Genomic DNA, 57,671 nt, shown 5'->3' on the forward strand with positions numbered 1-57,671 from the left:
TTTTTTATGGCTTCGTTGAGAAATTAACAAAGCCGATGCCAATTAATTCAGCAGTAAATTGCCAATCTCCTTGAGATGGTATTCGGTAAACAGTCCTACAAGGTGCTTTCAATAATCAAATGACGGCGACTCAATATCCTGCCCCTCTGACAATGAATAGAATATTACGCCTTTAAGAAAATCGAGCAACTGATTCACAACTTCTTTGGCTCCTCCTGTTTAAACATCGATGTTTTTGATGGACAGGGTAAACGGTACACTCCCCGGGAATGGTTTATTGCCCCTTACCAGGTAATCGAAGAGGCGATTGCGCTAATTATTAATGGCGAAGTGGTGAAGTATCGTTACGATACGGAGGAGGAGAGGATTGTTTTGAGATAAGGTCTAACCTGATAATTCAATGGCCGCTTGTTTTGATTAGTAGTATTTCACCCCTCCTCCACAACCACCACCGAATCGGTATACTGCCAGGGGCTGATCAGCCCCATCCAGCCGGACCAGTTCCTGCTGCCCTGCTCCCGGTACTCGCCGGTGAAAATAGTAAATCGGGTGATTTTCATCTTTCCACTGGCCGGCTTTGGCAGGAAGGCATTGAGCCGCTCGCTGTCTTTGGGAATAAACATCCGATACGGCCCCTCCCCGTTGCTTAGCGCATAGCCAATGGTGGTCCGATTGTCGGTCCCTACCCGGCTGTTGGTGGTGATCTTGGGGTAGCTGGGTTGGAATTTGCTGCCACTGTACGCATAAATCAATCAGGACACTAGACCAATTTGTACCAACTCATAGATCATCCTCGGCTTTCCTCCGAAGCCTGAATTATTTAAAAGTCTTGGTTTTCCGAGAGATAGACAAGTATGTGCACGACAGTAGCCTTCAATTCAGGTAGGTCATCGTTGATAATTTCCCAAACCAGTTTTGAATCAATCCCAAAATACTCGTGAACATAGCTATTTCGCATGCCTTTTATCTGATCCCATTCAATCTCCCGGAATTTTATTTTGATTTCTTCAGAAATGTGAACGCTCGCTTCGCCTATGATCTCCAGTTGCTTGATACACGCAAATCGCATCATTGAATGCTTCAAGAACGTCTCATAATTCGCATTTTGTAAATAGGCTTCTATTTCAGAAATGGCATTAAGGATGTGGTTCAAACGAGCGTTGTCTCCTATCCTATTTCGCATAAATCAGTTCTTTTTCAAGATCTACGTAAGGTTTGACATACTTGGACAAGCCGTTTGACGAAACCAAATCGACCTTTGTATTCAATATCTTTTCGAGATCAATTTGCATCTGAATAAATTCCAAACCTATCTTTTTCGTGTAATCCAAGTCAACCAAAATATCTATATCGCTATGCTGATCTGCCTGGCCTCGTGCATAGGAACCAAACAGGTATGCTTTCAAAACCGGTCGGGTTTTTAAGTATGCTTTTATGCTTTCTATTTTTGATTCATCTAGCCTCATACCTACAAATATAACGTTTTCTGTAATTTTCTGCACCAACAGCAAGCATATCGAATCCACTGATCACCTGCATCGATTTACGAAAACCACAAATAATTGCTATTGTGAAGATTTAGAAAATTTTGGCACTAAATTGACTTACCATCAAAAACCTCCCTACCGATTATAGCCATGATTTCTACTGCATTATTTTCAATTCTGAAATAGATACTATCTGCTCCACAAACGCTCCGTCTATAGCCTTCCCTGATAAAATCCACGCTCGGAAATAGATAGGGTTGGTCAGCAATTAGATCAAATTGGTCAAAAAATACCATAAACTATTTTTCGGCCTGGGTTTCACCAAATCGTAAAACCCCATAGTAATGAATACGAATCAAATCCGCCTTGGCGTCCTCAGTAAGTCTGTAATGGCCCATTATTGCTTGCCCAATTCTTTCTTTGATTGTGCTAGCTCAAATTCCGAAAAACGTGCTCTATTGAGCAGATAAGGCCATTGTAGTTGCTACAAAAACAGTTTTACCCCAATTATTCAAAGTGAGGTGAAAAATCAATAAGGATTGCCCGTTCACAGTCCAATTAGGCTAAATTCGTAACAACTGCATTGCTGTTTTGTGGAAAATGAGGTAAAATAGTTGGTACAGTTAAATCCAAGTGGACGTTAGCCAAACTATTCAAGTGGAGCGATGATAGCGCAATAAACAGAGCGCTTTATCGCTCAAAAATTCTCAAAAAGGATCAAAGAATACTGAACCACCTGAGCTATTTCACCGAAATACTCGAAATACCTCAAGGCGTAGCCTTCATGTCTTAGTACACGAAAACGGAATTACAAAGCATTTGAGAAACTTAAATTTATCATAGATGGTGACTAGATGCTTTGAATCCCAGGGGCGGTAGCCCTGGCATCTTAGTAGATCAGAATTGGGAAACAGAGGGGCGAAGCCCTGAATTCTTTTTCCTGCGGGATCCGAACCAAAAACCAAAAGAGCTTTTGTCCCAAACCGTTGTAGATCGTAATTAGTATCACGAACCATTGGGGCGTAGCCCTGATATCTTAGTAGAAAAGAATTTAAGTCGGGAATCAGAGGGGCGTAGCCCTGAAATCTTTTTGCCGTGGAAATGTAAAACAAGTGGCAAAAGCTTTGGTACTTAATCTTTGTAGAACTAAATTAGTTTTAGGGACCCAAAGGGGTTCAGCCCTGACATCGTGCCATGGCAAATACATATACACAACTATACGTCCAATTCGTTTTCTCTGTCCAGGGCAGGGGAAACTTTATCAGGGAGTCTTATCGTGACGAATTGGAAAAGGTGATGTGTGGCATCGTTTCCAACCATAAATGTAAAACGTATGCTATCTATTGTAATCCAGATCATACACATCTTTTTGCGAGCATACACCCTACTATTTCCCCTTCCAAACTAATGGAACAGGTCAAATCAGGTTCAACGACATGGCTGAACCAAAAAAAGCTTGTTCCTGGTAAATTTGCATGGCAGGACGGATTTGGGGCGTTCACCTATTCCAGGTCCCAAATTGACAGGGTCGTAAAATATGTCTTGAACCAACCCGAACACCATAAGAAGCAATCGTTTAGGGATGAGTATTTGATGTTGCTTGACAAATTCAGTGTTGAATATGATCCCAAATATCTTTTTGAATGGTACGACTGACTGAGATGTCAGGGATACGACCCTGGATTTCGACTGGATATAGATTCATTCCAACCAGAAAATGACAACCGTTCTAAGATAAACGTGTGTTGCGGCCTGAACAATTCTGTGTGGGCTTTGACTCCAAATTGTTATCGTGACAGCAGGACGTGAAAGATTTCAGGGCTAACGCCCCTCATTTTCGCCGACCCAGCTTTCTTCTACTAAGATTACAGGGCTACGCCCCTGGGTTTAGTTACAAAATTTATTGGTGGGACTTTTTACTCAAGTTCCGCAAAATGTGCGCTATTGAGCAGATAGGGCCATTATAGTTGCGACGAAAACAGTTTTTCACCCCATTTTATTTAAAGTGAGATGAAAAATATAAAAAGGGTTGCCCGTTCAAATTCCAATAAAGCCCGATTCATAGCAACTACATCGCTGTTTTGAGGAATATGAGCTAGGATTTCTTCGGGACTCGTGTTTGTCGGATTAAATTATTGACGAGCTCACTTTTGCTGGAATACTCTTCCCTATCGACCTGGGCTTTGAGCCAATCGTCGTTTGGTTTAGTTAAAGAAATACGCTGTCTTGCCGTGGTTTTATTCTTTACTAGAATTGTTGGTGCAACAATTACATCATTTCAGCACCAAAAACAATTCTATCCTAATTTTGGCGTCTACTATAATTTCTAAAAAGAATCCGGCCAAATTTTTTCAACTTAAAACGTAATGCCATTTGTTTTGATTAGTAGCATTTCACCCCTCCTCCACAATCACCACCGAATCGGTATACTGCCAGGGACTGATCAGTTCCATCCAGCCGGACCAGTTCCGAATGCCCTGCTCCCGGTACTCGCCGGTGAAAATATTGAACCAGGTGATTTTCATTTTTCCACTTCCTGGCTTGGGAAGCACTGCATTGACCCGCTCGCTGTCTTTGGGAATAAACATCAGGTACAAGCCCTCCCCGTTGCTTAGTGCATAGCCATTGGTGGCCAGATTGTCCGTTCCTACACGGCCGTTGGTGGTAATTTTGGGATAGCTGGGTTGCAGCTCGTTGAAGTTGTATCGGGTAAACAGGCCGGCGAGGTGCTTGTAGTAGTCAAACCGCGGCGGCTTAAAATCCTGTCCCTCCGCAAAAGGATCGTGGACCACGATGTTCCAGGAGCTGTTCTGCCAATAATAGGAACCGTACACCCCGGCAAATACGCATTCGTAGGTCCGCACCAGGCAGGTTTCCGGGCTGGTGTAATTCCCAACAAAGGTACGATAGGGGCCGGTTTCGTAGCCCCCATGTTCGATGTTGACCACCGGCTTACCGGCATGAACCGCCCTTCCCTGCAGCATCAGGGAATGTAGATTGGTGCGCCAACTCTGAATGGAAATAAAATCCACCAGCTCCCCGTACCGGGAATTGAATTCGTAATCGTGTACCGTGATCAATCGGTTGTATCGGTCCTTTTCCCGAATCCGGCGAATCCGTTCCTGAATGTAGGGCGGATCGGCGCGCGCGTAATCCAGCGCTTCCTTGGAAACATCCCAGATTACGTTGGAAAATGCCTGGTAGCGGTGAATGATGTAGTCAAAGTACAGGTTGTCCCCATGGGAGTACATTTCCGGCCAGTTGACCAATTTGTTCCAGACATAGATCATCAGATGGGCATCCAGCCCTTTGCCTTGCATGCTGGCCAGCACCCGGTCCCAATGCTGAAAAAGGTCCAGGTTCAGGCGGCTAAAATCGGGGTTATCGTTGCTACCTTCCCAGGCGGTATAGGGTGGTTTGCCGTAGAAGTATTTTTCCGGCACGTCGTCGGCCACTCGCCAACCCACATCGTAGGCGTAGATATTTGCTACCACGTGATTGAATCCGTTTCTTTTTACCTGATCCAGGAGTTGCTCGGTCTTGGGCAGGCCGGATTCGTTGCCGTAGTCCAGGGCAAACAACCAATCCAGTTCAAAGGCCAGCATAAAATGGGGATCGCCGTTCGCATGGGCAAAGGCCTGGGGATTTTCCGGATCGATGCCCACTGCTCCTTTTTGCCGGGGACCGGAGTTGGGCAACACCTGCAGTTCGCCAGTCAGTCCGCTGAGTTTGGGCTCGGAGGAGTACGTGACAAAGCGCCAGGTGCCTGGCTCGGCAGCCGAAAAGCGGCTGATCCATTCGTTTCCGCCATTGTAAAAACCGGTAAGGTCCAGGAGCTGCCCATCGGGTCCGGTATAAATGGCCCCGAATGTCGCGTCAAACGGATTATCATCGGGATCAGTTTTGGAAGAAAAGACGATGTCGTTTACCTGTCCTTGGTCGATTTGCAGCAGGGCTCCCTTTTTGAATGGAGAGGTTTGGATTTGTGCGATAGAAAAGGAAGGAAGGGTAAGAATTCCTACAAAAACGATCGCGATGGCTTTTTTCCACATGATTCAATCGGCTAATTTTATGTATACGGTATACTTTCTTAAATATAAGCCATTTCCGACTTGGGGCCGAACAATGCCTGGGTTTTTATTCGCGTACCGGGCGGCAACTTGATCGGGTCGGTGGAGTTAGGAAAGGAATGGTGGTTTGTGTACGTTTGAATGGTCGGTATCTTACTTTAAAAGCCTTGCCTTCCCCAGCCCGATTACATTACCAAATTCCAGCAACAAATCGGCAATTCCGCAACTCCACCTTGCAAAGGGGGCTGGGGGATTTCAGGACGGAAATGGGAATTTGTGGTAGGACTTATAATGAATAAAATTTAAACCTAAACTTTTTTTAAGGACAGGTTAGTTTTCAAAGAAAATCCCTCCCGACACTGGTTGGCTCAGGCGCTACACCCTCCGACGCAGCGGAGGGAATTGTGGCCGATCCAATTTCAAATCCGCCCTATTCCACTTTCTTCCCCGGGGTTTCGCGGCCTCCTTGAAAGAGCGTAAGGCTTTCTACCACACCGTTTTTCCGTTCAAAGGATACCTTGGCCTCCACCACCGTCAGGTAAAACAGGGAATCGCTTTCGGCATAGAGTTCCAGCCGGGGCTGAGCTGTGGCCTGCAAATACAACTGCGTCCCCTCCCTGCTAATCGTAATGGAAAAATCCGGGGCCAGCTCGTACACACCCACGTATTCATCCAGCGTAGATTCAGCCACCTCTACGGCCTGATTGCCGGATTTGAGTTCTGCCAATTCCGAACCCGGATCGAGCAGGTGAAAGCCAATATCATCCGACCCGGTAGAGGAATTGGTAAGCAGGACCACCCCAACTCCGGTTTCTTTTACAAATCCCACAAAGGTACGGTATCCCCCGGTACCCCCGTTGTGCCAGATAACGTCTCCTTCCTTCCCTTCCTTGATATGCCAACCCAGACCTACGTTCATCTCCCCGGCCTTGCGGTGCCGCACTTTGTGGGAAAGTTCCATCGCTGCCGACAGCTCGCTGTCGATGTACCCCAAATTGGCCGCTATAAACCTCGCCATATCGGCAGCGGAACTTCGAATGGCACCGGCACCGGCCAGGGTGGGAATGTCCCAGTTTTCGACCACTACTCCCGCACTGTGTCCAAGCGCCAGGTGCTGCTGCATGCGGTCGGTGAGCCGGATTCGGGTATCCTCCATGCCCAATGGATCGGCAATGACCCGTACCATCAAGTCCTCGTAGCTCATGTCTTTGTTTTGCGCTAGGATGTGCCCCAGCAGGCCTTGGGCAAAATTGGAATACTCGTAGGCAGCACCCACTTCCCGTGTGGGCTCGTAACCCGAAATAAACGCATACATCTGATCCTCCGTATAGTCGGCAAAGGGATTGTTGGGATTGGCCGGGGTGAAATTATCCGGCATGCGTGGAAAACCGGAGGTATGATCGGCCAGGTGCCCAATGGTAATTTCAGCCTGCCCCTTCTTAGCGGCTGTTACCCCCTCCGGTAAAAAGCGATTGACCTCGTCTTCCAACTTGACGTCTCCATCCAGCACCTGCTGGGCGAGCAAGATTCCGGTAAACACCTTGGATATGGACCCGATTTCAAAAATGGTATAGTCATCCACCGGGCTGCCGTCCGCAGTGGTCTTCCCGAAATGGTGAAAGGTGGTGCCGGCAGAATCGATCAGGGCAATGGCCATGCCCGGGGTGATCCCGTCTGCGACGCGTTTTTCAATCGTTTCCAGTACTGCCGGGGGAAGTGAGTCCAGGCGTTTCTTACCGGTATTCGGTTGGCAGTGCATGGTAAGTAGGGATACCAACAGTAGCAATCCAGTGATTCCAATGCGTTTCATAGGCGTTTTGGTTAAGCGTACGGGTGACTGACTACCCTCTTGCTTTTACTTCCTAAATTAATCAATCCGGACAAGTAATCAAGCCCAACTGTCCCGATAGAGGGAATAACCGGGGTTCTATTTCTTGTCCAACGGGACCGAAAGGCCCGTTTGCGCCCCTCGCTGCCGCAAAACGATCCAAATGGTAGCGTCCGGAGCCGAGCGAAATACCTGCTCCGGCCGAAGCGCCGAGGATGTCTGCTGTCCGAAAATCAGGATGCCGTTCTCCTCTTTTTTCTAGTCCGGTTAGCGCCAGTCAGCAAAATTTGGTAGATTTCGTACAGCGAACGAAAACCAAAAACCCAACGTATACCGCATGCAATCCGCACGAATCGCCCTACTCCTTCCCCTTCTGGCCTTGCTTTCCTTTCCTGTTTTTTCAGGGATCGAACGGGTTTCGTTCCGGGGATGGTCAAATTGCTACCGCATGTACAACGAAACGGTAGACCTGATCATCCACGCAGAAACGGGTGGACGGGTATTGGCCTACCGCATCGGCGGTAAAAACATCCTCTATGCGGATTCCCTGCAGGATGGAAAGCGTTTCGAAGAATGGCAAGCGGAGCGCTTTGACCCGGACGGGGGAAGACTGGACTATGGACCCGAAGCCCTCACCCAAAAGCTCCATGCTGCCACCTGGATGGGTCCCTGGCAGGCCCGAATCGAGGGACCTTATCGGTTGGTGCTAAGCAGTATGCGGGACGAGGAACTGGGATTGCGCAGCGAGCGGATACTCACACTTTCACCCCAGGGCGGTCAACTGAAGATCTTCCAGCGGGCGGAGAACATCAGCCAGGATACGTTGGTCCGCCACTTTTGGAGCCGCACCCTGGTGCAGCCGGGGGGAATTCTTACGCTGCCGGTAGATCCGGAAAACAGCCGATTTGCCGCTGGCTACGGTCGGTTTGAGTGGGGACCGAACCGCATCAACCCCGAACCCGGACCGGACGAGCGGATATGGGTTCGCGGAAAGGTACTGCACTTCCACGCCGTGGGATCCACCATCAAGGCAGGCAGCGATGCACTCGTGGGATGGATGGGCTACCAATGGGAAAACCTACTTTTTATCAAGCACTACCCAGTGTTCCCGGAAGCATCCTATGCGGGCAGTGAACACATGATGGGTATTTTTTATAGCAATGGACGCTTTGCCGAAATGGAGCCCTGCAGTCCCAGCTACCGCATGGCTCCGGGAGACCGCATCGAGTTTACGGAGTATTGGGAATTGATCGCCTTGTAGGCACTCCGTTCGAATGTACACCAGTCAAAACCTTGGCTCTCATCCAGTTCAGTTACAGATTCAGCCAGTAGTTTAGTTTCATCACAAAGGCGCGCTGTTTGGAAGCGAAGGTTCCTGGGAAATAATTGTCCGTGTACACCATAAATAGATCCGAGACCGGTGCGTAGCGCCACTGAATCCGGGTGTTGATGTTGATATTATCGATCTGATTGTTGTACTGCACAAACGTAGTCCAGAATAGGCTCCTGGTAAAGGTAAGGTCGATTCGAGGACCAATCAGAAAAAGATCGGCGTCGTTCTGCGGTTCGGGCAGCCGGATGCGGCTGTAACTAAGGTTCATGGTAATGTTGGCCCGGTAGCCGATGCGCCATTCGGCCATGCCTGTAAAATTAGCCATGGTTCCGCTGTAGTACTGCCCGATCTGTCCGGTACCCCGCAGTGCCAGTGCCTTTCTGGGATCGGTGCGAAAATCGATTCCGAGGTAGCTGTACCGGTATGCCGTCCCTTCCGCCAGCGGTTCCCCGCCGGTTCGGGTGGGATCAAAGGGAAAAAAGAGGTAGGTGTATTGGTTGTTGGCACTTAGCGTCACCTCGGCAAAGGAATGAAACTGCACCAAGTAATTCAAGGCATGCAGTTCGTCCGTTACACCCAGCGCAGGATTCCAGAGGGTTTCTGAGACAATGCTTGGTCCGTGCCGGTTGACCTGCTCCGAATCGGGAAAAAAGGTATAGCCGATCTCGGGGGCGATGCGTTGGTATCCCGTACGGGGTGTATAGCCTACCAGGGGATTGTAATTTTCTCCCACGTAGGAATACGCCAGTCCGGCATTGAAGTTCACGTCGCTAAACGCCAGTTGGGCATGGCCGGTACCCGTGTCTTCGTCCACGCCTTCTTCGAAGGTACGGTGGTAAAAAAACTTCCCGCTCCAGCGGTTGTCTTTGGAAAACAGGTTGTAATCAATCCCAGCCAGGCGGTTATGATCCCCATTCACCAGGTTGGTTTTTTCCATGTCCAGGGTCTCCCGGTTGATCAGCATGACGCCCACATTGGAGCGGTTAAACACTTTGCGCTGCAGCGCTGCAACGGAAAAGTTCTTTCCCGTAATGCCTCGCAGGGGATCGCTTCCGGTTTGCATGTTCATGGCCCCTACCCGCCAGTCATCGGTAAGCTTGCCGCTGAGCCGGGCACCGTAGAGAATCTGGTTCTGCACGTTTTGCCCGGTGGATTCGTCTCGATCTACTCCAATCCGGCGGGAGAAAAAAGGCCGGATGCGGTCCGTTCCAAAATCGGCAAAAAGATCCGCGTTTTCCAGAAAAAACTGTCGCCGCTCTGGGAAAAATATTTCGAAGCGGTCCAGGTTGGTTACTTGCTCGTCCACTTCCACTTGTGAAAAATCCGGGTTTACCGTCAAATCCAGATTCAATGCCGGCCCCAGGCCAATTTTGGCATCCCCGCCAAAAGAGGGCTTCAATGGTTCGCGAATGCCCTCGAGGGAATTGTTGGAGGTCACCATGGCAGCATAGGGAATCAGGGAATAGTTTCCCCCTGATTTGGGAAGCGGCTTTGGAAAATACAAATTCCGGGAAAAAGCCATGTGGGTCACGTTGAAGTTCCGGGGTATGGGTGTCCAGGTGGTTTTTTCAGAATACTTACTATCGATGCGGTATACGTTTACGTTCCAATTGTCCGTGGCATCCTTGTAGCGCAGCGTGGAGAAGGGAATGGCGATTTCTGCCACCCAGCGATCCTCCAAAATTACGGCCTCGGAATACCACTTGTTGTCCCAGGCCAGGTTAAAATCGGTCCGTTGCAGGCCTCCATTACCCACCATGGCCTCCCGTTGTACGCCATAGGGGTTAACGCCAAAGATATAGCCATTCGTCTTGTCATTGAAGGTGTCGATCACGAAGCTGACGCCATCGTTTTGATTGCCCCGGTAGTCACGCCGCAAGGAGGTACTGACGTAGGAATCCCTGGGCTCCGGGCTGAGCATCACCGCGGCGATGTAGAGAAATTTATCGTCGTAAGCGATTTTCACCTGGGTTTTCCCGATCGCAGGTAAGGTATCTGTCGGAAAGGTCTGAATAAAATCGGCAATCCATCCTCCTTCCTGCCATACTTTCTCGGTTAATTGTCCGTCTACGGTAATTGGCTCATCTACCAAGACGGCATGCATGTCCGGTACGGCTTCCTGCCCGAAAACAATAAAATTAGTCGAAAAAAGAAATACGTAAGTTAATACAAGTCTATTCATCAAATCTTGCGTTCAAAGTCCAAGTTAGGACTTCAAACGCCAAAGATATGATTAGATTTACACAAGTGGTAGCCAACTGGTACAGGAATTGGTCAATCGGTTTGTTTTACCCAAACATTGATGAATCCGGAGGGAATTTCCAGCACAACCTTCAGGTTATTGGGAACTACTTGCAGATCAAAATTGGCGGATTCTTCCTCCAAACGAACCTCTCCCAATAGCCGGTACAGATCGGAATTGCCGTAGCGGAACTGGTTGGTGGGCGTGACCCAAACACGCCCTGTTTTACCGTTGCCGTAACTTTCCCATTTGAGGGAAAGGTCTTTACCCGAAAGGCTGCCCGACAGGTGCGAGGCATGGGCTTCGCCCAGAAGGGACACCCCATCAACTTCCATTGCCTGGTTTTTTGGAATGGAAAGGTGCATGTGGTGCGCCATTGTTGGAAACAGATCCACGATTCCGGGGGTCTGGGAGGCGATTTCATTCAACGCTTTGTTAGAAACGATCCAGGTGGCCCGCTCTTCGTCGGTTTGGCCGCCGTGGTGGAAGCCGCCTTCTCCCCTGCCATGGTCCGTGGTAATGAGGAGCAGCCAGTCTTCGCCATAATTTTTTTCGCGTTCCCGAATGGCCGACCAAATCAACCCGACTTGCCGGTCGGCTTCCTGAATGGCGCTATCCATTTGGGGGCTGGCGCCGTATCGGTGCCCCATATCATCGGTGTGCTGCAGGTATACCCAGGTCAGGTCAGGCCCTTTTTCCCGGATATCCTTTGCCGCATAGGCAGCCACTTGTTGGTCTATTTCCCGGATGTAATCGCTTTGCTCGTCATGGGGGATCCCCAGGGTATCCACTTCCAACCCATCAAAATGGTAATCCAGCTGCAGCCTGCCCGTGGCCTCCAGATTTTCTCCAACGAGTTTGGTCCGGTTGTCCAGCCAGGTAGAGTATACGGCAGTGGTCTTATGGGGGTAGTCCTCCTTGAAATGCCGGAAAATCGTCCAATAATGGTAATTGGGTCGGCGAATGCTGTTTCCCCTGACATTGTGTTTGTTGACCCACACGCCGGTTAACAGGCTGTTGTACCCCACAGCGGAGACGGTGGGGGTCTCGGAATATCCGCCCCGCATTCCCCCAACATGGGCCGGATAGTAGCCCCCTTCGGCCATCACCTGGTCCAAATGGGGCGTAGGGTTTTTAAGCAGCAATTCGCGCTGGATTCCATCCAAAATAATAAACAGGGTCTTCTTTTCCTGCGCCCGGCCTGAAAAAGCCAGCAAGAAACCAGTTAAAAAAAAGAGGGAAAAGGCATTCAATTTATTCTTCATAGGTGCTTGGTGTTTTACGGTCGAGATACTAAAAATAAACCAAGCTACCGGAAGACAGCCGGTAGCTTGGTCTAAAATTACGTTACATGCCGATTATTCCCATCCAAATAGCTGTTCCAGATTCGGATTCAGGGTAACTTGTTGTAGGGGAATGGGACGGTAGTAGTACTTTGGCTCGACAAAGGTTCGCTCCGTGGTCTCGGTTACCAGCGTACCTCCCTGCGATCCGTTTTCCAGGTACACGGTTACGTTATCGTCTACCGTTCCTGCGCGGTAGTAAATTAGCATCCTGCCCAGAGAATTGGTTTCCTTTTCCGGATCACCAGGAATATCCGCATCCTTATCGATCAGGATAATATCCTCCACGCCGTCTCCGGTCATGTCGTATTTTCCGAGTCCGGGAAAGTACATGCCTTTGGGAATTCGCTCCAGTAGCTTTCCAGCCGACCAGCGCATCAGGTCGTCGTGGCGGTAGCCCTCCAGGGCAAATTCCACCCGTCGTTCCCGGCGAATCTCCAGCATCACGCCAGCCATGGGTCCGGATACCTGTGGGTATTTTTCGGCAAGGAAAGGATCCGGCTGGGCATTGGCTTCCGTTAGCTGCAAATCGGGCATTCCTGCCCGTTGGCGCAGCAGGTTTACCGACATGTCCAGGTCGGCCTGTGTCAGGCTGCCCAATTCGGCTGCGGCTTCCGCATAGGTCAGCAAGACTTCGGCATAGCGGTAAACGGGGAAATCCAAACTTCCCAGCGCCACGTTTTCCGTGGTGTTATTGTACCCTTTTTGCTGGAAGTATCCGGTAAAATTCCGGTTCAAAATGGGGATAAATTCCGCAGGCTCTGGCTGCCTTACCCAACCCGGATAGACCAGGGTCTGCGATAAGCGCGGATCTCTGTTTTGAAACTCGCTGACATAAGGCAGCGTTTCGTAGCCCGGCTGATCGGTAAATCGGGACCCGTCGCGCATCAGGTAGGTTTGCACCAGATCGCGGGAAGGCGACTGTTCGTAGGTTCCGAATACGGTATAATTGATGTTACTGCTTCGGTCTTTGTTTAAGTCGTACGGGTTGTAAAGAATCACCTCACTATTGCCGCCGAGTTCCTGACTGGTAAAGAGTGCCTGGTAATCGCTTTCGGGATTTCCGGTTTGGTGCAGGGAGAAATTCCCGGAATCCATGATTTCCCGGGCCAGGTCTCTTGCCCGGGTTAGGAAGGCCTCAGCGGATCCCTGCAAGCCAAGTTCGTCGTGGTATTTGCGAAAGGTACCTTCGTACAAGGCCATCCGGGCAAAGAAGGTTTTTACCGCCCAGTTGCCGGGCGTACCGCTGGGTACGTCCTCCCGCACGTGCTGTGCTGCAAACTCCAAGTCTTCCACGATTCCGTTTACCACGGTCTCTCTTGAATCCCTTCCCTTAAACAACTCCTCATCGGCCGGGTTGAGAAGTCGGTCGTACCAGGGCACATCGGAGTAACGTTTGACCATTCCGAAATAAAACACCGCTCGGTAATACCTGGCCAGTCCTTCGTAATGCTGGATGGCTTCCGGGCTGGCATCGGCATTGGGACTGTTTTCCAGAAAATAATTGATGTTCCGAAGCCGTGCCCAATTCCATCCACCTGTGATGTTCTGGGAACTGGGAGAGCCGGTCATCATGCTCTTGATTTCGATGGCCCCGGTCGTTGCCATGTTGTCGCTGCTTTGGTCGGCCTGGTATTCAAACATGCCGGGAAGGGACAAGAGGCCATTTACATACAAACGAAGATCTTCTTCGGTCTTGAAAAACTCTTCGGGAGAGATAGACGTCTGCGGATACCGATCCATGAACTCGTCGTCGCAGGATGCAAACCAAATGACATTCAGAACCAATAAATAAATGCTATATCTTTTCATCGTGTGTCGGATTTTAAAGGTCAATATTTACGCCAAAAGAATACCTTCGCTGAAAGGGATAGGACCAGCCGTACCCGTTATTGACCGCCTCTGGGTCTACAAAGGATTTGATGGCGGAAAATTCGAATAGGTTCTCTCCGGTAACGAAGATTCGAATTCGGCTGGCATTGATCCTGCCTGCCAGTTCCTGTGGCAGGGAATAGCCTAGGGTCAGGTTTTTCACCCGCAGGTAGGCGGCGTTTAGCAGGTAGCCGGTCTGCGGAATATCCAGGCCTGAGCCGTAGTTGTTGTCCGCCAGCCAGGCTTGCAGCACGGGATAGCTGGAATCGGTATTGGCGTCAGCCAGTCCTGCATCCAGATACGACTGGCTGTGCTGCGCACGGAGGGCCTCTCCATCGGCTTGTCCCCGGTAAAAATCCAGGTTCCAGGGGTAAATATTGGCATAAGGCTGCTGGTAGGGACCCCAGAAAAGGTAGTGCTGCGGGTAGTAATCTTGTCGTCCTACACCCTGCAAGAACATGGATACGTCGAAGCCGTTCCAGGACACGTTCAGGTTGGCTCCCACCTGGTAGCGGGGCCGACTGTTTCCGATGATGGTCAGGTCTTTGGAATCCGTTTCGGTAAGGCCTTGCTCGATTTTCCCATCGTTGTTCAAATCCTCGTATCTAGGCCAGCCGGGTACGATATCCAAGGCTCCCCAGGGAATGATGGCCGACTGATCCAGCTGGCTAATTTCGTCCTCCGAGCTAAACATGCCGTCGTTTACCAATCCCCATATTTCGCCGATTTCCTGCCCTACCCGGTAGTTGGACAACAAGCCTTGCTCGTTTTCAAAGCGGGTGATCCAGGAGCGGGAATCGGATACGAAGAATTTGGACGAAAACTGAATCGGTTTCTCGTAGCTACCGAATTGATTTCGGTAATTTAGCGTCAGTTCCCAACCTTTTGTCTCCAGATCGGCTGCATTTTGCTGGGGAGGTGAGGTTCCCAACACGCCGGGGAGTTCCACCGGATTGGTCAACATGTCGCGGGTATCCCGAATGAAATAATCGAAGGTTGCGAAGAATTTGTCTTCCCAAAGACCCAGATCCACGCCAAAATTGGTGGTAACGACCCGTTCCCAGGTATAGAAATTCGGATCCACTGCGAGTGCGGGGGCGCTATTGACCACCACCTGCCGGTCTCCGCCGATGAGGTAACTGGACAACCCGGTGGGGAGGGCTTGCAGGTACCCAAAATTGGATACGTTTTGGTTACCCAGGCTTCCGTACGATCCTCGTAGCTTAAACGTCGGGGCGACGGCCCCCATGGCCATGTCCTGAAAGAAACCTTCGTCGCTGATAATCCATGCACCGGAAAGGGACGGGAAAAATCCCCAGCGGTTGGACGAAGGGAAACGGGACGATCCATCGTAACGTCCGTTAAATTCCAAAATGTACTTGTTGTCGTACGTATAGTTGGCCCGGCCAAATACACTTTGCGTGGCGTAGGAACTGTATCCGGGTCGAATAAAGGAATCTCCGGTAGTCAAGCCCAGGTAAGGGAGGGAGGAGGAAATCAACACCCGTCTTTCGGACTCCACCGAAGAATAGGAATAGCTTTCCTGATTGTATCCAGCCAGAATATTGATGGAATGATCACCAAAGGTTTTGGTATAGTTACCGTAAAGATCGAAGATGGTGTTTTGCAGGTTGCCGTTTCGCTCTGCCACCAGCCCGTCTCCACCTTCCGTACGCACGTCGTCGGGACCGAATCCGATGTCAAATTTTCGTCGGTCCCAACCGTAGATCCACTGCTCTCTTTTAAAACTACCATTACCCGTTACCGTAAGGTCTCCATTCAAGAAAGTCCCGGTGGCGCGAAGGATGTTGTGAAACCCAAACATGTCCTCCTGGTTTCGTCCACCGTCTACCAGTCGGGCAGCCAGTCTCCCGGCATCCGTATTTGCCCAGGTGCCGTCGGGGTTTTCGGCCACTTCTATGGGTGTCAGAAAATAGATATCGGTGATATTATTGGTTGACTCTGCCCGTTTAGTTTGGTAGATGTTCAGGTTGTTATCCAGCTTCAACCAGGACTTCGGCGTGGCTGTTAGCCGGGCTCGCAGGGAATATCGATCCCAGTTATCCGGCTGCAATTTATTCATGCCGTTTTCCCGGGTATAGTCTCCCGACACGTAGTAGGTCATGGGCAGGTTTTCGTTGTTGGAACTCCCGCTGATGGCCAGGCTTTGATTGGTTGAAAAGCTGGCATTATTGAAATAATAGCCGTACCAATCGTTATTACCCATGTAGGCCCATCGATTGGGATTGTTGGGGTCGATTCGCACGTCTTCTACGCTGGGGTCTTCGGACCGTTCCCGAGCCCATTGGTAGTGAAAGTCGTTAAAGTTGATGTAATTCCAGGGCGTATTGCTGGTGGCCTGGTCCATGACCCTGGAATAAATATACGGATCGGTAACCGGTTCGGGCAACACGGTGGGTTTTCCCCAGGAAAAGTTGCTGTTGTAAGAAATGGTTTGCTTGCTACCTCCTTGTTTGGTGGTGATCAAAACCACGCCAAAGGCAGCCCTGGCGCCGTAGATGGCAGCCGATGCCGCATCTCGCAATACAGAAAAGGATTCTATATCGGCAGGATTCAAGCGAAGCAGGTCTTCGTAGGCAACGGCAATTCCATCGATGACGATCAGTGGACCGCCTCCGTTAATGGAGGTGAAACCCCGTATATTGATATCCGGCACCGTACCGGGGCGACCTCCGGAATACGTAATGTTCAAACCGGGACTGGCACCCTGCAAGCCTTGCATGACGTTGGCTACGGGGCGGTTGATGATGTCTTCACCCGAGATTTGATCCACGGCACCGGTGAGGTTGATTTTCTTTTGGGTTCCGTATCCCACCACCACCACCTGTTCCAGCAGGGTTTCTTCTGCGGATAGGGTTACGTCGAGGGTCGTGCGGTCCCCGACCGCGATGGTACGTGTTTCAAAGCCGATAAAGGAAAATACCAATTCGGACTCCGGCGAGGGGACTTCGATGCTGTAGGCACCGTCAATATCGGTAATACTTACGCTATTTCCGCCTTTCTGGTACACGGAAACTCCTGGTAAAGGCAGGTCTTCTACGCCATCTTTAACCACTCCTTTAACCACAATCTGGGCCTGGGTCGCCCCAAGCAACATCAGCGAGAGAAGCAGGGTTAAAAAACCCGTTTTCGTTGCGATGTCTTTTCGTAGGTGTAATTCTTTTCGCATATAATTTTAGGTGTTGGTGATGAATTGGTTCAGAGATATTTCAGGCAAGTTAGTCGTTGGTTATTACCTTATTGTTAAACCAGAATTACTATTTATTTATTGAATATTCATTCAATATTAAATAATTTAAAATAAATAAAAAATTCATATAAAGAATATTTTTATGACTAAATTGCCCTCTTTATTTTAAAAACTATGAAAAATTCGATTAGGAAAGAGCGGAAAAAAGAGATTATTTCGGGCCTGTACGAATTGTCCCAGTCGGAGGGATTGGAAAACGTCTCCATTGCAAAAATCGGCAAGCATTTGGGAATGCCTCCGAGTCTGGTCATGCATTATTTCCCGAACAAACGCCTGTTGATTTTGGGATTGATCGATCACATCTTGCATCAGTACCAGCTTATTTACAAGCCCATTATTAGTAAGATGGAAAACCAGCCCCGCATCAATCCGGAGCTATTGGTGGACCGGCTCTTTTCCAGGGATTGGAACCTTCTTTTCGACGACGGCGTGTTTTTTAGTTGTTATGCCTTTATCTTCCGGGATGCCTCTATAAAACGCGAATACAAAAACCTGCATGTCAAGTTACGAATGACGCTAAAAACCCTGCTAGACAAGGACGAAGTGCTGATGAACGGCGATACCGGACTATTGGCCGAACGGATTTTTGTGGTCATTGAAGGAGCGTATTATTACCTATCCATGATGGATGATCCCAAAACCTACGATGAGAAACTCAAAATCTTCAAAGACCAGGTATACGAACTCATCTATTCGGAGATCAACCGCCTCGAACAGCCTGCCCGTTCCGGGTAGACAGGGGCCGATCGAATAGCGGGTACGGTTTACCGGTAGCGCAGCAGCTGCAATTCCGGCGTTGACCTTTCGTAAAAAAACAATGGATTGGGCGACACCGAATGATCAACTTTGCTACTCGTAAAACAACTTGCCCTATCGGACACATTTTAGCATACCTCGGATGTACCCTGCTTTTTTTCTCGCAGCTTTCTGCCCGACAATCGGGGGAAATAAACGCCTACCGCCTTTCCGGGGACGAGCAGGTCGTCCTTGACGGCAGGCTGGAAGAGGGCTTTTGGGGAAAAGTGGGGGCAGCCACTGCTTTTCGTCAACAGGAACCAATGGAAGGGCAGCTGGCCACCGAGCAAACCGCCGTGCAGGTGGCCTACGACGAAAAAAACCTGTACCTGGGCGTGCGGTTGTACGATAGCGAACCGGATCAAATCAAAGCCTTTCAGCGCAGAAGGGATGCCGACTTATCCACGGATGATTTGTTTGCCTTCATTCTGGACACCTACGATGATCAGCGATCCGCTTTTTATTTTGAAATCAACCCGGTGGGCCTGATGGGCGATGGGATCTTGCGAACCGGACAGGGAGCCCGCATCAACCGGGACTGGAACGGCATCTGGCGGGCATGGGTAAGCCAAGACGACAAGGGCTGGTCGGCTGAAATCCGTATTCCTTTTATGACCCTGAGTTTCGATCCCCGTAACGATGCATGGGGTATCAACTTTCTACGAACCGTCCGCCGAAAAAACGAAACCAGCCTCTGGATGGGCCACCAACGAAATCAAGGTATTGAGCGCCCGCAAAATGCCGGTAAACTAAGGGGCTTATCGGACATCAATCAGGGCATTGGCCTGGAAGCCATCCCCTACGCGATCGTCTCCCGAAACAGTAGCAAAGAACTGCCGGAGACTTCCCCAAGCCAACAGTTTTCCTACAATGCGGGCGGAGAACTCAATTACAACATCACCCCAAACTTGAAAGCCGGTATTACCGTCAATACCGATTTTGCCGAAACGGAGGTGGACAACCGGCAGGTGAATCTGACGCGTTTTCCACTGGTTTTCCCGGAGCGGAGGGATTTTTTCCTGCAGGGCGCCAACGTCTTTCAATTTGCCCCTTCGAGTAACCCCAATCCTTATTTCAGCAGAAGAATCGGTCTGGAAGGGGGCAGACCCATCCCCATCAAGCATGGGGCACGTGTAATCGGTCGTATCAAGCAGACGGATGTGGGCTTCATACAGGTCCGGACTGACGCAGCGGGCAGCTTGCCGGGAGAGAATTTTACCGTAGGTAGGGTGGTGCAAAATTTCTCCAACGAAAGTACCGTAGGGGTCATTTATACCCGGAGAAATACCGATGGGGACAGCTTACCCATGCGCGAAACCTTTGGAGCGGATCTAAACCTCAGCACTTCCCGTTTCCTGGGAAACAAAAACCTGCAATTTGAGTCCTTTTTTGTGGGGCATACGCCCAATAGCTACGACGAATCCGGGAGCTTACTGGACCGGTCCGTTCGCGGGTTGCGGGTGAATTTCCCGAATCAACCCTGGGATGCACATGTTTCCTATAGGGAATTCGGCGTGAATTACGCGCCCGCTGTTGGCTTTGTGCCGAGAAATGGTTTCCGGCGCCTGCAACCCACCTTCACTTTCAACCCGCTGATTGATCGGAGCGAAGGCATCCGGGAACTGAGCTGGCAGTACTATTTTGAATACCTGATGTTTATGGACTGGAGACCGGCCACGGTTAACCATAACCTTCGGTTTTTGGGCATCCGGCTGGAAAGCGGGGATATCTTTTACCTGAATGTGCACCAAAATTACGAAAACCTTGATTTCCTATTTGACGTATTGCGGGATGGTCGCTACCTGATACCGGAAGGGATCTACAAAAATCGGGGTTATTCCCTGGAGATTCAATCGGCTCCCTTTCGTAAAATCGGAGGCAATCTACGTTACAAAAATATGGGATTTTGGACAGGCCGGCAAGCCACTCTCGAGGCGGACCTGTTTCTGCGGCCTTTGGCAGGACTGAACCTTACCGGCAGTTACCTGTACAATCAGGTACGGTTGGAAGAAGGCGCGTTTACTACCCATCTTTTCCGACTCATTAGCAGTTACGACTTTTCGCCATGGGTATCCATTAATTTCAATATCCAATACGATACCATTACGGAAGGTTTGGGAACGAACAGCCGCTTTATATGGGTGATCGACCCAGGGAATACCCTGTTTGTGGTCCACAATCACAACTGGCAACGATTTGGCGATCGTTTCGACATGCGGGAAAATCAATCCACCGTAAAGTTGGCATATACTTTTAGATTCTGAAAATTAGGCTTTTTGGAGATTTTTAGATTATTTTTACAATCTATGAATAGCGTGACCCGGTTTTATTTTTGGAGTTCCAAGACCTATTTTCATTGTTTCCTTTATTTCCTCGGTTTTTATGGCCTGATCGGCTGCCAAAGCCAGGTAGAATCCTATCAACCCATTTCTGCGGAAACAACCGAAATACTGGACCGATCCAGTAACCTGCTCAACAGCGGTCAGTACCGAAGGTCCATGCAGTTTCTGGACAGTGCGTACCAGCAGATTGGGAACAAAACGCCACTGGATTGGTGGGAAAAATACAATTTTCTTAGCCGCATTTACCTGAAATACGACGTCGACCTCAACCAGTCACGCGTGTACCTGGACAGCATGTTTTGGGTACTGAAGGACCGCAGCCGACTCTACCAAAAGGAATATGCCCAAACCAAATTTTTGGAAGGAGACTGGTACAAAGCAGGGCGAGACTTCGAAAAAGCCTTTGCCAGCTATTTTGAAGGCCGGGAGTTTGCCCAGGCCAATCTAAGTGACTGCCTGATCAGCAACCTGACCTATCAATTGGGAATTTTTCGCTACGAGCAGCAGCAATATGCCGCGAGTATACCGTATTTCAAACAAGCAATCGAAGAAAATGAGGATTGTTGGGATGCCGACATGATGGACCAGAATCTCTATTTCCCGCAAATGTACCGGAATACCCTGGGTTTGGCCTACGAAAAAACAGGGGCGCTGGACAGTGCCGCTTATTTTTACCAAAAGGGTTTGACATTTCTGGAAACAATTGAGAAGCGATATCCTGGAGAAAAAAAATTCATCAGCCTGGCCCGGGGGGTTATTTTGGGAAACCTGGGAGGAGTACTAGCCAGCCTCGGAAAGACGCAGGACGCAGAGCGTTTTTTGAAGGAAAGCATTGCGATCAACAGCCAGCCGAATTTTGACGTGCTAGACGCATTGACTGCGAAAATAAAACTGGCCGAGCTTTTTATCAGCCAGAACCGCCTCCAGGAAGCGGAGCAACTACTTGTAGCCATGGATTCGGTGCTTTCCGGATCCGAATTGAAAAACCGCGCCTACGTGCAGGGACGTATCCACTGGTCCAAGGCGATGGGCACCTACTTTGAAAAACAGGGTGCGCTGGATAAAGCCTATCCCTTTCTGAAGACCCACTACCAACTTAGGGATTCATTAGATCTGGCGGACAATGCCTTAAAAACGGTAGACATGGAGGCATCCTTGCAAAACGCTGCTCAACAATACCAGCTTTCCTTAATTAACCGCGATAACCAGATAAAAACTATTTACCTGGTTGCGACCATTGGTTTCACCGTACTGTTGGTCATTTTTCTGGGCTTTATCTGGCAAGGGCTCAGTCGATCCAAAAACATCAACAAGGTCATCAGCCAACAAAACATTGAACTTCAGGAAACACTGGGCGCACTGGAACAAAGCCAGGCCGAAAACACCAAAATTATGTATATGGTCGCCCATGACCTGCGAAATCCCATCAGCAGCATGGTGATGATGGCCGATATACTGCTCTCAGACGAGCAGATATCCGGCGAAAACAGGGTGCTGCTGGGCCATATTAAAACCTCCTGTAACAACTCCCTGAATCTGGTTTCCGAAATGATGCAGTCCAATAAAAACGCGGCATCATTTTCCAAAGAAGCCGTTGACATCGATCGCTTACTAAATTATTGCGTAGAATTGCTGCAACACAAAGCCCACGAGAAAAACCAAAAATTGATTTTGGAAACCATCCCTGTGACCGCTTTCGTTAGCCGGGAAAAACTTTGGCGGGTTATCAGCAACCTTATTGCCAATGCGGTGAAATTTAGTCCAAAAGGAAAATCTATTCGGATAAGCATGAAGAAAACATCCGAAAAAGTGATCGTCTCCATCAAGGACGAGGGAATTGGCATACCGGAATCCATTAAAAACAAGGTCTTTGAATGGTACACCGACGGCAAACGTTCCGGGACCGATGGAGAAAAACCCTTTGGCATGGGCCTGGCCATTTCCAAACAAATCATTGCTGCCCACGGAGGGACTATTTGGTTTGAGAGCGAAGAAAACAAAGGCACCACGTTTTACATAGAGATTCCGATCAAAGCCCAAAAAAGCTGATTACTTGTTCCTCCCGCTAGCTGTGGCGATGCGTTAGCCATTTACCGACGCGTCGCTCCGCATTACTCGCTACGCATGAAACACCCAAAAAGCGGATCCCTGGCTTGCTACTTCGCTTAAAATCGACTACGAATGGACCGTATTGCTCCGTTTGAGGTTTCGCCCGGGCTCACCCGGACAAACAAGCCCCTCAAAGCCAGGGAAACAATCGCAGCCAGTCGCTGGAATACCTTATTCACTGTAGGATTTTATTAAGTTAAAATTGGTTTGAAATTTGAATAATTAATGCAAATTTTGATTCCGATTTAATTACGAAAAATGTTAGGTATGAATAAGTATATTGACCTCATCAAGCAAACGTTTGATTTTCCAACGAAAGAATTCACTGTCGCCAACAATCAATTGGCCTTCAACGGGGTAAACCTGATGGAAATCATCGAGGAATACGGTACCCCCTTGAAACTAACCTATTTACCTAAAATTTCCGAAAACATTCAAAATGCAAAAACTTTTTTCGGAAATGCCATGCAAACGCATGATTACAAAGGGAGCTACACCTACTGTTATTGCACAAAATCCTCCCATTTTAGTTTTGTCATGGATGAGGCACTAAAAAACGATGTGCACATAGAAACCAGTTCTACCTACGATATCCCCCTGGTAAAAAGTCTGTTTGCACAGGGTAAAATCAGCAAAGAAACCTACATCGTTTGCAACGGCTTTAAACGCGACCTTTATAAACAATATGTGACCGAACTCCTCAATGAGGGGTTTAGCAACTGCATACCGGTGCTGGATAACCTGACCGAAATCGACTATTACCTGGAGCACGTGAAGGTACCGTTTAAGGTGGGAATTCGTATAGCCGCGGACGAGGAACCAAAATTTGGTTTCTACACCTCACGTTTGGGGGTTCGCTACCACGATATCATCACCCTGTACGAAGAAAAAATCAAGAATAACCCAAATGTCAGCCTTAAAATGCTGCATTTTTTTATCAATTCCGGTATCCGGGACACCGCCTATTACTGGTCGGAATTGACCCGTTTTATCCAGAAATACGTGGAATTGAAGAAAGTAGCGCCCGAATTGGATACCATGGACGTGGGAGGAGGATGGCCGATCAAGACCAACGTATTTTTTGACTACGACTACCAATACATGGCCGATCAGATCATCAAAAATATCAAGTGGATGTGTGCCAAAAACAACACGGTTGAGCCCAATATCTTTACCGAATTTGGTAGCTATACGGTGGGGGAAAGTGGTGCAGTCCTGTATTCCATTCTGGATGAAAAGCTGCAAAACGACAAGGAGCTCTGGTACATGATCGACGGTTCGTTTATTACCCAGCTTCCCGACAGTTGGGGGCTCAATCAAAAGTACATCATGCTGGCTGTCAACAATTGGGACAAAGAGTACCACAACATTTCGCTGGGGGGACTTACCTGCGATAGCATGGATTACTACAACTCAGAGGCTCACCAGTTTAACATCTACCTTCCCAAATTGGAAAAGGGTGATCAACAGTACATCGGTTTTTTCCATACCGGGGCCTATCAGGAGTCCCTGGGTGGATACGGAGGTATACAGCACTGCCTCATTCCCGCACCCAAACACGTCATCATCGACCGGCAGAGTGATGGCAGCATTCGGCATTGGCTCTTTGCCCCAGAACAGGAGAGCAAAGACATGATGAAAATACTGGGATACAAGTAATGCATGAGGGCAATGGCCCTCATTTTTTTGTGGCAGGCAATTTGCTTATTGAAATTTGCGAACTATTTTTTCTTCTGCATGGACATAGTAGCATTGAAATTGATTGAAACAGCACATGAAGATAAAACAGATCCTTTTTTTACTTTTCGTTATGCAAGGAAGCCTGGGGTCGGCTCAGGTTCGCAGCGTGTTTGAAGGGGCATACACCTTCCAAGGCAAAGCGGGTACAGCTACTTTTGAATTTTTGCAAGACGAAGCGAAAAACACAGTTCTTGACGGTTTTTTCCGCTTTGACTACCTGAAAAAAGACAGCCTGGATCAAACAATTCTCTACAAATTTCAGGTAACCGGAGAATACGAGCAAAACGAACGTTCGGGTAATTGGCTATTTGACCAGGAAACTCACCGCGTTGATGTGCAGGACGTAGTCAATTTTGAGGTGGTTAGCAGCTTGCACAGCGATAAGATTTATGTAGAAGCCGTATACAAACAAGGCAAAAAAACGGGCACCTGGGCATTTAAACAAAACGAATTTGTAAACGGAGAATTGCGGCCAAAAGCGGAGGCAAACGGAATCACTTTTACTGAAGGAAAGATTACCGAAAACATTGATTACCGCGCATTTGAAGGAGACTACACCCAATTGATCCGGGGCGAGGTCAATGCTGAAGGCTACCTGGACGGGGAGTGGGCGCTGGTATACCTGAAAGAAGGAGCATTGATCTCCGAAGTTCGCAATTACGAAAAAGGCTTTCTTTTGGGAATCAAACAGCGTAACCTGGAAACGGGAGCCCGGGTAAACGAGGTGATCTTCCACAAAACCATCGAAAAACTACAAAAACTGGAGGAAGCGCCACAAAAAGCCTACAATATCGCCGACCGGGATTTTGGATTGGTTTACAACGACGGGTTCCAATCAAACAGCCTCCCGGTACAAATTCAAAATTCTGGAAATCGGTTTATTGACGATTTCATTTCCAAATTACTTCAGTACGACAACAGGCGGTCTGAACAGGCGCAAAACGCCCCCTACCCGATCCGAACCAAGCGATTTGAATACGCTTTGTACGACGATTTGGATGAATTACTTGCCGCTATCCGTAAAAAATACCAGGTGCTCAAAGACAGCACAGAAAAATATGCCGGAATGAATGCGCTGGCATTGAATAAGGAAAAAAGTGACTCGCTGGCATACACCCATGCCTTTTTCTCCAACCGCCTGGAAAAATTTAAGCAAATGGAAGAATTGATGGGTCTGATCCGAAGTGGAGATATCCGGTATTACGATTTAACGAATTTCACCACCAAAGGCGTCGGATTCCTGTCCCCGCTGGACCTGGTAAACTATTCCTATCAAGATCAGGACAAACGAAAAATAATCAACCGGGAAGTCGGTTATGCGAACCCCCAGAGCTTTTTGGAGCGGGTCGACAGCCACCTGGAGGAGGAACTGGCCCTCAGTACTGCTCTCGCCAGGTACGCCAGACGGCAACTCCAATCCATCGAAGTCAGCCAAAACCTGGTCGCGTTGGAAGAAGAGCTGACGGAAAAACGCTCCCTGGTGGAAACGCTTTACGAAAACCACGAATCGAGCGAAGCGCTGGAACAACAGTTTTTTGATAAATTTTCCGGGCATTTCCTGCACGGATTGCTACAGGAAAACCTCTCCGGCTATGCGACAGCGGATGATCCGGAAGAAAAAGTCACCCGCGGCAAGCAACTGCTGGATTTTTTGACCGAACTGGAACTCCGCTATCCGGAACTTGCTGCGATTTTTCCGAGAAACGAGGAAATTGATGCCTTATACAAAGAGGAAACCTTCGATCCATTTACGTATACCCGGTATCAGGCACGGGCAAAATCCAGGTTGTACGAAGCTGGTATGAACATCCTGCTGCCCTACTACCTGACCGAACTGACCAAGGAAAACGACTATGGTCAAATCAAAAACCATTTGGATGCAATCGAGCTCCTTCAGCAAAAACTAATCGACCTTAGGGATCGCTCCACAAAAGGACTGGAACGAAAACTGGGAAGGACCAAAAACATGGAGCGCGTTCGGTCCTTGCTGGATCTTTAGCAGGCAGCCCGGCCTATTCCGCCACCTCGCCTGTGCCAGTCCCAATAAACCCAATTCACATAAGGACCTAGTTTTTCCCGATCAAAAAAAATAAAATGAACCTACGCCGTACTAACTATCTTTATGCCATTACATGCGCGGTTTTCTTTTTCCTGCTAAGTAACCTCTCGTACGGGCAATTTATGGAGACCCAGGCGGATGGGACATCGCTACCCGAAAAGGAATACAATAGGCAGTCTGGATTATGGATCGGCATGTATACCAAGTATAAAATCGGGGAAAAACTCTTTTATTACGGGGAATACCACATGCGTAGACGGGATCAATTGGTGCAAAACATGGCCCAGATTTACCTTCGCTTTGGCTTATCTTACCTGGTAAACGAAAAATTCGAAGTAACCGGCGGCATCGTCACCCCCTTTTACTGGGCCCCGGAAGACCTGTATTCCAGCCAGGAACAAATCGATAAAGTGGTCAATCAATTTCGATTCTGGCAGCAGTTTTTATTCATACAAAGCATGGGTCGGGTCAAAATCTACCACCAAATCCGAACCGAACAGCGCTGGAAACGGGACTATCTGGTCGGATCTCCATTCAAATTGACCCATCGGATGCGCTATAAGATTACCACCTATATCCCGTTAAATAAGCCAAAATTGCAGGACAAAACGCTCTTCTTTTCTGGGTACAACGAAATCTTTATTCAAGCCGGAAAACCGGTTTTGTACAACTATTTCGAAGATAACCGACTTTTTCTGGGACTAGGATACGTGATCAATGAAAAATTCCAGCTCCAGGCAGGCTATATGAAAAGCATTCAGCAACGGGAGCGAGGCTTCGATTTAAATAACCGGGACATTATCCGATTTAGTGTGTACCATAACCTGGACTTTACCCGAGGAAAGAATCGACCAAAAATCCAGGAAATCAACCCGGTTTTGTAAGGGGCACCGCCCCATCAAGAAAAGAATCGAACCAGAAAAGCCAATCAACGGAGAAAACCAACCTGCCCACAGCAACTGCACCCAGGCAACGGTGGTCCGTACCCAAGGATGTGCGAATACTGTCGCCGGTAGCCGAGAAAAAACGCAGCCGCGACGGATCCGGGAGGGTAATTTTTTTGCGATAATTTCATCAACCGTATCTTTTTTTGGATTACATTGGTCTAACTTTTAAAACAACCTGTGTGGACCATGCGAAGAAAAAAACTGGTTGGAATAGCGGCGTTGGTTTTGACGCCTTTGGTCGTGCTTGCCGCAGGCGCTTACGGTTTGTATAAAAATCAGGAATTGCTCACCCAACGAGCAATTTCTTCCGTCAACGAACAATTCGCAGGCGAGCTCGCAGTGGGACAGGCCCATATTTCTCCATTTGCCAACTTCCCTTACCTTTCCGTGGATTTGCAAGGGGTGAAATTCTTTGAGACCAAGTCTAAGCAAACCCATCCCCTGTACGAAGCCGAGGATGTGTACATCGGATTCAGCGTGCTGGATATTTTGCTCGGGCACTTCCGGGTGAAACGCATTCAGATTCAATCGGGATACATAAACGTCGTCCGAGACGATCGGGGTGAGCTGAACCTGTTACGGGCAAAAAACATGCGCCCTTCCTCCGAAACCGAGGAGAAATCGGAGGCTTTTTCTATCGAGTTAAAGCAGCTAGTGCTAAAAGACTTTACCTTGTCCTATATCGATGAAATGAATTCCAAAACGATTCGCACACACATCGATTTACTGCGTTCCCAAATCAAATTGAACGAGCAGCAACTGTTATTGGGAGTGGAGGCAGATTTGATTGTAAATCTGCTGGACAACGAAGAACCCACCTTTTTTTCCAACAAGGACGTTCACCTGGATTGGCAAATCGACTACGACCTGGTCGATAATCAGCTGACGGTGCTGCCTTCACGCATGCAACTGGACGAGGGGCTGTTTAGCCTGGAGGGAACGGTCGATGTGGACGATGAACTGAATACGGATTTAAAACTTTATGGGGAAAAGCCAGATTTTACCATTTTTACGGCATTCGCTCCAAAAGAAGTCACGGACGCGCTGAGAAAATACCAGAACGAAGGACATATTTATTTTCTAGGAACCATTGTTGGCAAAGCGGCGGCTGGAAATTCGCCGGCCATAGCCGTAGAATTTGGCTGCGAAAATGCCTATTTCCTGAATACCAACCAAAACAAGCGCATTGACGAGCTAAACTTCTCCGGTTTTTATACCAACGGCAAGGAACGTAGCCTTAAAACTTCTGAAATCCGCCTGCAAAATTTTTACGCCAGGCCGGAAGAGGGTGTATTTGAGGGGAAATTGGTTATTCGGGATTTTGAAGACCCCTATATCAATGTGGAACTACATGCCGACCTGGACCTGGAGTTTATCGGAGCCTTTTTTGAAGTGGAAGGACTGGAAAAGCTGAAGGGGCAAGTGATCCTGGATATGGATCTGGACGAAATAATCGACAGCGAGGTCCCTAAACTCGGCATGGCTAAACTGAAAGACGGCATCGATAGCGAGCTGCGCATCGAAGACCTGTCCTTCCTCGTTCCCGGGCAGCTCCATCCGGTCAGCGAAGCCAATGGCCTCGCCACCATGCAGGATGGCAAAATCCAACTGAACCATTTATCGTTTACGATCGGCGATTCCGATTTTAACTTCTCCGGATCCATCAGTGACTTCCCTGCAATATTTCATGGACTGGACAAGGACGTTTCAATCCATGTGCGCAGCAATTCGGACCGCATCCATCTGGCCCAACTCCTACCTCTCGATTCCGCCGGAATACTAAATCCCAATGAACAACTAACCGAATTTCAGCTGAACCTGGCTTTGGAAGCCAACGCACACGAACTGACTAATTTCAACTACCTACCAAAGGCACGGGTAAAAGTGGAAGACTTTCACGCCAAACTCACCCATTACCCGCACGCCTTTCATGATTTTGATGTTTCCTTAACGCTAACGGACAGTTCCCTGCAAGTGGATACATTTTCCGGAGAAATTGATGGTAGCGATTTTCAGTTTTCCGGGAGCCTCTCCCCCTATACCAACTGGTTTGATCCAGTCAACAAAGGAAGCAGTCGTTTTGACTTTACCTTGCAGTCGGAGCTGTTGAAAATCAAGGACCTGCTGACCTATAACGGGGAAAACTACCTGCCCGAATCGTACCGGGACGAAGCGCTTTCGGAGTTTTACCTTTCGGGAAGTCTGGCGCTTCACTACGATACGGTCTTTCAATCCGCTGACCTACACCTTTCCCAAATGGATGGAAAACTATGGAGTCACCCAATAAAATTGGAGAATTTTGCGGGTTGGGTACACTACGAAAACGGCACTACCCTGGTAGAGAATTTTGGCGGTCAGTTGGGAGAAAGCGACTTTACGCTGAATATGAGCTACTTTTCCGGAGCCGACAGTACGGTAAAAGCCCGTCCAAATTTCTTTTCCTTGCAGGCAGAAGCCCTGGATTTGGATGCACTCCTAAACTATCATCCCGAAGACACGGCGAGAGTGGCCCACGATACGGCATTCAATGTATTCAACCTTCCCTTTTCCGAAATGGATTTTGCGGTGAATATCGGAAAATTAAACTACCACAGGTATTGGCTGGAAGAGGTGAAAGCAGCATTTCGCACCACCGAAGACCACTATTTATACGTGGATACCTTGTCGCTACGGACGGCCGAGGGGAGCTTGGGCATGAAGGGGTATTTCAACGGGTCGGACCCCAGCCACATCTACTTTCACAGTACCATGCGGGCAGATAAGCTTGACCTGGATAAGTTGATGGTGAAATTTGAAAATTTCGGGCAGGATTATTTAATCAACGAAAACCTGCATGGAAAAGTCAGTGGCACCATTACCAGCAAATTTCTGGTACACCCCGACTTAACCCCTATCATGGAGCAAAGTGAAGCCCATATGGAGCTAACCGTACAGGAAGGCAGCCTGGTAAATTTCACCCCATTCCAGGCCATGTCCGCTTATTTTAAAGACAAAAATTTGAATCTAGTGCGGTTTGATACGCTCGAAAACACCTTTGATTTGAAAAATGGGGTCCTGCACATTCCCAAAATGACCGTCAATTCCAGCTTGGGATTTATCGAATTATCGGGCATGCAAGGGCTGGACCTGAACATGGACTACTTTATCCGCATCCCCCTGGGTCTGGTCACTCAGGTAGGCATGCGTTCACTATTCGCCGGCAACAAACAAGAGGGCATTGACCCGGAGCAGGAAGACGAAATCATCTACCGGGATCCAAACAGGCGAACCCGGTTTATCAACATCAACGTAACAGGAACGCCGGAAGCATACGAATTCCGTTTGGGAAAGGACAAGAAAAACCGCTGATCGGATTACCTATACCGCTCGAACTGGAGTGGTAGACTCAGTGTATTATATTCCTGTTAACAAGCGATAAGTCCGCAAAAATCGTTGTGGGAATTGTGCATAAGTTGTAGTTTTGCTAGCAGGTATTTTCCCTACATCAAAACCTATTCGTTAAGCCATGAAACCAGTAGTTTTTTCCTTCCTTATCCTGGTTAGTATACTTGCCGTGTCCTGCCAATCCGGCGAAAAAGACCAAAATGGTGGCGGTACGTCTGACAATCTGGACAAATCAGACAGCCTATCCCAATTGGAAAGAGAACACCTGCTTTATATGGAGACGTATGCCGACAGTGTAAATAAGGGGTACCTTGCGGATACCTTCAAAGGAAGTGCGCGGCGGGAAGCGATTGGTACCATTGGCGATGTACAAATAACGGTCAACTATGGATCTCCTGGTGTTCGAGGCCGGGTAATCTGGAACGGGCTGGTCTCCTACGATCAGGTCTGGGTCACCGGTTCCCACTGGGCAACGGCCGTGCACTTTTCGGAGGAGGTTCGCATACAGCAGCAATCGATACCACCCGGCTGGTACGGTTTTTTCACCATTCCGGGACGGGAGAAATGGACCCTGATTCTAAATAAAACCTACGATCAGCACCTGGCCGAAGCGTACGACCCGGAAGAAGACTTGTTGCGTATTGAAACTAGCCCCATTGTTCTGGCCGATACCGTTCAGCGTCTCACCTATGCGATTGAACCAACGGGTGATGGGGCGGGCATTCTCAGCATGAGCTGGGACAAAATTCGACTGGAATTACCCATAGAAGACATTTAGGCAGGGTTCAGGAAGGTTCCAGGTACAGGTTGATTTCCAGGTCGATCTGCTCGTTTACCTGCACCAATCCGCCCAGTCGGCTGCTGGCATCCAGCCCGAGTTGATCCATGGAAAGCTGTAGGTTTCCCCGCAACCGGCCTTCTCGTTGACCGAACGAAACCTTTTCCAAACACAGATCAGTCCCGGCCATACGCACGCGAATCGTCCCAAAAATTTGCTGGCCAACTTTGCTAAGCCGATCGACTGATACCGCGCAGGTTGGATATTCTTCGGCTTTTAGGGTCTTTCTGAAATCGTGGTTGAGTAAAAAATTTCCGCATCCGAAATCCTTTACCGGAATTTCGAAATGCAGGGAGGAATTTACCGGAGACGGCCTATTAAAAACAAGCGTATCGCCCCCATCCTGGCTGTCGTAGCTGCACTCAAAACTTCCCACGGAGGTTTTACCCTTCACAATGATTTCCTTGTGATAAATAATCAGGGTGTCTTTTTCGACAAGCCCCGGTAGGGTGAGGCAGCAAGCCAGTAACAGAGCGATACGCATTGGGTAAAAATTGTCGGTTTCTAAAAGCCAATCACGCCTTCAATCATTAGGCCGTTGAACGAACCGCCGTTTCGAATGTCGGTTGGTGCAAAGTCCTGGTATTGTTGACTCACGTACTCCAATTTGGCCAGGATGTTTTTTGTAATAAACCACCCGGCTCCAATTTGCGCCCGGGAGATGCTGGGTTCCAAACCGTTGGGCATTTCGCCACCCGCCTGATTGTACCGACCTGCAAGGTAAAATTTATCCATGGAACCAAAGCGGTAGACGGCATCGACCCCGAGCTGGTTCCAGGTGCGGTCTTCGGTTTCATTCGCGGCTTTTCCTTTGGATTGCTCCAGGGTGCCAAAAAGCTCCAGCCCGCCGTAGGACACAAATGGGTTGAGTACCAGAGCGGTCACGTTATCCCGCATGCCCGGATTGAATCGCCCGGAGGTAAAATTTCCAGAGGTAGAGGCCAGTGTGTTTTCCATGACCAGGTAGTAGCGGGACCCAGCCCTGTCTCCGGACCACAGCGTATTGTTGACGGAACCCGAAGTCGTGTACATCGAACCGGTCAAGCGAAGGCGGAGCTCGTTATCCAGGGTTTTGTCGTAGCCTAGCTTTCCGATGAACGCCGGCTTCCGTCGGGAGGGGTTGGTTACGCCTCCTTGTATCTCCCCACCGGTCATCGAAGCGACTGCTAAAAAACCTTTGTCCTGATAAATTACCTCTGCTCCGATCTCCGTTGCAAAAGCGTCCATGATGTAATTTCCTACAAAGGGGTTATAAAATGCGTTTCCGTTGTCAGACCTGCGGAAGTGGGAATCTCCGTAGTTGATCTCCATGTGTCCTACCTTGATGGTCAGTTTCTCCATGATCTGATCAAATGTTTCACTCTTTAAAAAAGGGAGTTTATCGAACTGCAAGTAGCCTCCTTTTACCCAGGTTTCCGGGTGGTGTCGGGAAGACAGGTAGGTGATTAGATTCAAGCGCACCCCATCGGCCAGGGCCACGTCGATGTTTAGGTTAGCCGTTGCCAGGTTGAAACCCGACCCAATATCCATCAATTGATTGGTATTGATGCCGTTGTCATTTAGAAATGGGGTGGCAGCATTTTCGTGACTCAGGGATTGAAATTGCTGGGCAAATGCGCCTCCAATGCGCACCCGAACGCCGTCAAAAGCAACGGTGTCGGCCTTTCCGGTCTCAAACACATTGATGCCACGCTGATCATACGCTCTCCAAAATTGCATGTCTCGTTGCTGGGCCAGACTGCTAAACGAGCATAAAATAGCCCCTGCCAGGATTAAAATATTCTTTTTCATGATGGTAAAAGTTATTGGATTAATTTATTGGATTTAGTTTCATTTTTAGGTGAAGGGTCAGTTCGTCCCCGGTCTTGATGGTGCCAAAAACCGCCGTGGGTGGATCGACAGAAAAGTCGGTTAGCTTAATTTCCGCGGATCCGGACAAAGAAATTGACTCATCCTCCGGGGACAATTGCAATTGGAAGGGTACCGTGCGGGTCTCGCCTGCAATTTGAAGCGTGCCGGATGCTTTCCAATCGTTTCCCCCGTCCTGGTTGGCCTCCAATAGTTCAAAAGTTATTTCCGGATACTCGGAAGCATTGAGGGCTTCGTAGGCATTGTTGTCCATTTGCCTCTTTCCGCTTTTGAGGGACGTTACGTGCATTGAAATTTGGGCAGATTGAATGGTCGTGACTTTCCCTGCCGATACACGAAGCGTTGCTTCGCCCGTAGCTTCTTCCGAAACCATGTCCCAATCGTGCAGGGTGGAGGTACCTGAAACTTTCATTTCGGGATCGGGCCCGATCGCATAGGCTTGCTGAGAAAAAGACCGGTTACTGCCGATCGCGAAAACCGCAATTAAAAGCAATGCAGCTGTTTTTGTAAAATAATTCATGGTATTATTGGTTTAGGTCAAATGATAGCAAATACTGCTCTAACGGTGTGCTACCAGGCTGTTTTGATGGTTCAAAGGTAGAAGAAGGAAATAGGGAAAAACATGACAAAAATCACTACAAATCATGATGTATTTCTCTATAGGTAAAGTAGACTTTTAGTGAGAAATCGCCTAATTTCCCGCAAGTACACCCACGGGATTCCTGTTTGTAATGGCGCAAAAGCCATGCCCCAAGACCCCTTTGAAAAAATAGTAAAGGATTTGGCCCATTTAGTGAAAAAGCGGGGTGTTTCAATCCGATGCCTGTCGAAAACTATATCAACCTTTTGAGCTGGCCGTACCTGTTATGTAGTTTTGTCTTGTTCGAATAAAACGATTCGCCCCTTTGGACAACCACAACCATAGAGATAGTTTTTTCTTTTTCAGTTGAAAATTTATCTGCCTGTAGGCACGAAAAAGAAGAGGTATCCGGGTTTCCTTTTTGTAAACATTCTTTAAAAATAACGGAAAAAAAGAAAGCCCCTGATCCGGCGGGTATGGGCAAAAAGCAAGGGAGTGGGGCGGTTTGCGGGCAGGCGAGCATCCGCCTGCGGCGAACGGTACAACTGCCTGGAACACTTGATATTTTTAAACTATTCGTGGAAGGCTGCGGCGCCGGGCTGGCGTGGCTTTTTGCCGGATGACGATGACGAACGCCACTTTAGCTGTGAACGCTGTCCTTAATCTTGGCGATCTTTTGGGGTTTTATACTCATGGAGAAACAGCGTGGCTGATCAGTCGTGAATGTCCTTTCTGTGATCTAGTTTTATGACATCCACCACCCTATAATCACATACCCTGATACGCCAGTTTTCAGACCCTCCGCGAAGCTTTATGGCACCGGCCGGCCTTGGGTCCCCTGACAGGGCCAATATAGCTTCGATGAGTTTATTTATTGTTCACCTGCTTGGGCAACTTGGACAGTTCTTTCGCAGCCGACTTGCTAACGGTTATCTCATATTAATCCAGCCTGCCTTCCTCTTTCAAGGTCCTGATCACCTCGGCCAGCGGTATTTTTTCCTCGTCCCCCCTCTGCTCCGCTACTATGGTGTCATAAAAATCCTCCCACAGTTTCCCGTGTGTTTTCAGGTCTATCTGGCCAGCCACTTTCCTGTCCTTCTCATCGGTTACGTAATTTATCCCTTTCATCAAATTTATTTTTTTACATGCTAAAGTAAACGGGCTATTTGTGTATTTGATTTACCCCAGCGGATGGTGTTTCTTTACCGCCGCTTTCAGCCTGGGAAGGTCCGGTTAAACGCATGCTCATCAGCATTTCCTGATTTATCTGTTCTGTTTCCTGCTCGTTGTACCATGCTGCTTTTTGCTGATCTATTACACTTCGGGTAGCCAGTGACTGGCTTTGCTTTTCAAAAACCTGAACCGAGAAATTCTTTGAATAAAATTCATTATTGGCTGTTGTGGAATGGAAAGAACGCTTCTCCATATTTGATAAGAACGGCTTATCAGGGTATCACTCAGACACACAAACATTGGTGAACTGGCGTACCTTTCCAGGCCGCAGTCTGCTCCATAGCTGTCCAGTATGGCCAATAGCGCTGGTTTTTTGACAAAAAAATAAGCTATGAAATAAAATTTCATAGCTTAAGTCAATTAACAATAAACCCAAAATAACCAAGCTGTAACAGAAGGATTCGAACCTTCGCTGGTTTTTCCAGCTCCTGAACCTCTTTTGAGGTGCTACCGCCTCAGGTAATCCCTGATGACATTACAAAGGTAAAGAAAAAAATTATTTTACAAAAGGAATGGTTGATTTTATGAAAAATTTACTTTAACTAAAAAATATCTCGGAAAATTTATCTAAAAACCAAATTCTTCCGCTGGTATAGGTGAATTTACCGGCAAAAAAAAGGCTGATCCGGCTGATCCTTCAACAGAACCAGGAAAAACGCTACTTTCCAACAAATTTGCATCATACACTTGGTAGATTAATCAAATGAAACGTTCCATAGGGTTCCCCCTTTTTCTCTGCCGCCGTATTCAATGACGTACAGGGATTTTCCCAGCAAAACGGCATCTACCGGTTGGGTAAAGCCTTCGGCCACCCGGTAGGTTTTAAGCGAAAAATTCGTTCCGGCATCATCGGGTTCCAGATCCAATAGCAACAAATCTTTTCCATGTGGGGTAAAGGGCTGCATCAACACCGAACGCTGCCCATTGGTATAGCGCAGGACCAATGCCTTGCCTTTAAACCTACCGGGCAGTTGTTTCTCGGTATCAAAAACCAGACCCAGCGGAGAAGAATGCGGAGTAAAGGTCGTCATGCCAATCCCCATATCGGAGGCATCCCGAATCAATCCGGTTTCCCTATCCCTGAATTTATCGGCATCGGGTCCAAAATTCAGGAAGCCAGGCGTGAACCGCCTGCCAGCTGGCCGCTTGGGAAAATCGGGATCGTTGTAAAAATCATCGGGCCAGGCAGCGGCCCCCGGATTAAGGAAGGGGTCGGTCTCCGGATCGGGCAGCCAATCCGGAAACTGCTGCGGTGTTTCCATACCGCCCATCATCCAGGGATACCCGTAATGGTGTCCTTCCCGTACCCAAATCATGTCCTCGTTCTGGTCGTAATCGCCGGAGTTCACCACCGCAATCAGCCTGCCCTCCCCATCCAACGCCAGGTCGTAGGCATTGCGAATCCCCTCTGCAAAAAGGACGCCCATGGCTTGCAGGCTATCCCGGTCATTCGGTAAAAAAAGGTCCTTGCTGTGTAGCGGAATTCTGAAAATTTTTGCCGTCAGGGCTTCATCCCGGGCATTGGGGTAGGCACCCAGGTTATCCTGAACCTCTCCGTGGTCGGTACGGCTCCCGCTAACGACAAATAGGTGTTTTTCGTCAGCACTTACCTGCAATGCAGACCAGCCGTGATCGAAGGGCGTATTGGTGGTGCCATACGCTTCGGTCGTAAACACCACTTCCACCCTGGGCCTGCCTTCGGCATTCCAACTAACCCGCACCAGCCTGCCCTCGGTACCTTTGTTGTCGTTTACACGAACGTTTCCACTTAAATAAAGGGTGCCCTGCCAGTAGGTGGCTCCCTGTAGCCGTGGGATTCCGTGATCGGATACATCCAGCATTTTCTCTGGCACCTGCGATCGATCGGTAGACAATCGGTACACCTCTCCTGGCAAGGTAGCGTACCAGAGGTAGTCCCCATCCCGAGATGCCCAAATACGCACGGCACGGGGTGCCACCTTCGCCCAGCTACTGATGGAAATACCCGGAACAAGCGCCCGAGGCAAGGCGGCCGTATCGGCATGCGCGTCTGCATTTTTCAACGTCCGAATATGATGCACCAGTTGCCAGCGTTGGGTTTCCGTCAATACCTCCCGAAACGATGGCATGACGCCTCTTCCCTCGGTAAGCTTAAAAAACAGGGCGCCATCTGTCTGAGATTGGATGGGTTCGGACTGCAAATTGGCAGGCTGGCTCCCCATGGCCTGACCGGCTGCCCCGTCTCCCCCACCGGTGGCACCGTGACAGGTCTCGCAATACAATCGGTAAATCGCCTGTCCCTCCCTGAGGTGTTCCGCTGCTTCTGGTATCGGGTTGGCAATCGCTGCGGCACTTTCCGGAACGGTCCAGACTGCCTCGGAATCCTCCGTTTCTTTTGGGGAGCAGGAACCCAGGAAGGCGCCCACTAAAACAAACCATACGATACAGGTATTCGGGGTCTGATGCATACGTTTTCACGACAAAACCCCTTAATTTATACATTTTTTTGAAAATACCCTTTCCTGCCCAAACTGATTTTGGAGAAAATTTTCCGATAGGTCGCTACCAATTCCCCCGAAACAACGCCCACCGATTGCCTATTTTTTGCTATCTTGGGTTTCGGATTATTCTTTTCCTTACTCAATGCCGTAGACATGATCAAATCGCTCTTTTTTTGCTTCCTCTTTTTTCTGCTCGGATGGCAAAGCCTGGCCCAGGCGCAACAGAGCCAGGTAAATATCGGATTTGATGCAGGTATTAGCCTAAATGAATTCTATCAACAGCAATTCCCCGCGGGATTTGGCGCCTCTATCAAGGGTTTGCTTACTGCCGGATCGACTGGACAATGGTCGATAACGGGAAATTACCTGTATTTTCCCATTGACTCTTCCATTCCCTTGGCCAATGGAGAAAATCTCAGTTTGCACGTGGTCCCGGTACTTGCCGGTTACCGCCTGAATTTTAAGCCGTTTTTTTTGGAACCACAGCTTGGCGGGGCATTGTTTGTCAACCGGTTTAAGAATTCGCCCGATACCTACTCCGAAAGGCAGGTGGAGTTTGCTTTTGCTGTGGAGATGGGCTATCGGTTGCAACAAGTGGAGTTCAGCCTTCGGTACCAACACGCCGGCCCCTCTCCCTTTCACCTGGGTCTCCTGGGTATTCGGGCGGCCTATGTGCTTGCCCTTGGTGGCTACTAAAAAAGCAGCCGAAGATCGAAAGGGATCTTCGGCTGCTTGCATGCTGCTGCACTACTTCTTTTATGTCGTGTAAACCGAGTTAAACATCACGTAATCGGTGGTGAGGTCCGATCCCCAGCCCGTCGCTTCCTGTTTACCGGTATTGAGTTCCAGGTGAATCTTGATATGCGATTCCCGAAGCAACTTTTTCATGTAATTCTTGTCGAATTCGGTAGGCGTTCCGCGCTTCAATACCAATACCTGATTGGTTGCATCGCCCAGGTACAAGTTGGCTTTTTTATAATTAAAGCTGATTCCTGCATTTCCACAGGCAGCAATAATTCGGCCCCAGTTAGGATCCCGGCCAAACATGGCGGTTTTTACCAGCGTGGAATCCGATATCGCTCGTACCATCTTCATGGCAACGTTTTCGGAGATAGCCTTAGATACCTTGTATTCCACAAACTTGGAGGCCCCCTCTCCGTCCGATACGATTAATTTGGCCAGGTGGATGAGTAGTTCTTGTAATTTCTCTTTAAACAGCGGGTAAAGCGGGTCGCTTTCACTGGTAATTTTGGTGTTTCCGGCCATTCCGTTGGCGAGAATCGCCACCATGTCGTTCGTAGAAGTATCTCCATCCACAGTGATCAAGTTAAAAGAGCGGTCGACGCAGTATTTAAGGGTGGATTGGAGCAGGTTCTCATCGATGGCGATATCCGAGGCCAAAAAGCACAACATGGTCGCCATGTTTGGATGAATCATCCCCGATCCTTTGGCCACGCCGCCGATGGAGATGGTTTTGCCCTCCCATTCAAAATCCACAAACCCCTCCTTGGCGAAGGTGTCGGTTGTCAAAATGGCATTGGCCAGAAAGGAACCGGCTTTGGCATCGTTGGACAACTTCGGTACCGTCGTTTTGATTCCTTCGAGGACTTCTTCGGTGGGAAAAGGCTCTCCAATCAGCCCCGTAGAGGCGACGATCACATCTTCCGGCGAAATTGACAGGGATTCGGCGATGGTCGCTGCCATGGCTTCAGCCCCCTTTCTTCCTTGTTCACCGGTACAGGCATTGGCATTTCCGGCATTACACACGATTACCTGTGCCCGATTATTTTTCAGATTTCTCCGGGTGACTTTAATGGGCTCGGCCTGCACCCTGTTTTGTGTGAGCGTTGCCGCGGCGGCTGCAGGCACTTCCGAAAAAATTATGGCCAGGTCACGTCGCATGGATTTGATGCCGGAATGGGCACCCCAGCATTTGATTCCTTTTACACTGGTAATATTTTTAATCATGGTTTTGTTTCGTTTATGGTTGCATGGGTACCTGTAACAGCCCCATGGATTCGTCCACTCCCAACATGAGGTTCATGTTGTGTACGGCCTGCCCGGCTGCACCCTTTACCAGGTTATCAATGGCGGCAATGACGATGGCCCGGTTTGTCCGGGAATCCCAGAACGGAAATAGATCCGCATAGTTGCTGCCTCGCACCTCCTTTATGGCCGGTGCTTGCTTTCGGATGCGGACAAAGGGTTGGTCGTGGTAAAAGTCCTGATACAGGGCATTTAGTTTTTGCTGCGTCATGCCTCCCTCTATCCGGAGGTAGGAGGTAGCCAATATCCCCCGGTCCACCGGCAGCAGGTGCGGAGTAAACTGTAAATTAACCGATTTTTTTACTAAAAACGAAAGCTGTTCCTGGATTTCCACCGTATGCCGATGACTACCAATACCATAGGCCTTGAAATTATCGTTGACATTGGAAAAGTGCGTGGTGTTGCTGGCTTTTACACCTGCTCCGGTAATTCCCGACTTGGCATCGATGATGGCTCCGTCCGGATCGATTCCGATTCCGGAATGAAAGAGCGGCGCCAAACTTAAAATAGACGCCGTCGGGTAGCAACCCGGATTGGCCACCAGACTGGCCTTTCGGATGGCTTGCGCGTGCAATTCAGGCATGCCGTAGACGGCCGTTTCAAAACCTTCGGGGAAGGTATGTTCCTTTTTGTACCATTCTTCGTAAACGGTCGGACTGGTAAGCCGGAAATCTCCGGACAAATCGATCAACTTGATTCCAGAGTCCTTCCAGCGTTTCACAAATTCCATGGACACTCCGTGGGGGAGTGCCAGAAACAATACATCCAGGTCTCCGGTATTCAGTTCGTCTGCCCCAATCAGGACGGTGTCCAGAATTCCGGAAAATTGCCCGTGAAGGTCTGAAAACCGCTTTCCCCGGTGGGATTCGGAGGTGATTGCAACCAGGTTGGATTGGGGATGATGGATCAGGATGCGGGCCAGTTCCGAGCCGGTATAGCCCGATGCACCCACAATCCCTATTCGGTAAGTTTTAGTGTTCATTTTCTTCGATTAAACGGAGAATCGCTTTTAATTTATCCAGAACCTGTACCAGGTCCTCTTCGGGTATGTTCAAGGGTGGAACCAATCGCAATACCGATTCGGCGGTGGCGTTGGCAATGACCCCTTCGTCCATAAGTGCTTTGACAATGGGTGCGGCGGGCCGGTCCAATTGAACCCCGATCATTAGTCCCAATCCCCTTACTTCCCGGATCATTGGATGTTCGTTTGTCCAGGAGCGGAGGATTCCCATCAGCCAGTCTCCTTTTTCCTGTGCTGCACCCGTCAGGTTTTCTTCCAAAATGGTTTTGATGGTAGCCAGGGCGGCTGCAGAGGCCAGGGGGTTTCCCCCAAAGGTAGTCCCGTGATCCCCAAAGTCGATGGCATCTCCCACCTTTTTGTTGCACAGGACAGCACCGATGGGCATGCCTCCTCCCAAGCCCTTGGCAAGGGTGAGGATATCGGGTTGCACTGCGTAGTAATCCTTGGCAAAAAAGTGGCCGGTCCTACCGATACCACACTGAATTTCGTCAAAGATCAACAGCAGGCCTTTTTCGTCACAAAGCTTTCTCACCGCTTTTAGGTAGGATTTCTCTGCGGGAACAATCCCTCCCTCGCCTTGAATGGGTTCCAGAATTACGGCTGCCGTGTCCGGCGTAATGGCCGCTTCCAGCGCCTCCAGTGAATTGAAGTCCACCTGCGCAAATCCCGTAGGGATGGGTGCGAACCCTTTTTGGTATTTTGCCTGCCCGGTTGCAATGGTGGCCAGGGTTCGGCCATGAAAGGAATTTTTCATGGAAATAATGTCTCCACCCTTGCCTTGTTTAAAGGCATACTTTCGGGCAATCTTAATGGCCCCTTCCACCGACTCCGCACCGCTGTTGGTAAGAAATACGTGCTGCATGCGGCTGAGATCCACCAACAGCTTGCTCAAGGCAACCTGTGGCGGGCTAACGAAAAAGTTGGAAATGTGAATCAACTCGGCCGCTTGTTCCTGAATGGCCTGAACCACCTTGGGATGGCAATGCCCCAGGTTGTTGACGGCAATACCGGCCAACATGTCGATGTACTCCTTCCCGTCTGCATCCCACACCCGGCTTCCTTTTCCCTTGATCAGTGCCAGCGGGAAGCGTTTGAATGTTGGTAGGTAATATTTTTTGTCCTCCTCATATAAATATTCGTTGGAAATTTGCATGTTCAGTGAGTTATGGTTGTTCCTATAGAATGATGGTTGACGATGTAATCGGTTATTTGCTCCGGCTGGGTACCGTTCAGGATGACGGCTTTCTTCACGCCCCCTTTAAGCGCGGTCAGGCAGGATTCAATCTTGGGTATCATGCCTCCCTGAATGACCGTCCCCATGTACTCCTCCAGGTCTTCAACCTTTAATGTTTTCAGAATGGAAGCTGGATCGGGGTAGTCCCGGTACAAGCCGTCCACATCGGTGAGCACGATGTAGGCATCAACTTGCAGGGAGGCGGCGATTTTTCCAGCAAAAACGTCTCCGTTGATGTTATAGTCGTTGCCCGCCGTATCCGAGGCGATGCAGGTGACCACGGGAGTGAAGCCGTTCTCCAGCAGGAGGTCCGGCAACAGGGGATTGACTACTTGCACATCGCCTACCTGCCCCAAATCCTGGCGGCTGTCGACACCCGATTTATCTTTTACGATATGCCATCTTTTCTCTGCGATGGCCAGCTGCCCGTCTTTTCCGGAAAGCCCTACGGCTTTTAGTCCTTGTTTATTTAGTAAGTTGACCAGGGAGCTGTTAACTTCTCCTTTAAGCGTCTTTTCAATACAACGCAAGGCCTCCACAGTGGTATGCCTGTGCCCGTCAAAAAATTCGGTTTTTATTCCCGCCTCTTCCAAAGATTTGTTGATAAACGGGCCTCCACCATGAACCAGAATTACCTGGGTACCTTGCTCTTGCAGGATTTTTATTTTCTGTGAAATTGCTTCTTTTAGTGCTTCATTGATCATCGCATTCCCACCGTATTTAATGAGAATTTTTCGGTATTGCATCTTTTCTAGATTTTGTCGCTTTTTGATTTGAAAAAACTTCGCGAAATAAAAAAGCAATAATTGTACCAGCGAGCGAAAAAAATATGGAAAAACACAGGAAATGGGATTTACACCAAATATTCCCATCCAATATTCAAATAGTCAAAGGCCAGAACAAAGGACTGCCAAGCTGTCAGGCAGCCCTACTCTCTGGCAAAGGTTCCGGAAAGGACCACCGTATCGTTGGCTAATTCAGCGAAGAACCGCCCACCTCTGGGACTTAACTGATGGGAAACCAGTTGATTTTTGCCCAGTTTTGGTGCCCAGAAGGGCACCAACAGGGCATGAGAAGAGCCCGTGGCATGGTCTTCCAGTTGCTGCACGTGTGGGACCAGCGTCCGACTCACGAAATCCACGGTATCCCCTTTTGCCGTCACAGCATACCCAAAAATATCGGACTCACGCAAGCGGTCAAAATCCGGCTGCATGGCCGCTACCGATGCTTCCGAATCGGTCAAAATCAAGTGCTTGTTTTCGGTTTGGTACATTTCCAAAACCGGAATTGCGAGTCCGTCTTTTATGGCTTGGGGTACGGCAACCTGCCCCGTTACCGGAATGGCATGCAGGCGCATCTCAAACCGGTTTCCTGCGACCTTCACGGCGATCTGGCCTCCGCTGTACTGCAGCAGGACGGTTTCGACCTGCGTTTGCTGGGCTAGAAAAACACCCGCAGCAGCAGCTCCATGACCACAAAGCGCAATTTCTGCATCCGGTGCAAACCAACGCACCCGATAGCTGCCATCTGCATCTTCCAGCAAAAACGAGGTCGCCGGCATGCCTATTTCCCGTGCCTGGGCTTGCATTTGTTCCGGTGTAAGTGCATGTTTGGAGCGAACCACAGCGGCAGGATTCCCCCGAAAACCAAGTTCTGGGGCAGTAAAAACAGCAATAATGGGTGGATGCATGGGCAAAAGGTTTGGGATTAATTGGCCCGCCAGAAGTAGGGCGTAAAGAGCACCAAAATGGTAAACAACTCCAGCCTTCCTAATAACATGAGAAAGCTGAGAAATAATTTCGCAAACGGGGAGAAAAAAGCGAAATTATCTACGGGTCCTACCCGACCGATGGCGGGCCCCACGTTGCCGAGCGAGGTAGCCACCGCCCCAAAGGAGGTGATCAGATCGTACCCGGCAATGGACATCACAATGGATCCCAGGACAAATATCATCAGGTACAACAATAGAAAGTTCATGATATGGGTGATGATCTTTCCGGTCACCCGTTCCCCGTTTATTTTGAGCGGCACCACTGCGCGGGGATGAACAATGCGCTTAAATTCCAGGGTGGAATTTTTTACAAAGGTCAGATGCCTGATAAATTTAATGCTTCCACTGGTGGAACCTGCACAGGCTCCCATAAACAACAACATAAAAAAAACAATGGTCAACCCATTGCTGTACGCTGTATAGTCTGCTGTCACGTAGCCGGTAGTCGTCACCAGGGAAACTACCTGAAACATGGCCTTTCGAAAGGTGGGTTCCACCTCGCCGGGCACCAGGTAGTACATGGCGGCGGCAATGCCACAGATCAACAAAATCAAAGAGATGCTATAGGCCCGGAATTCGTCACTGGCCCATATGCGGCGAAACCTACCCTTAAAGGCAAAATACAACAGGGTGAAGTTGGTTCCGGCCAGAAACATAAACAAAATGGCGGTATAATGAATCACGGGGCTGTCGAAATAGGCCATGCTTGCGTTTTTTGTGGAAAAACCGCCGGTTGACATGGTAGTAAGGGCGTGGTTCATGGCATCAAAAAACGTCATCCCCTCCAGGTAATACAAGGCAACCAGGGCAAGTGTCAAGCCAAAATAAATGAGCCAAAGCCTTTTGGCTGTTTCCCGAATCCGTGGATGTACCTTATCCGAGGTGGGACCGGGCGACTCGGCAACGAAGAGCTCGATCCCCCCAATACCTAACAGCGGAAAAATGGCAACGGTCAATACAATGATACCCAATCCTCCGATCCATTGAGTCATGCTTCGCCAAAGCAAAATCCCCTCCGGTAGACGTTCGATATCGGTAAGGATGGAGGCGCCGGTGGTGGTGAATCCGGATACCGTTTCAAAAATGGCATCGGAAACCACCGGAATACTACCGCTGAAAATATACGGCATCATGCCGAACACCGACATAACCACCCAACTCGATGCTACGATCATGTACCCCTCCCGCTTTCGGATGTTTTGATCCTGCTTGGCAAAGGAATAAAAAAATGTTCCGCCGACAGCCAGGCAGATCAAGGCCGAACCGATCAGGGTGATTTGATCCCCGCTTTGGTAATAGTACGAGAAGGCAATGCTGGGAAACATAAGAATTCCCAAAAGCATCATTAATCCGCCCATTACCTTTAGAATGGCCTTGTAATGAATCATGATTAGTTAAATAGTTTTTCCAGGACCGGCTTCGCTTCGGGAAGGCCAAAAACAATGGCTTTGTCGTTCAATTGCAACTGAAAATCCCCGTCCGGAATAAAAACTTCTTCTCCACGAATCACCCCTGCCACGATGGCCGAATTCGGAAAATGAAGGGACCGCAAGTTTCGCCGGGTAAGTCGATTGTTTTTGCTCACCAGGTACTGCACAAATTCGGCCTCCACCCCATGAATGCCCGAAACCGCCTCCACTTTTCCTTTGGTCAGGTAGCGGCTTACGTGGTTGGCTGCCACCAGCTTTTTATTGATCAGGGAATCCACGCCGATACTATGGGAAATATGAATGTATTCCCGTGTATCTACGTGTGCGATGGTTTTGTATACCCCGTGATTTTTTGCACTCAGGCTGGTAATGATATTGGTTTCCGAACTGTTTGTCAACGCCAAAAAGCCGTCCATGGTCTCCAGCCCCTCTTCGATCAGCAGGTTGATATTTTTGTAATCGCCGTGGATAACCAGGGCATTGTCCAGCCGCTCGGCCAGCCACTTGCAGCGTTCTTTGTCGTTATGCACCAGGGTAATGCCGTACTCGTGTTCGAGTTCCCGCGCCGTGGAATAGGCTAGGTCATCTCCACCGATCAGCATCACACTATGGATTTCCTTGCCTTTGTGCCGTACCAATTCTTTTACTGTATCTACCGACTTGTTATTGGAGATAAAAAAAACGTGGTCGTTGTTTCGGAGGTAAGTATCTCCCCGGGGTATCAAGGTCCGGTGATCCCGTACCAAAGCGATGATCCGAATGTCTTCGAATATCGGGTCGGTGGTGGTGTCCGACAGCCGTTTGTTTACCAATGGGGAGTCGTGTTCCAGGGTAATTCCCACCACGCTTAATTTCCCCCCTTCAAACTCGATAACGTCAGAAAAAGTAGAACGCTTCATGAGCCGGGAAATTTCCTTGCTGCAAAGTAAGGAGGGGGAAATGATGGAGTCGATTCCCAGATTCTCAAAATACACTTTATTTTCGGGATAGAGGTAGTCGTGATTCCGTACCCGGGCTATCACCTTTTTTGCCCCAAGTTGCTTGGCGAGTACAGCGGCGCAAATATTGGTTTTCTCGGACGTGGTCACCGCCAGCATCAACTCCGCATTGTGTATATTGGCCTTTTTCAAAACGTCAATGGAGGCCGAGTCTCCCTCGATGGTCATCACATCCAGTCTGGAGCCGATATTGTCCAACACATCCTTGTCCAGGTCGATCAGGATGATGTTTTTGTTTTCGTAGCACAGTTGCTCGGCTAAGTGATATCCCATATCCCCTGCTCCCGCAATCACGATGTTCATGGCCATAGGCTAACTTTCAACGATTTACCCGCAATATTAAGCAAAAAAGAAGAAACACCATAAGTTATTTCCCAATTTCACCAAATTTGTATTTATGACCAAATAAAAATTGGCCGTCATTCATCCACCCGCGCAAAAACCAACGCTGTACGGTTGGTCATGTATATGCTCAAGCGTTGGTTTTGATCGGTAAAATAGGATTTCGTTCCCTGAATCCTTCCGAATCCTCCGTATTCCGGATCGTCCGAATTGAGCACAAGGGTATACTGTCCCATGGCCGGCGCCCGAAACTGGTAGTCCGGAATGGATGCTTCGGGATGAAAGGAAAAGGCAAAGACCAAACCGGCTCGTTGGTAGATCAGCACTTTATTCTTCGGATCTGCGTGGAGCTGCTCCGCAAATGCAGCAGGCAAAATGCCGTATTTTTTCAATAGGTGAATCATGGCCTGATCCCAACGCAACAAGTACTTGTATTTCAGTTTGGGGTCTTCAGCCAGACTCCATTGCCGGCGGGCGTATTGGTAGCTCCAGTTGTTACCCTCGCGGGGAAAATCGATCCATTCGGGGTGGCCAAATTCATTCCCCATAAAATTGAGATACCCCTCTCCACCCAGGCTACTGGTAAACAAGCGAAAAAGCTTGTGCAGTGCGATCCCCCGGTCAATAATGATGTTCGGATCATCCACCTGCATGTGGAAGTACATTTCCTTATCCATGAGCCAAAAGGCGATGGATTTATCGCCTACCAAAGCCTGGTCGTGCGACTCGGCATAAGCGATCGTCTTTTCCCTGTATCGGCGGTCGCTCAATTCCTTCCAAAACTCCAAAATATCCCAGCTTTCATCGGGCTTTTCCTTTAACATTTTGATGTAAAAATCAGGAATGCCCATGGCCATGCGGTAGTCAAACCCGATGCCTCCTTCCTCCGGCTTTCGGCAGAGCCCCGGCATGCCGCTCACCTCTTCGGCGATGGAGAGGGCTCCCGGCTTGACCTCTTTGATCAGTGCATTTGCCAGCTGCATGTAACTAATGGCATCCCAATCCACGTCCTTGTGGAAATACTTTTCGAAATGATCAAAGGTAATCAGCCCGTGATGAAAATAAAGCATGGAGGTAACACCGTCAAAGCGAAACCCATCGAAATGAAATTCTTCAAGCCAATATTTTAGATTGGAAAGTAAGAAACGCTTCACTTCCCATTTTCCATAGTCAAACAATTTGGAATCCCAGACTTCGTGGTAGCCCCTGGGTCCAGCATGAAAGTACTGGTGATCGGATCCGTCAAAGGCATTCAGCCCCTCCGATACATTCTGAACGGCATGGGAATGAACCACATCCATGATCACGGCAAGCCCAAGTGCATGTGCGGAATCGACCAGGTATTTTAAGTCCTCGGGCGTGCCAAACCTACTGGAAGGGCAGAAAAAATTGGAAACATGGTAGCCGAAAGAGCCGTAGTAGGGATGCTCCATTACCGCCATTAGCTGAATGGCATTGTACCCCAGCTTCTTTACTCTTGGCAGGATGTTATCCGCAAAATCGGTGTAGCTTCCTACCCCTTCTTCCTCCTGTCCCATTCCCACATGGCATTCGTAAATAAGCGGGCCATCGATGGGATACGTCGGGGAAAAGTCGTGATCCGTCCAGGAAAAGGGCGTATCCGGAAACCACAATTGCCCGGAAAAATCCTTGCTTTCCTCATCCTGCACCACCCGTCGGATGTAGGCAGGGATACGGTCCAGCGAGGTGTTACCACCCTTAACGTGCACCTTTACCAAACTTTTGTGAACCAGTCGTTCCTTGTAGGCCTCGAAGGGAAGAAAAATTTCCCAAATCCCCCACTGATCTTTTACCAGGGGATGCGCGCTTCGATCCCAGGCATTAAAATCGCCGATGAGGTACAGGGCATCCGCTTCCGGAGCCCATTCCCGGTAGACCCAACCATGCCGTTTTGTATCAAAATTAATCCCAAAATAGTGGTGCCCATTGGCAAAGTCAGAAAGACTCCCTGCCACGTTTACCAATTCGTCCCGGGACAACTGAAACCGTACCCAGCGTTGGTAAATTTCCTCTTTGTACGCTTCCAACCAGGGATCCTCCTGAACTATTTTTAATTTCATAGTACCTTGTCAAAAATCATTGCCTATGCCCTGCAGGTCTCCTCTAGCGAGATAACGGAAAACCGGCTGCAGTCCACCCGTCGATCCCTCCCTCCAGGTGGTATACGTTCTCGAAGCCCATGTTTTTCATTTCCTCTGCTGCCTTGGCACTTCTGGATCCTACCTTGCAATAAACGAATACGGGTTCGTCTTTTTTTAATTTTTTTGCCTTATCTGCAAAATCAGCTTGCATAAAATCAATATGTACAGCACCGGGAATAATGCCCTCGTCCACTTCCGGCTGAGTGCGCACGTCCAGAACCAATGGGTCAAAATGCGCCCGGCCAAAGTGAAAGGTCTTCGTGTCCAGCACGACTACCCGGCTTGCAGGAGCTTCTGCCAGCTCCGTGTTGACGGCAGCTACCGAAAAACGGGGATTCCATCTCCAATACCCTCCATCCGAAAAAGACACTTGATACCCTCCTTCAAAACGCACATCCGGAAGGTAATAATCGGTGCTAATCAATTGAGCGCCACTTTCAAAGGCCATTTCCCTTCGGACGGTCTCGTTACTTCTCGCCTCTCGGGTATCTGCATCGGCCCTGGTCCGTACCAGGTAGCCTTTGCTTACCAGGGATTGGATCTCATCCTGCTGCTCGATTGGATCGTTGAGGATATGGATACCCGACATGGGATGCGATTCCGGGGCCGTTACAAAAAACACCGGAGATTTTGCCCCGGATAGGTAGGCCTCCATTTTCTCCCCTTTTTCGTCCAGGATCCAAATGAACTTCCCCCGGGCTGAATCCAGGGAGGGCCAACCGGATTCGGTAACGGCCGTTTTCAGGTCCGGATGCGAACCAGTAACCTCGGTTGGGGTCAGCAGTTTCTCCGCGCCCAATACCTCCCGCAAAATTTGGTCCAATTCCCGAAAGGATGGGGCATCAAAAGGCAATGCTTCGGTCAAGCCTCTTTCGGGGTAATTGTCATCCTTCGCATTCACGGTAATAAATACCGGCAGGTGGTTGGGATGCAATAAAGACCAACGCTTCATCTCTTCCAGGTAATCCACCAGCAAGGGATGGTGGCTGTTATAATCGATGTCTTGCACGTGGAAAACCTTAAATCCGGGCCGGTCAAAAGCCGCCTTTTTGACTGAATCCAGTGCCTCGGTTTCCAGAAAGTCCTGTCCCAACGGTTGGCTAAACCGTCCCCCTTCCGGATCGCGGTACAGGTCCAACTCCAGTAACCGCAAACCCATAGCCAACTGTTCCCAAACGGGCGGGTGACTGTAATCCAACCCGGCAGCCAATTCGGTATTTTCTGACTGAAGCTGGGCCATGATTCCTTCCGGTACGGGTAGCTTGTAGCTATTGTGACTCCCGATCAGTTGAATCTGGTTGATTTTTATGGCGTCTGCTTTTTCCGGAGATTTTTCGCCGCAGGCAAAACACCACAGCAGTATGCCAAAAATAAAAAACGGTCTAACCATAATTTGAAATGTTTAACGCTAGGTAAAGATACCGAAACTTATCAAAAAGTTAGCTTTTCGTGGAAAACTCCGCCCAAAGCGGCAAATGATCGGATATGCGCCAACTCATCTGAAAGGGAGTCAAATCCCGCTTTTTCAGCAGGTAGGGGCCAAAATCAAAAACCCCTCCGTGCAGGTATTGAATGGACAATTGGGGGATCTGTGCGTGGTTTTCAAACCAGGCAATCTGCGAATAAAACTTGGTCTGATGGTCGATCAGGGTCCGGCGAACCTGCCATAAATCTTCGGGAACTTTCAGACCGGTCGACACAAATGCTTCGTACCGGGGATCGCCGATTCGGTCGATGTTAAAGTCACCCAACAACACCAGGCTTTGATCAAAGGAATGCATGTAGCTGGCCCAATCGCTCATCCATTCGGCAATGGCCTTTAATTCACCCTCCCGGTCAGAGGGGGTATTGCCGTAGAGCACGTGCATGCTCACGAGCACGAAGGTTTTGTCCTCTACCCGAAAACCCACGGCATAGGGCGTTCGGGCAAACTGCCGGGAAAAAGCCCCTTCTTTTATCCCGGTCACCTGTTCATTGGGCACCACCAATTCACAAGCCAGTCCGGACAATTTAACTTTTCGGGTGTCGAATAAGAATGCCAGCCTTTCGGAATTTCCCTCATCGCCTCCCGAAACATCGGTTAGAATAAAGCTCCAATGATTTCCCAAAACCTTTAACATGTGCCGAAAGGCCTTGAGGTCCCCCTTCAGTTCCTGTATGGCGATGATATCAAACCGGGAAATGATCTGCGCAATGGCCAGCAGGGAATGCAGGTCCCGTTTGGGAGAATCGGCATCCCCTGCCTCCCACTTTTCGGTCAGTCCCCCAAAAGCCCGGATGTTCCAGGTGGCAATTAAGATATTGTGGTCCAGCTTCTTGAAGGGGAGTACCTCATCCAGTACCTGATTTAGCGAGCGAATTTCCTCCAACACCTCGGAGGGAGGTAATTCTTCGATTTTTGCGACTTTCTGGCTCATAGGCGGGAAGATTGGATCACTGCGTAAATTGACTTTCAGGAACAAACGCACCAACGGATCACTGGGATTACATCAAGTGGTCTTTCCGGCGGAGCAGGCCAGCAAAACCCTCTATACGATGAACGGAACGCTTCACCGGCAATCCAGCATCGGTACCCAGCTCCGGCTACTTGCCTGTTCCCTGAAACTTACCTTAAAAATAAGGTATTTTGGCCGGGATCAAAACCCCCGGCAACAAATCCTCCTCCGTGCGGAAAAAATCCCGCCGATTTGCAAAAAAATGACCCATTTTCCCGCTCAAAGGAGCAGCCAGCGAATCAGGGCGATCCCAATGCCGACGAGGCCTCCTACTACCGCGCCATTCAGCCGGATGTATTGCAGGTCGTTTCCCACTTTATCCTTGATCTGAAGCATGATTCCCTTGTCATCCAGTCTTCCCAGGCTGCTCCGTACCATGGCCCCCAGTTCGTGATGGTACCGATCTACCAGCGACATCACGGTTGACCCTATCCACCGATCGAATTGCCCACGGCTGGTTGGGTCGTTGCGCAGCTCATCCAGAAAGCGAAGCAACTGCCGGTGAATCACGTGCATCAGGGGCCGGTCGTTGTCCGTTAATTGGTCCTGAAACCCCGCTTTAAGCCGGTCCAACAACTGCTGGATCAGGACGCGTGACCGATCGTTGAGCAGCAGGTTTTGCTTCAACCGTTCCAGATAGGAGAGCGTCTGCTGCTCTCCATTTTTGAGATTGGCTGCTAACTCCAACAGGTACTCGTCCAGCTTTTCGCGAAGGGGATGGTCCGGATCGTTCCGTATTTCCTCCATCAGCACTAGCGCAAGATCTATCAGCCGGTCGGTGAGCAGTTCCGGATCAATCCCTCCGGTTTTTTGCCCCAACCAAACCGCGGATTTTTTCACCCAGTCCCGCTGGGCATATTGCTTGAGGGCACTGCTCAATTTTTTTAGTAACAATTCCCGGGTTTCGGGTTCCTGAAGCGAAAGGGAAAATTGACCCAAAGCCATTTGTAGGAGTTCATGGTGCCGTTTTTCCCTGACCGCATCCTCGAGCCAGGCACCTAATGGGCTTGCAATATCCGCTTCCCGCAGCTGATTGTTACTGATTTTTTGGATAAAAATCGCCAGTTTCGGATGATCCAGCTCTCCGGAAACACGAAGAAGGAGCCAGCGCATAAAATCCATGAGCCGTTGCACCTGAGCCGGTTCATCCAGGGAGCGCAGCAGCGAGTCGGCGATGGACAAGCCTTGTAGCCGTTCGCGAAGCACTTGCGGAGACAACCATTTGGTGGTGACCAGTTCCACAATTCCTTCGGTCAATTTTTCTCGGTTTTTGACGATAATATTGGTGTGTCGGCGGACAAAGGGTATGGGTATCTCGTAGAACAAGGCACTTACCGCAAACCAGTCTGCCAAACCTCCGATGGTACCGGCTTCAAAACCCGTCGCCAAAATGCGCCAAAGAGGACCTTCCAGCCAGCCAAAATGAATCCCCGCCTCAAGGGAAAGGAAACCACCAATGGCCACCAAAAGAGATACGGTTCCAATGTTACTTTTCACGGGATTGTATTTTATGCCAAGGTACAAAAATGAAACCAACAATGACTAGTATCTACGGGCAGACAGGATTTCTTCCCGATAGGAGTAACCGGGCGATACTGGTTTTCGGTTGATCGTCCGCTGAGAATCATGGAGAAATAAAATTTATTGCTTAGTTTTAATTCTTAAATAAAGTGCCGGGATTTACCACTTTTTTTGGCAGGCAGAAACAGCTACGAATAACCCATGGAAACACAGAATCGCACCTACACAACTGCTACCAATAGGTTTCTCGACAGGTACCGACGACATGTTTTTACGACGTGCGCGGAGGCTTTTCGACCGCAGGATCCGCTGGATTACTGGAAAAACTACCTTTTTGTTACCACGCTCTTGTTTATCATTCCCTTATGCAGCATCGCGTTGATTCCGGGGGTTTACCTCTCGTACATTACTTCCCATACGGGCCTGCTTTTCGCGGATATCCTGGCCGTCATCGGATTGTTACTGATTGCGCATGTCCCTGGTATCCCATTGATCGTTCGAAAATGGGTGTTTATTGGCATCATCTATGGCATTGGTGTCGTTCTCATCTATTATTTGGGCAATTTTGGTCCGGGACTGCTGTATCTGTTGGCCGTTTCGGTTTTTATAATTCTGGTTTTGCCGGCCAATGCCGGATGGATGGGCTTGTATTTGAACGGGGCTACCTGCATTTTCTTTGGCGGGCTGATATACATGGGTGCTCCCCTACAGAGTCGTTTTTCAGCTGCTTTAGACATACAGTCATGGATCGCCATCTCTTCCAACCTGATCTTTCTCAATGCTGTCTTCGTGGTATTGATTCCAAAATTGTTTAAGGGACTGCAGGAAAGTTTGCGCGAGCAATACCTGCTCCGAACCAAATTGGAACAGCAAAAGGATGCCCTGAAGCGATCCCTTTCCGAAGTAAAGTCAAAAAACAACGATTTGGAACATTTTACTTACGTGGCCTCGCATGATTTGCAGGAACCCTTACGCATGGTGACCGGCTTTATGCAACTGTTGGAAAAAAGGTATGCGGACCAACTGGACGCAAAGGGAAAGACCTATATCCGCCATGCCGTAGAAGGTGCCTCGCGCATGCGCCAATTAATTCTGGATTTGTTAAAATACTCCCGCATCCACCCGGGCAAGGACCCCATTGAAGCGGTGGACCTGCAACGGCTTTTTGACGAGGTCGTTCATACGCTGTCCCAAGAAATCCGCCGGCTAGATGCTACGGTAAGCCATGGCCCGCTTCCGGTAATCGTCAGCCACCACAGTTTTCTCTTTCTGGTCCTGCAAAACCTCATCGGCAATTCGCTCAAATACGCGAAAAAAAACATCCCGCCGCAGATACACCTGAGTTGTGAAGATCAGGGGGACACATGGTTTTTTCGGGTAACGGACAATGGGATAGGCATCGATCCGGAATACTTCGAACGAATATTCGTGATTTTTCAACGACTACACCAAAAGGACGAGTACGAAGGTACCGGCATGGGATTGGCCATTGTAAAAAAGATCTTGGATAGTCTGGAAGGGAAAATAGGGCTACAGTCCAAGCCCGGCGAGGGTACGACCTTTTATTTCTCCTTACCCAAGACTGGCTCGGACAAAAAACCTTAACTTTTGTTGCGTACGTAGATTAGTTTGTATTTTCCTTTTTGGTTTTCCCGCTGCTCTACCTCAAATTTATTGATGGAGCCGATCAGGGGCGTCAATTTTTGGAAGCCGTAATTTCGCGAATCAAAATTGGGCTGCTTTTTTTGCAGCAGGTTTCCCACATCTCCCATGAAGGCCCAACCGTCGTCATCGGCCAGATCCGAAATGGTGGAAGAAATGAGTTGAATCAGCTTGGGGTTGATTTTATCGACCTGGGGTCTGGGTTTGCCTTTCTCCTTGCTGTCCTCCTGCCCCTCGCTTTCTTTTTGCAGGATCTCCAGGTAAATAAATTTGTCGCAGGCGACGATAAAGGGATCGGGCGTTTTCTTTTCTCCCATGCCGATTACCAATAAGCCGGCTTCTCGCAGACGGGTCGCCAGCTTGGTGAAATCACTGTCACTGGACACCAGGCAAAAACCATCCACCCGCCCGGTGTAAAGAATGTCCATGGCGTCGATAATCATCGCCGAATCGGTGGCGTTTTTGCCGGAAGTGTACCCGTACTGCTGAATGGGATTAATGGCGTTTTCCAGCAAAACGTTTTTCCACTTGCCCAGTTGCGGCCTGGTCCAGTCTCCATAGATGCGTTTGATGGTGGGATTGCCGTACTTGGCTACCTCCTCCATCATTTCTTTGATTTGATTGGATGGGACATTGTCTGCATCAATCAACACGGCAATCTTTATTTCCGCTTGCATAGGCCTCCGAAACGGGTTGGTTTACGGGAACGAAGCTATAAAACTTTTTTTGGAAAAAAGCATTATTTCACAATCAATACTGGTAAGTGCTTATCCGACGCGATCATTCGCTCGGCTACCGAACCAATCAGCAGGGTATCGTCGTCGGTCTTGCCTTTGTTTCCCAGCACGATCAAATCGGCCCCTTTACGAATCGCATAATCGTAAATACTGCGGCTTACCGGCTCATCCTGACCCTGAATGATTTCCAGGCTATCGGGAAGTCCTTCCTTCTTTTTCAGTTTCTGATAGTGGGAAATTGCCTTCTTGTGCAAGGCCTCGTGAAATTCAGAAGGCTTGCGAATGTAAGGGAAATATTGCCTGCCTACCTTCAACACGTGCACCGGCAAAATCGATGCTCCCGTGTGTGCAGCCAGGGACTTGGTCAGCGAGACCAGGCCCTCGGTATAGTCTGAAAAATCCAGCGGCAATACGATTTTCTCGATGCGTGCTTTGGCCGTCTCGGGTATGAACAGGGTATCGGAAGCGGTTAGCCGCAGGACTTTGCTGCTAAATACTCCAGTACCTCCATGAACCGACTTTTTCCCCAGAAGGACCAGGTCAAATTTCTGCGCATCCACCCATTCTACCAGTTGGTCCAACTGCCCGCCCGAGTAGATTTTTACCTGAATGCTGCTTTTTTGTTCGCCGAATACTTCGACGACCTTTTCCAGGACCTCTTCCTCCAAAATTTCATCCAGGGATTTGTCGAGATAGGGCAACATATCGCCTATTTCTTTGGATACTTCCTCCAGCGCCACAAAATGAATCAGCGTCAGCCGCTCAAATTGAAATACTTCGTCTAATTTTTTGATGTACTGTAGCAACAGTACGTCCAGATCGGAGAGGTCAATAAATAATCCAATAGTGCTTAGTTTACGCATCAGTTCTTTTGTTTGTTGAGTTTTTTCATGATCACATCCGACAATCGTTTTTCGTAAGACGCCCGGTCCAGGTCTTTGTCAAACTGCCTCAGCCGAGCATGCTCCTGACCCAGTCCTTTGTACAGGGAATAACACATGAACACAAGTATCACCAAAAAGGGAAGTCCCGTAGTAATCGCTGCCGTCTGAAGTGCCGTCAGCCCTCCCCCAATAAGCAATACGGCCGCGACTGCACCTTCGGTGGTCGCCCAGAAAATGCGCTGCCCTACCGGAGCGTCCAATTTACCCCCGGCGGTAATGCTATCGATCACCAATGATCCGGAATCGGAAGAAGTGACAAAAAAACTGGTTACCAACAGGATACCAATGATGGACCCAATGCCACTAAAGGGGAAGTTTTCCAGAAACACAAACATGGAGATGGACACATCGCCTGTAATCGTTTCCGCCAATGCATGACTGCCCGTCAGCGCTCCCTCCTGCATGTCGAGAAAGATGGCGGTTCCCCCAAGCGCCGTCAACCACAAAAAGGTAAGCAGGGTCGGTACCAACAATACCCCAAAAATAAACTCCTGTATCGTTCGCCCTTTGGAAACCCGCGCAATAAACATGCCTACAAAAGGAGACCAGGAGATCCACCAGGCCCAGTAAAAAACGGTCCAATCTCCCTGCCAGCCATTGTCCCGGTAGGCTTCGGTCCAGGTAGACACCTCCAGGATGCTCCCCAGGTAGTTTCCCATGTTTTGGACAAACGAACGGAAAATAAAAAGCGTGGGTCCAACGATCAACACGAATACCAACAAGATCGCAGCAATCCGTACGTTCCACTGGCTGAGAAATTTTACTCCTTTGTCGATCCCGGAAACAACCGAGATGGTGGCGATTAAGGTGATTCCTGCAATCAGGAGTACCTGCACGGTCACCGTATTGGGAATGCCGAAGAGATAAAACAAGCCCCCACTTACCTGCTGCACGCCCAATCCCAATGAGGTAGCCAGTCCAAAAAGTGTTGCCAGCACCGCCAAAACATCAATCACGTTGCCCATCCAACCATTCATTCGTTCTCCCAGCAAGGGGTAAAACACAGAGCGGATGGTGAGCGGTAATTTCCGGTTGTAGGCGAAAAAAGCCAATGAAAGGCCCACCACCGCGTAGATGGCCCAGGCGTGGAAGCCCCAGTGAAGAAATGTAAGGTTCATGGATCTTTCGGCAGCAGCCAGGGAATAGGCTTCCCCATAGGGAGGAATGGCATAGTGGTAGACCGGTTCGGCTACCCCCCAAAACAATAACCCGATACCCATACCTGCACTGAACAGCATGGCAAACCAGGCTCCGGTAGAAAACTCCGGTTCGGCATTTTTCCCGCCCAATCTGATGGAGCCATACTTACTAAATCCCAGATAAAAACAGAAAACGATAAAAGCATTGACTGCGATGATGAATAACCAACCTGCTTTATCGGTAATAAAGGTCTTACTGGAGGCAAAAACCTCCGCCATCGGTTCGCCCACCCAAAGTGTGACCGTGATAAACAAGATAATCAAAACCACTGAAGGCCAAAAAACCG

The 57,671-nt window shown here is 49.1% G+C and carries 41 protein-coding genes (1 of these 41 only partly in view); 12 read left to right on the plus strand and 29 right to left on the minus strand.

Annotated elements, in window-relative coordinates:
* Positions 1-428: 428 nt before the first annotated feature.
* The 3 genes from BMW71_RS18480 to BMW71_RS18490 all read right to left on the minus strand — a co-directional run bounded on the left by BMW71_RS18480 (position 429) and on the right by BMW71_RS18490 (position 1,466).
* A complete protein-coding gene (locus BMW71_RS18480) occupies positions 429-752 on the minus strand; it encodes a hypothetical protein (protein WP_092177443.1) in 324 nt (107 codons plus the stop codon).
* Positions 753-820: 68 nt separating this feature from the next.
* A complete protein-coding gene (locus BMW71_RS18485; RefSeq protein WP_092177445.1) occupies positions 821-1,183 on the minus strand; it encodes a HepT-like ribonuclease domain-containing protein in 363 nt (120 codons plus the stop codon).
* Positions 1,173-1,466, minus strand: a complete 294-nt coding sequence (locus tag BMW71_RS18490) for a nucleotidyltransferase family protein (RefSeq protein ID WP_092177646.1) — start codon at positions 1,464-1,466, stop codon at positions 1,173-1,175. Before BMW71_RS18490 ends, BMW71_RS18485 begins: the two co-directional genes overlap by 11 nt.
* A 1,215-nt stretch (positions 1,467-2,681) precedes the next feature.
* Here BMW71_RS18490 and tnpA point away from each other — a divergent pair.
* A complete protein-coding gene (gene tnpA / locus BMW71_RS18500; protein ID WP_092177447.1) occupies positions 2,682-3,143 on the plus strand; it encodes an IS200/IS605 family transposase in 462 nt (153 codons plus the stop codon).
* A gap of 737 nt (positions 3,144-3,880) precedes the next feature.
* On the opposite strand, the gene BMW71_RS18505 is transcribed toward tnpA, so the two are convergent.
* Positions 3,881-5,539 (minus strand): apiosidase-like domain-containing protein, encoded by a 1,659-nt coding sequence (locus BMW71_RS18505; protein ID WP_092177449.1) that lies wholly within the window; start codon positions 5,537-5,539, stop codon positions 3,881-3,883.
* A 448-nt stretch (positions 5,540-5,987) separates the two neighbouring features.
* Positions 5,988-7,367, minus strand: a complete 1,380-nt coding sequence (locus BMW71_RS18510) for a serine hydrolase (protein WP_092177451.1) — start codon at positions 7,365-7,367, stop codon at positions 5,988-5,990.
* Between the two features lie 355 nt (positions 7,368-7,722).
* Between BMW71_RS18510 and BMW71_RS18515 the strand changes: the two genes are divergently transcribed.
* Positions 7,723-8,646, plus strand: coding sequence for a hypothetical protein (locus tag BMW71_RS18515; RefSeq protein WP_143057681.1), 924 nt, complete (start codon positions 7,723-7,725; stop codon positions 8,644-8,646).
* Between the two features lie 52 nt (positions 8,647-8,698).
* On the opposite strand, the gene BMW71_RS18520 is transcribed toward BMW71_RS18515, so the two are convergent.
* The 4 genes from BMW71_RS18520 to BMW71_RS18535 all read right to left on the minus strand — a co-directional run bounded on the left by BMW71_RS18520 (position 8,699) and on the right by BMW71_RS18535 (position 17,365).
* On the minus strand, positions 8,699-10,900 hold the full coding sequence (locus tag BMW71_RS18520) for a DUF5916 domain-containing protein (RefSeq protein WP_092177455.1): 2,202 nt from the start codon (positions 10,898-10,900) through the stop codon (positions 8,699-8,701).
* A 92-nt stretch (positions 10,901-10,992) separates the two neighbouring features.
* Positions 10,993-12,225, minus strand: coding sequence for an alkaline phosphatase family protein (locus BMW71_RS18525; protein WP_092177457.1), 1,233 nt, complete (start codon positions 12,223-12,225; stop codon positions 10,993-10,995).
* 93 nt (positions 12,226-12,318) lie between these two features.
* Positions 12,319-14,115: a RagB/SusD family nutrient uptake outer membrane protein gene (locus BMW71_RS18530; RefSeq protein WP_092177459.1), complete on the minus strand. Its 1,797-nt coding sequence runs from the start codon at positions 14,113-14,115 to the stop codon at positions 12,319-12,321.
* Between the two features lie 13 nt (positions 14,116-14,128).
* Complete coding sequence (locus tag BMW71_RS18535) at positions 14,129-17,365, minus strand: SusC/RagA family TonB-linked outer membrane protein (protein ID WP_092177461.1); 3,237 nt, start codon at positions 17,363-17,365, stop codon at positions 14,129-14,131.
* Between the two features lie 195 nt (positions 17,366-17,560).
* On the opposite strand from BMW71_RS18535, the gene BMW71_RS18540 reads away from it, so the two are divergent.
* From BMW71_RS18540 to BMW71_RS18575, 8 genes are all read left to right on the plus strand, one after another.
* Positions 17,561-18,181 carry a TetR family transcriptional regulator gene (locus BMW71_RS18540; RefSeq protein ID WP_092177463.1) on the plus strand — a complete coding sequence of 207 codons (621 nt, stop codon included), beginning with the start codon at positions 17,561-17,563 and terminating at the stop codon, positions 18,179-18,181.
* Between the two features lie 101 nt (positions 18,182-18,282).
* The gene (locus BMW71_RS18545) at positions 18,283-20,505 is read left to right on the plus strand and encodes a carbohydrate binding family 9 domain-containing protein (protein ID WP_244891223.1); all 2,223 of its coding nucleotides are present in this window, start codon (positions 18,283-18,285) and stop codon (positions 20,503-20,505) included.
* A 42-nt stretch (positions 20,506-20,547) separates the two neighbouring features.
* On the plus strand, positions 20,548-22,632 hold the full coding sequence (locus BMW71_RS18550; RefSeq protein ID WP_092177465.1) for a tetratricopeptide repeat-containing sensor histidine kinase: 2,085 nt from the start codon (positions 20,548-20,550) through the stop codon (positions 22,630-22,632).
* Between the two features lie 327 nt (positions 22,633-22,959).
* Positions 22,960-24,351, plus strand: a complete 1,392-nt coding sequence (locus tag BMW71_RS18555) for an arginine decarboxylase (protein WP_092177467.1) — start codon at positions 22,960-22,962, stop codon at positions 24,349-24,351.
* Between the two features lie 115 nt (positions 24,352-24,466).
* Positions 24,467-26,431 carry a hypothetical protein gene (locus BMW71_RS18560; RefSeq protein WP_143057682.1) on the plus strand — a complete coding sequence of 655 codons (1,965 nt, stop codon included), beginning with the start codon at positions 24,467-24,469 and terminating at the stop codon, positions 26,429-26,431.
* Positions 26,432-26,526: 95 nt separating this feature from the next.
* A complete protein-coding gene (locus tag BMW71_RS18565; protein ID WP_092177471.1) occupies positions 26,527-27,375 on the plus strand; it encodes a DUF2490 domain-containing protein in 849 nt (282 codons plus the stop codon).
* Between the two features lie 249 nt (positions 27,376-27,624).
* The gene (locus BMW71_RS18570; protein WP_092177473.1) at positions 27,625-30,786 is read left to right on the plus strand and encodes an AsmA-like C-terminal region-containing protein; all 3,162 of its coding nucleotides are present in this window, start codon (positions 27,625-27,627) and stop codon (positions 30,784-30,786) included.
* A gap of 157 nt (positions 30,787-30,943) precedes the next feature.
* Positions 30,944-31,600 carry a DUF2911 domain-containing protein gene (locus BMW71_RS18575; RefSeq protein ID WP_092177475.1) on the plus strand — a complete coding sequence of 219 codons (657 nt, stop codon included), beginning with the start codon at positions 30,944-30,946 and terminating at the stop codon, positions 31,598-31,600.
* A 7-nt stretch (positions 31,601-31,607) separates the two neighbouring features.
* Here the strand turns inward: BMW71_RS18575 and BMW71_RS18580 are convergent, their stop codons facing one another.
* The 6 genes from BMW71_RS18580 to BMW71_RS18605 all read right to left on the minus strand — a co-directional run bounded on the left by BMW71_RS18580 (position 31,608) and on the right by BMW71_RS18605 (position 37,789).
* Positions 31,608-32,144 (minus strand): hypothetical protein, encoded by a 537-nt coding sequence (locus BMW71_RS18580; protein WP_092177477.1) that lies wholly within the window; start codon positions 32,142-32,144, stop codon positions 31,608-31,610.
* A gap of 20 nt (positions 32,145-32,164) precedes the next feature.
* Complete coding sequence (locus BMW71_RS18585; RefSeq protein WP_092177479.1) at positions 32,165-33,451, minus strand: hypothetical protein; 1,287 nt, start codon at positions 33,449-33,451, stop codon at positions 32,165-32,167.
* Positions 33,452-33,470: 19 nt separating this feature from the next.
* Entirely contained in the window at positions 33,471-34,049 is a 579-nt protein-coding gene (locus BMW71_RS18590; RefSeq protein WP_092177481.1) for a YceI family protein, read from the minus strand.
* 999 nt (positions 34,050-35,048) lie between these two features.
* Positions 35,049-35,237, minus strand: a complete 189-nt coding sequence (locus BMW71_RS18595) for a hypothetical protein (protein WP_092177483.1) — start codon at positions 35,235-35,237, stop codon at positions 35,049-35,051.
* Between the two features lie 34 nt (positions 35,238-35,271).
* On the minus strand, positions 35,272-35,535 hold the full coding sequence (locus BMW71_RS18600) for a hypothetical protein (protein WP_092177486.1): 264 nt from the start codon (positions 35,533-35,535) through the stop codon (positions 35,272-35,274).
* A 502-nt stretch (positions 35,536-36,037) separates the two neighbouring features.
* The gene (locus BMW71_RS18605; RefSeq protein ID WP_092177488.1) at positions 36,038-37,789 is read right to left on the minus strand and encodes a c-type cytochrome; all 1,752 of its coding nucleotides are present in this window, start codon (positions 37,787-37,789) and stop codon (positions 36,038-36,040) included.
* A gap of 144 nt (positions 37,790-37,933) precedes the next feature.
* Here BMW71_RS18605 and BMW71_RS18610 point away from each other — a divergent pair, with 144 nt between their 5' ends.
* Positions 37,934-38,518, plus strand: coding sequence for an outer membrane beta-barrel protein (locus BMW71_RS18610; protein WP_143057683.1), 585 nt, complete (start codon positions 37,934-37,936; stop codon positions 38,516-38,518).
* Between the two features lie 60 nt (positions 38,519-38,578).
* On the opposite strand, the gene argJ is transcribed toward BMW71_RS18610, so the two are convergent.
* The 11 genes from argJ to BMW71_RS18665 form a co-directional block, all read right to left on the minus strand.
* A complete protein-coding gene (argJ, locus tag BMW71_RS18615; protein ID WP_092177492.1) occupies positions 38,579-39,790 on the minus strand; it encodes a bifunctional glutamate N-acetyltransferase/amino-acid acetyltransferase ArgJ in 1,212 nt (403 codons plus the stop codon).
* A gap of 13 nt (positions 39,791-39,803) precedes the next feature.
* Positions 39,804-40,850: an N-acetyl-gamma-glutamyl-phosphate reductase gene (argC, locus tag BMW71_RS18620; protein WP_092177494.1), complete on the minus strand. Its 1,047-nt coding sequence runs from the start codon at positions 40,848-40,850 to the stop codon at positions 39,804-39,806.
* The gene (locus BMW71_RS18625) at positions 40,840-42,042 is read right to left on the minus strand and encodes an aspartate aminotransferase family protein (protein WP_092177496.1); all 1,203 of its coding nucleotides are present in this window, start codon (positions 42,040-42,042) and stop codon (positions 40,840-40,842) included. The genes argC and BMW71_RS18625 overlap by 11 nt, the downstream gene beginning before the upstream one ends.
* 2 nt (positions 42,043-42,044) lie before the next feature.
* Positions 42,045-42,869 carry an acetylglutamate kinase gene (gene argB, locus BMW71_RS18630; protein WP_092177650.1) on the minus strand — a complete coding sequence of 275 codons (825 nt, stop codon included), beginning with the start codon at positions 42,867-42,869 and terminating at the stop codon, positions 42,045-42,047.
* A 182-nt stretch (positions 42,870-43,051) separates the two neighbouring features.
* Positions 43,052-43,813: a PhzF family phenazine biosynthesis protein gene (locus BMW71_RS18635; protein WP_092177498.1), complete on the minus strand. Its 762-nt coding sequence runs from the start codon at positions 43,811-43,813 to the stop codon at positions 43,052-43,054.
* 17 nt (positions 43,814-43,830) lie between these two features.
* Complete coding sequence (locus BMW71_RS18640) at positions 43,831-45,282, minus strand: TrkH family potassium uptake protein (protein WP_092177500.1); 1,452 nt, start codon at positions 45,280-45,282, stop codon at positions 43,831-43,833.
* A 2-nt stretch (positions 45,283-45,284) separates the two neighbouring features.
* Positions 45,285-46,631: a Trk system potassium transporter TrkA gene (gene trkA, locus BMW71_RS18645; protein WP_092177502.1), complete on the minus strand. Its 1,347-nt coding sequence runs from the start codon at positions 46,629-46,631 to the stop codon at positions 45,285-45,287.
* Between the two features lie 110 nt (positions 46,632-46,741).
* Positions 46,742-48,745, minus strand: a complete 2,004-nt coding sequence (locus BMW71_RS18650) for an alpha-amylase family glycosyl hydrolase (protein ID WP_092177504.1) — start codon at positions 48,743-48,745, stop codon at positions 46,742-46,744.
* A 43-nt stretch (positions 48,746-48,788) separates the two neighbouring features.
* Positions 48,789-50,216 (minus strand): Ca2+-dependent phosphoinositide-specific phospholipase C, encoded by a 1,428-nt coding sequence (locus tag BMW71_RS23925; protein ID WP_092177506.1) that lies wholly within the window; start codon positions 50,214-50,216, stop codon positions 48,789-48,791.
* Between the two features lie 49 nt (positions 50,217-50,265).
* The gene (locus tag BMW71_RS18660; RefSeq protein ID WP_092177508.1) at positions 50,266-51,243 is read right to left on the minus strand and encodes an endonuclease/exonuclease/phosphatase family protein; all 978 of its coding nucleotides are present in this window, start codon (positions 51,241-51,243) and stop codon (positions 50,266-50,268) included.
* Positions 51,244-51,540: 297 nt separating this feature from the next.
* Positions 51,541-52,818, minus strand: coding sequence for a DUF445 domain-containing protein (locus BMW71_RS18665; protein WP_177179706.1), 1,278 nt, complete (start codon positions 52,816-52,818; stop codon positions 51,541-51,543).
* Positions 52,819-53,043: 225 nt separating this feature from the next.
* Between BMW71_RS18665 and BMW71_RS18670 the strand changes: the two genes are divergently transcribed.
* Positions 53,044-54,447, plus strand: coding sequence for a sensor histidine kinase (locus BMW71_RS18670; protein ID WP_092177513.1), 1,404 nt, complete (start codon positions 53,044-53,046; stop codon positions 54,445-54,447).
* Here BMW71_RS18670 and BMW71_RS18675 read toward each other — a convergent pair.
* The 3 genes from BMW71_RS18675 to BMW71_RS18685 all read right to left on the minus strand — a co-directional run.
* The gene (locus BMW71_RS18675) at positions 54,444-55,181 is read right to left on the minus strand and encodes an NYN domain-containing protein (protein ID WP_092177515.1); all 738 of its coding nucleotides are present in this window, start codon (positions 55,179-55,181) and stop codon (positions 54,444-54,446) included. The two genes, BMW71_RS18670 and BMW71_RS18675, sit on opposite strands and share 4 nt — an antisense overlap.
* Positions 55,182-55,243: 62 nt before the next feature.
* The gene (locus tag BMW71_RS18680; protein ID WP_092177517.1) at positions 55,244-56,104 is read right to left on the minus strand and encodes a universal stress protein; all 861 of its coding nucleotides are present in this window, start codon (positions 56,102-56,104) and stop codon (positions 55,244-55,246) included.
* Positions 56,104-57,671 carry the 3' portion of a BCCT family transporter gene (locus BMW71_RS18685; protein ID WP_092177519.1) on the minus strand. 31 nt of this gene lie beyond the right edge of the window, so 1,568 of the gene's 1,599 nt are visible here — the last part of the coding sequence; the start codon falls outside the window, past its right edge — the gene reads right to left on this strand; the stop codon is at positions 56,104-56,106. The genes BMW71_RS18680 and BMW71_RS18685 overlap by 1 nt, the downstream gene beginning before the upstream one ends.

The organism is Cyclobacterium xiamenense, from assembly GCF_900109255.1.
GTDB lineage: Bacteria > Bacteroidota > Bacteroidia > Cytophagales > Cyclobacteriaceae > Cyclobacterium > Cyclobacterium xiamenense.

Coding starts and splice junctions, on each gene's coding strand:
- BMW71_RS18485 (WP_092177445.1), bottom strand. CDS start 1,183: ATGCGAAATAGGATAGGAGACAACGCTCGTTTGAACCACATCCTTAAT.
- BMW71_RS18490 (WP_092177646.1), bottom strand. CDS start 1,466: ATGAGGCTAGATGAATCAAAAATAGAAAGCATAAAAGCATACTTAAAA.
- tnpA (WP_092177447.1), top strand. CDS start 2,682: ATGGCAAATACATATACACAACTATACGTCCAATTCGTTTTCTCTGTC.
- BMW71_RS18505 (WP_092177449.1), bottom strand. CDS start 5,539: ATGTGGAAAAAAGCCATCGCGATCGTTTTTGTAGGAATTCTTACCCTT.
- BMW71_RS18510 (WP_092177451.1), bottom strand. CDS start 7,367: ATGAAACGCATTGGAATCACTGGATTGCTACTGTTGGTATCCCTACTT.
- BMW71_RS18515 (WP_143057681.1), top strand. CDS start 7,723: ATGCAATCCGCACGAATCGCCCTACTCCTTCCCCTTCTGGCCTTGCTT.
- BMW71_RS18520 (WP_092177455.1), bottom strand. CDS start 10,900: ATGAATAGACTTGTATTAACTTACGTATTTCTTTTTTCGACTAATTTT.
- BMW71_RS18525 (WP_092177457.1), bottom strand. CDS start 12,225: ATGAAGAATAAATTGAATGCCTTTTCCCTCTTTTTTTTAACTGGTTTC.
- BMW71_RS18530 (WP_092177459.1), bottom strand. CDS start 14,115: ATGAAAAGATATAGCATTTATTTATTGGTTCTGAATGTCATTTGGTTT.
- BMW71_RS18535 (WP_092177461.1), bottom strand. CDS start 17,365: ATGCGAAAAGAATTACACCTACGAAAAGACATCGCAACGAAAACGGGT.
- BMW71_RS18540 (WP_092177463.1), top strand. CDS start 17,561: ATGAAAAATTCGATTAGGAAAGAGCGGAAAAAAGAGATTATTTCGGGC.
- BMW71_RS18545 (WP_244891223.1), top strand. CDS start 18,283: ATGATCAACTTTGCTACTCGTAAAACAACTTGCCCTATCGGACACATT.
- BMW71_RS18550 (WP_092177465.1), top strand. CDS start 20,548: ATGAATAGCGTGACCCGGTTTTATTTTTGGAGTTCCAAGACCTATTTT.
- BMW71_RS18555 (WP_092177467.1), top strand. CDS start 22,960: ATGAATAAGTATATTGACCTCATCAAGCAAACGTTTGATTTTCCAACG.
- BMW71_RS18560 (WP_143057682.1), top strand. CDS start 24,467: ATGAAGATAAAACAGATCCTTTTTTTACTTTTCGTTATGCAAGGAAGC.
- BMW71_RS18565 (WP_092177471.1), top strand. CDS start 26,527: ATGAACCTACGCCGTACTAACTATCTTTATGCCATTACATGCGCGGTT.
- BMW71_RS18570 (WP_092177473.1), top strand. CDS start 27,625: ATGCGAAGAAAAAAACTGGTTGGAATAGCGGCGTTGGTTTTGACGCCT.
- BMW71_RS18575 (WP_092177475.1), top strand. CDS start 30,944: ATGAAACCAGTAGTTTTTTCCTTCCTTATCCTGGTTAGTATACTTGCC.
- BMW71_RS18580 (WP_092177477.1), bottom strand. CDS start 32,144: ATGCGTATCGCTCTGTTACTGGCTTGCTGCCTCACCCTACCGGGGCTT.
- BMW71_RS18585 (WP_092177479.1), bottom strand. CDS start 33,451: ATGAAAAAGAATATTTTAATCCTGGCAGGGGCTATTTTATGCTCGTTT.
- BMW71_RS18590 (WP_092177481.1), bottom strand. CDS start 34,049: ATGAATTATTTTACAAAAACAGCTGCATTGCTTTTAATTGCGGTTTTC.
- BMW71_RS18595 (WP_092177483.1), bottom strand. CDS start 35,237: ATGAAAGGGATAAATTACGTAACCGATGAGAAGGACAGGAAAGTGGCT.
- BMW71_RS18600 (WP_092177486.1), bottom strand. CDS start 35,535: ATGGAGAAGCGTTCTTTCCATTCCACAACAGCCAATAATGAATTTTAT.
- BMW71_RS18605 (WP_092177488.1), bottom strand. CDS start 37,789: ATGCATCAGACCCCGAATACCTGTATCGTATGGTTTGTTTTAGTGGGC.
- argJ (WP_092177492.1), bottom strand. CDS start 39,790: ATGATTAAAAATATTACCAGTGTAAAAGGAATCAAATGCTGGGGTGCC.
- argC (WP_092177494.1), bottom strand. CDS start 40,850: ATGAACACTAAAACTTACCGAATAGGGATTGTGGGTGCATCGGGCTAT.
- BMW71_RS18625 (WP_092177496.1), bottom strand. CDS start 42,042: ATGCAAATTTCCAACGAATATTTATATGAGGAGGACAAAAAATATTAC.
- argB (WP_092177650.1), bottom strand. CDS start 42,869: ATGCAATACCGAAAAATTCTCATTAAATACGGTGGGAATGCGATGATC.
- BMW71_RS18635 (WP_092177498.1), bottom strand. CDS start 43,813: ATGCATCCACCCATTATTGCTGTTTTTACTGCCCCAGAACTTGGTTTT.
- BMW71_RS18640 (WP_092177500.1), bottom strand. CDS start 45,282: ATGATTCATTACAAGGCCATTCTAAAGGTAATGGGCGGATTAATGATG.
- trkA (WP_092177502.1), bottom strand. CDS start 46,631: ATGGCCATGAACATCGTGATTGCGGGAGCAGGGGATATGGGATATCAC.
- BMW71_RS18650 (WP_092177504.1), bottom strand. CDS start 48,745: ATGAAATTAAAAATAGTTCAGGAGGATCCCTGGTTGGAAGCGTACAAA.
- BMW71_RS23925 (WP_092177506.1), bottom strand. CDS start 50,216: ATGGTTAGACCGTTTTTTATTTTTGGCATACTGCTGTGGTGTTTTGCC.
- BMW71_RS18660 (WP_092177508.1), bottom strand. CDS start 51,243: ATGAGCCAGAAAGTCGCAAAAATCGAAGAATTACCTCCCTCCGAGGTG.
- BMW71_RS18670 (WP_092177513.1), top strand. CDS start 53,044: ATGGAAACACAGAATCGCACCTACACAACTGCTACCAATAGGTTTCTC.
- BMW71_RS18675 (WP_092177515.1), bottom strand. CDS start 55,181: ATGCAAGCGGAAATAAAGATTGCCGTGTTGATTGATGCAGACAATGTC.
- BMW71_RS18680 (WP_092177517.1), bottom strand. CDS start 56,104: ATGCGTAAACTAAGCACTATTGGATTATTTATTGACCTCTCCGATCTG.